Origin of the sequence: Bartonella sp. AA83SXKL (genome assembly GCF_042196965.1) — a bacterium.
Taxonomy (GTDB): Bacteria; Pseudomonadota; Alphaproteobacteria; order Rhizobiales; family Rhizobiaceae; genus Bartonella.
The window spans coordinates 1-56,370 of the sequence record NZ_JBHIRG010000010.1; the positions used below are offsets into that span (position 1 = coordinate 1).

At 40.0% G+C, this 56,370-nt stretch carries 64 protein-coding genes, 2 tRNA genes and 4 pseudogenes; 25 read left to right on the forward strand and 45 right to left on the reverse strand.

Annotation, left to right across the window (positions count from 1 at the left end):
* Positions 1-489 precede the first annotated feature (489 nt).
* The 4 genes and pseudogenes from ACFINO_RS06065 to ACFINO_RS06080 form a co-directional block, all read right to left on the reverse strand.
* Positions 490-841 (reverse strand): annotated as a pseudogene (locus ACFINO_RS06065) (UDP-N-acetylglucosamine 1-carboxyvinyltransferase); the annotation flags it as partial.
* 29 nt (positions 842-870) lie between these two features.
* Positions 871-1,053 carry a hypothetical protein gene (locus tag ACFINO_RS06070; protein WP_375655247.1) on the reverse strand — a complete coding sequence of 61 codons (183 nt, stop codon included), beginning with the start codon at positions 1,051-1,053 and terminating at the stop codon, positions 871-873.
* A gap of 115 nt (positions 1,054-1,168) precedes the next feature.
* Complete coding sequence (murA, locus tag ACFINO_RS06075; protein ID WP_375613603.1) at positions 1,169-2,464, reverse strand: UDP-N-acetylglucosamine 1-carboxyvinyltransferase; 1,296 nt, start codon at positions 2,462-2,464, stop codon at positions 1,169-1,171.
* A 176-nt stretch (positions 2,465-2,640) separates the two neighbouring features.
* The gene (locus tag ACFINO_RS06080; RefSeq protein WP_375607050.1) at positions 2,641-2,793 is read right to left on the reverse strand and encodes a hypothetical protein; all 153 of its coding nucleotides are present in this window, start codon (positions 2,791-2,793) and stop codon (positions 2,641-2,643) included.
* 176 nt (positions 2,794-2,969) lie between these two features.
* On the opposite strand from ACFINO_RS06080, the gene ACFINO_RS06085 reads away from it, so the two are divergent.
* A tRNA-Thr gene (locus ACFINO_RS06085) sits at positions 2,970-3,044 on the forward strand.
* Positions 3,045-3,046: 2 nt separating this feature from the next.
* On the opposite strand, the gene ACFINO_RS06090 is transcribed toward ACFINO_RS06085, so the two are convergent.
* From ACFINO_RS06090 to ACFINO_RS06100, 3 genes are all read right to left on the reverse strand, one after another.
* Complete coding sequence (locus ACFINO_RS06090; protein WP_375655248.1) at positions 3,047-3,382, reverse strand: hypothetical protein; 336 nt, start codon at positions 3,380-3,382, stop codon at positions 3,047-3,049.
* Between the two features lie 319 nt (positions 3,383-3,701).
* Entirely contained in the window at positions 3,702-3,875 is a 174-nt protein-coding gene (locus ACFINO_RS06095; RefSeq protein WP_375633333.1) for a hypothetical protein, read from the reverse strand.
* A gap of 256 nt (positions 3,876-4,131) precedes the next feature.
* Complete coding sequence (locus ACFINO_RS06100; protein ID WP_375655249.1) at positions 4,132-4,275, reverse strand: hypothetical protein; 144 nt, start codon at positions 4,273-4,275, stop codon at positions 4,132-4,134.
* A gap of 518 nt (positions 4,276-4,793) precedes the next feature.
* Here ACFINO_RS06100 and ACFINO_RS06105 point away from each other — a divergent pair.
* The 3 genes and pseudogenes from ACFINO_RS06105 to ACFINO_RS06115 all read left to right on the forward strand — a co-directional run.
* Positions 4,794-5,531, forward strand: coding sequence for a hypothetical protein (locus ACFINO_RS06105; protein WP_375655250.1), 738 nt, complete (start codon positions 4,794-4,796; stop codon positions 5,529-5,531).
* Between the two features lie 94 nt (positions 5,532-5,625).
* Positions 5,626-6,159, forward strand: coding sequence for a hypothetical protein (locus ACFINO_RS06110; protein WP_375655251.1), 534 nt, complete (start codon positions 5,626-5,628; stop codon positions 6,157-6,159).
* A 240-nt stretch (positions 6,160-6,399) separates the two neighbouring features.
* Positions 6,400-6,633 (forward strand): annotated as a pseudogene (locus ACFINO_RS06115) (DnaJ domain-containing protein); the annotation flags it as partial.
* Between the two features lie 507 nt (positions 6,634-7,140).
* Here the strand turns inward: ACFINO_RS06115 and ACFINO_RS06120 are convergent.
* The 5 genes from ACFINO_RS06120 to ACFINO_RS06140 all read right to left on the reverse strand — a co-directional run bounded on the left by ACFINO_RS06120 (position 7,141) and on the right by ACFINO_RS06140 (position 10,901).
* On the reverse strand, positions 7,141-7,278 hold the full coding sequence (locus ACFINO_RS06120; RefSeq protein WP_375633335.1) for a hypothetical protein: 138 nt from the start codon (positions 7,276-7,278) through the stop codon (positions 7,141-7,143).
* 452 nt (positions 7,279-7,730) lie between these two features.
* Positions 7,731-8,495, reverse strand: coding sequence for a YqaJ viral recombinase family protein (locus ACFINO_RS06125; RefSeq protein ID WP_375642844.1), 765 nt, complete (start codon positions 8,493-8,495; stop codon positions 7,731-7,733).
* A gap of 1,195 nt (positions 8,496-9,690) precedes the next feature.
* Complete coding sequence (locus ACFINO_RS06130) at positions 9,691-9,879, reverse strand: hypothetical protein (protein WP_375634524.1); 189 nt, start codon at positions 9,877-9,879, stop codon at positions 9,691-9,693.
* 2 nt (positions 9,880-9,881) lie between these two features.
* A complete protein-coding gene (locus ACFINO_RS06135) occupies positions 9,882-10,271 on the reverse strand; it encodes a hypothetical protein (RefSeq protein WP_375634523.1) in 390 nt (129 codons plus the stop codon).
* Between the two features lie 312 nt (positions 10,272-10,583).
* The gene (locus ACFINO_RS06140) at positions 10,584-10,901 is read right to left on the reverse strand and encodes an XRE family transcriptional regulator (RefSeq protein ID WP_273790852.1); all 318 of its coding nucleotides are present in this window, start codon (positions 10,899-10,901) and stop codon (positions 10,584-10,586) included.
* A 415-nt stretch (positions 10,902-11,316) separates the two neighbouring features.
* Between ACFINO_RS06140 and ACFINO_RS06145 the strand changes: the two genes are divergently transcribed.
* From ACFINO_RS06145 to ACFINO_RS06155, 3 genes and pseudogenes are all read left to right on the forward strand, one after another.
* Positions 11,317-12,387 carry a DUF1376 domain-containing protein gene (locus ACFINO_RS06145; RefSeq protein ID WP_375655252.1) on the forward strand — a complete coding sequence of 357 codons (1,071 nt, stop codon included), beginning with the start codon at positions 11,317-11,319 and terminating at the stop codon, positions 12,385-12,387.
* On the forward strand, positions 12,384-12,875 hold the full coding sequence (locus tag ACFINO_RS06150; RefSeq protein WP_375655267.1) for a hypothetical protein: 492 nt from the start codon (positions 12,384-12,386) through the stop codon (positions 12,873-12,875). The genes ACFINO_RS06145 and ACFINO_RS06150 overlap by 4 nt, the downstream gene beginning before the upstream one ends.
* Positions 12,876-12,976: 101 nt before the next feature.
* Positions 12,977-15,013 (forward strand): annotated as a pseudogene (locus ACFINO_RS06155) (toprim domain-containing protein); the annotation flags it as partial.
* Here the strand turns inward: ACFINO_RS06155 and ACFINO_RS06160 are convergent.
* The 8 genes from ACFINO_RS06160 to ACFINO_RS06195 all read right to left on the reverse strand — a co-directional run bounded on the left by ACFINO_RS06160 (position 15,007) and on the right by ACFINO_RS06195 (position 18,718).
* The gene (locus tag ACFINO_RS06160) at positions 15,007-15,447 is read right to left on the reverse strand and encodes a hypothetical protein (protein ID WP_375655253.1); all 441 of its coding nucleotides are present in this window, start codon (positions 15,445-15,447) and stop codon (positions 15,007-15,009) included. The pseudogene ACFINO_RS06155 and the gene ACFINO_RS06160 overlap by 7 nt on opposite strands.
* A 181-nt stretch (positions 15,448-15,628) precedes the next feature.
* A complete protein-coding gene (locus ACFINO_RS06165) occupies positions 15,629-16,312 on the reverse strand; it encodes a hypothetical protein (protein ID WP_375655254.1) in 684 nt (227 codons plus the stop codon).
* 92 nt (positions 16,313-16,404) lie between these two features.
* Positions 16,405-16,563 carry a hypothetical protein gene (locus ACFINO_RS06170; RefSeq protein WP_375655255.1) on the reverse strand — a complete coding sequence of 53 codons (159 nt, stop codon included), beginning with the start codon at positions 16,561-16,563 and terminating at the stop codon, positions 16,405-16,407.
* A gap of 80 nt (positions 16,564-16,643) precedes the next feature.
* On the reverse strand, positions 16,644-16,967 hold the full coding sequence (locus ACFINO_RS06175; protein ID WP_375642848.1) for a hypothetical protein: 324 nt from the start codon (positions 16,965-16,967) through the stop codon (positions 16,644-16,646).
* 24 nt (positions 16,968-16,991) lie between these two features.
* Positions 16,992-17,660 carry a hypothetical protein gene (locus tag ACFINO_RS06180; protein ID WP_375642849.1) on the reverse strand — a complete coding sequence of 223 codons (669 nt, stop codon included), beginning with the start codon at positions 17,658-17,660 and terminating at the stop codon, positions 16,992-16,994.
* A gap of 15 nt (positions 17,661-17,675) precedes the next feature.
* Positions 17,676-18,092 carry a hypothetical protein gene (locus ACFINO_RS06185; RefSeq protein ID WP_375642920.1) on the reverse strand — a complete coding sequence of 139 codons (417 nt, stop codon included), beginning with the start codon at positions 18,090-18,092 and terminating at the stop codon, positions 17,676-17,678.
* A gap of 72 nt (positions 18,093-18,164) precedes the next feature.
* Positions 18,165-18,365 (reverse strand): hypothetical protein, encoded by a 201-nt coding sequence (locus ACFINO_RS06190; protein WP_375642850.1) that lies wholly within the window; start codon positions 18,363-18,365, stop codon positions 18,165-18,167.
* Positions 18,366-18,382: 17 nt separating this feature from the next.
* Entirely contained in the window at positions 18,383-18,718 is a 336-nt protein-coding gene (locus tag ACFINO_RS06195) for a hypothetical protein (protein WP_375642851.1), read from the reverse strand.
* 105 nt (positions 18,719-18,823) lie between these two features.
* On the opposite strand from ACFINO_RS06195, the gene ACFINO_RS06200 reads away from it, so the two are divergent.
* On the forward strand, positions 18,824-19,393 hold the full coding sequence (locus tag ACFINO_RS06200) for a hypothetical protein (protein ID WP_375633347.1): 570 nt from the start codon (positions 18,824-18,826) through the stop codon (positions 19,391-19,393).
* Between the two features lie 16 nt (positions 19,394-19,409).
* On the opposite strand, the gene ACFINO_RS06205 is transcribed toward ACFINO_RS06200, so the two are convergent.
* On the reverse strand, positions 19,410-19,544 hold the full coding sequence (locus tag ACFINO_RS06205; RefSeq protein WP_375633348.1) for a hypothetical protein: 135 nt from the start codon (positions 19,542-19,544) through the stop codon (positions 19,410-19,412).
* Positions 19,545-20,066: 522 nt separating this feature from the next.
* Between ACFINO_RS06205 and ACFINO_RS06210 the strand changes: the two genes are divergently transcribed.
* Positions 20,067-20,321, forward strand: a complete 255-nt coding sequence (locus tag ACFINO_RS06210) for a hypothetical protein (RefSeq protein ID WP_375634515.1) — start codon at positions 20,067-20,069, stop codon at positions 20,319-20,321.
* Between the two features lie 2,144 nt (positions 20,322-22,465).
* Positions 22,466-22,789: a hypothetical protein gene (locus ACFINO_RS06215; RefSeq protein ID WP_375630071.1), complete on the forward strand. Its 324-nt coding sequence runs from the start codon at positions 22,466-22,468 to the stop codon at positions 22,787-22,789.
* Positions 22,790-23,708: 919 nt separating this feature from the next.
* Here the strand turns inward: ACFINO_RS06215 and ACFINO_RS06220 are convergent.
* The 6 genes from ACFINO_RS06220 to ACFINO_RS06245 form a co-directional block, all read right to left on the reverse strand.
* Positions 23,709-24,875: a DUF6990 domain-containing protein gene (locus ACFINO_RS06220; RefSeq protein WP_375642852.1), complete on the reverse strand. Its 1,167-nt coding sequence runs from the start codon at positions 24,873-24,875 to the stop codon at positions 23,709-23,711.
* Positions 24,876-24,885: 10 nt separating this feature from the next.
* Positions 24,886-25,263 carry a hypothetical protein gene (locus tag ACFINO_RS06225; protein WP_375633350.1) on the reverse strand — a complete coding sequence of 126 codons (378 nt, stop codon included), beginning with the start codon at positions 25,261-25,263 and terminating at the stop codon, positions 24,886-24,888.
* Positions 25,264-25,616: 353 nt separating this feature from the next.
* Complete coding sequence (locus ACFINO_RS06230; protein WP_375642854.1) at positions 25,617-25,934, reverse strand: hypothetical protein; 318 nt, start codon at positions 25,932-25,934, stop codon at positions 25,617-25,619.
* 24 nt (positions 25,935-25,958) lie between these two features.
* Positions 25,959-26,537 (reverse strand): hypothetical protein, encoded by a 579-nt coding sequence (locus tag ACFINO_RS06235; RefSeq protein ID WP_375633352.1) that lies wholly within the window; start codon positions 26,535-26,537, stop codon positions 25,959-25,961.
* 299 nt (positions 26,538-26,836) lie between these two features.
* Positions 26,837-27,370, reverse strand: a complete 534-nt coding sequence (locus ACFINO_RS06240) for a hypothetical protein (RefSeq protein ID WP_375633353.1) — start codon at positions 27,368-27,370, stop codon at positions 26,837-26,839.
* 122 nt (positions 27,371-27,492) lie between these two features.
* A complete protein-coding gene (locus ACFINO_RS06245; protein WP_375633354.1) occupies positions 27,493-27,771 on the reverse strand; it encodes a hypothetical protein in 279 nt (92 codons plus the stop codon).
* Between the two features lie 587 nt (positions 27,772-28,358).
* Between ACFINO_RS06245 and ACFINO_RS06250 the strand changes: the two genes are divergently transcribed.
* Both ACFINO_RS06250 and ACFINO_RS06255 read left to right on the forward strand, forming a co-directional pair.
* Positions 28,359-28,922 (forward strand): NADPH-dependent FMN reductase, encoded by a 564-nt coding sequence (locus ACFINO_RS06250; RefSeq protein ID WP_375633355.1) that lies wholly within the window; start codon positions 28,359-28,361, stop codon positions 28,920-28,922.
* 18 nt (positions 28,923-28,940) lie between these two features.
* Positions 28,941-29,456 (forward strand): short-chain dehydrogenase, encoded by a 516-nt coding sequence (locus ACFINO_RS06255; RefSeq protein ID WP_375642855.1) that lies wholly within the window; start codon positions 28,941-28,943, stop codon positions 29,454-29,456.
* 347 nt (positions 29,457-29,803) lie between these two features.
* Here ACFINO_RS06255 and ACFINO_RS06260 read toward each other — a convergent pair whose 3' ends face one another.
* The 15 genes from ACFINO_RS06260 to ACFINO_RS06330 form a co-directional block, all read right to left on the reverse strand.
* Positions 29,804-29,953 (reverse strand): hypothetical protein, encoded by a 150-nt coding sequence (locus ACFINO_RS06260; protein ID WP_375642856.1) that lies wholly within the window; start codon positions 29,951-29,953, stop codon positions 29,804-29,806.
* Positions 29,954-30,175: 222 nt separating this feature from the next.
* Positions 30,176-30,352, reverse strand: coding sequence for a hypothetical protein (locus ACFINO_RS06265; RefSeq protein ID WP_375655256.1), 177 nt, complete (start codon positions 30,350-30,352; stop codon positions 30,176-30,178).
* Positions 30,353-30,367: 15 nt separating this feature from the next.
* Positions 30,368-30,943: a hypothetical protein gene (locus ACFINO_RS06270; protein WP_375655257.1), complete on the reverse strand. Its 576-nt coding sequence runs from the start codon at positions 30,941-30,943 to the stop codon at positions 30,368-30,370.
* Between the two features lie 10 nt (positions 30,944-30,953).
* Entirely contained in the window at positions 30,954-31,328 is a 375-nt protein-coding gene (locus tag ACFINO_RS06275) for a hypothetical protein (RefSeq protein WP_375655258.1), read from the reverse strand.
* A gap of 88 nt (positions 31,329-31,416) precedes the next feature.
* The gene (locus tag ACFINO_RS06280; protein ID WP_375642921.1) at positions 31,417-32,553 is read right to left on the reverse strand and encodes a DUF6990 domain-containing protein; all 1,137 of its coding nucleotides are present in this window, start codon (positions 32,551-32,553) and stop codon (positions 31,417-31,419) included.
* A 28-nt stretch (positions 32,554-32,581) separates the two neighbouring features.
* Entirely contained in the window at positions 32,582-32,947 is a 366-nt protein-coding gene (locus ACFINO_RS06285) for a hypothetical protein (RefSeq protein ID WP_375655259.1), read from the reverse strand.
* A 228-nt stretch (positions 32,948-33,175) separates the two neighbouring features.
* Positions 33,176-33,532, reverse strand: coding sequence for a hypothetical protein (locus ACFINO_RS06290; protein ID WP_375642861.1), 357 nt, complete (start codon positions 33,530-33,532; stop codon positions 33,176-33,178).
* Between the two features lie 59 nt (positions 33,533-33,591).
* Positions 33,592-33,747, reverse strand: coding sequence for a hypothetical protein (locus ACFINO_RS06295; RefSeq protein WP_375642862.1), 156 nt, complete (start codon positions 33,745-33,747; stop codon positions 33,592-33,594).
* 14 nt (positions 33,748-33,761) lie between these two features.
* Complete coding sequence (locus ACFINO_RS06300; protein WP_375633364.1) at positions 33,762-34,124, reverse strand: hypothetical protein; 363 nt, start codon at positions 34,122-34,124, stop codon at positions 33,762-33,764.
* A 263-nt stretch (positions 34,125-34,387) separates the two neighbouring features.
* Positions 34,388-34,693 (reverse strand): hypothetical protein, encoded by a 306-nt coding sequence (locus ACFINO_RS06305; RefSeq protein ID WP_375633365.1) that lies wholly within the window; start codon positions 34,691-34,693, stop codon positions 34,388-34,390.
* 824 nt (positions 34,694-35,517) lie between these two features.
* Positions 35,518-35,850, reverse strand: coding sequence for a hypothetical protein (locus ACFINO_RS06310; protein ID WP_375655260.1), 333 nt, complete (start codon positions 35,848-35,850; stop codon positions 35,518-35,520).
* A gap of 10 nt (positions 35,851-35,860) precedes the next feature.
* The gene (locus ACFINO_RS06315; RefSeq protein ID WP_375634502.1) at positions 35,861-36,058 is read right to left on the reverse strand and encodes a hypothetical protein; all 198 of its coding nucleotides are present in this window, start codon (positions 36,056-36,058) and stop codon (positions 35,861-35,863) included.
* Positions 36,048-36,605 carry a hypothetical protein gene (locus tag ACFINO_RS06320; RefSeq protein WP_375655261.1) on the reverse strand — a complete coding sequence of 186 codons (558 nt, stop codon included), beginning with the start codon at positions 36,603-36,605 and terminating at the stop codon, positions 36,048-36,050. The genes ACFINO_RS06315 and ACFINO_RS06320 overlap by 11 nt, the downstream gene beginning before the upstream one ends.
* A gap of 57 nt (positions 36,606-36,662) precedes the next feature.
* Entirely contained in the window at positions 36,663-37,214 is a 552-nt protein-coding gene (locus ACFINO_RS06325) for a hypothetical protein (RefSeq protein ID WP_375655262.1), read from the reverse strand.
* Positions 37,215-37,222: 8 nt separating this feature from the next.
* Complete coding sequence (locus ACFINO_RS06330) at positions 37,223-37,729, reverse strand: hypothetical protein (protein WP_375633369.1); 507 nt, start codon at positions 37,727-37,729, stop codon at positions 37,223-37,225.
* A 1,955-nt stretch (positions 37,730-39,684) separates the two neighbouring features.
* On the opposite strand from ACFINO_RS06330, the gene ACFINO_RS06335 reads away from it, so the two are divergent.
* The 9 genes from ACFINO_RS06335 to ACFINO_RS06375 all read left to right on the forward strand — a co-directional run bounded on the left by ACFINO_RS06335 (position 39,685) and on the right by ACFINO_RS06375 (position 47,730).
* Entirely contained in the window at positions 39,685-40,251 is a 567-nt protein-coding gene (locus ACFINO_RS06335) for a hypothetical protein (protein WP_375636890.1), read from the forward strand.
* A gap of 1,477 nt (positions 40,252-41,728) precedes the next feature.
* Positions 41,729-42,673, forward strand: coding sequence for a YopJ/AvrA family T3SS effector serine/threonine acetyltransferase (locus tag ACFINO_RS06340; protein ID WP_375636889.1), 945 nt, complete (start codon positions 41,729-41,731; stop codon positions 42,671-42,673).
* A 326-nt stretch (positions 42,674-42,999) separates the two neighbouring features.
* The gene (locus ACFINO_RS06345; RefSeq protein WP_375634498.1) at positions 43,000-43,944 is read left to right on the forward strand and encodes a YopJ/AvrA family T3SS effector serine/threonine acetyltransferase; all 945 of its coding nucleotides are present in this window, start codon (positions 43,000-43,002) and stop codon (positions 43,942-43,944) included.
* A 304-nt stretch (positions 43,945-44,248) separates the two neighbouring features.
* A complete protein-coding gene (locus ACFINO_RS06350) occupies positions 44,249-45,175 on the forward strand; it encodes a YopJ/AvrA family T3SS effector serine/threonine acetyltransferase (protein ID WP_375634497.1) in 927 nt (308 codons plus the stop codon).
* A gap of 673 nt (positions 45,176-45,848) precedes the next feature.
* On the forward strand, positions 45,849-46,511 hold the full coding sequence (locus ACFINO_RS06355; protein ID WP_375617920.1) for a lysozyme: 663 nt from the start codon (positions 45,849-45,851) through the stop codon (positions 46,509-46,511).
* Positions 46,508-46,744, forward strand: coding sequence for a hypothetical protein (locus ACFINO_RS06360; protein WP_375606489.1), 237 nt, complete (start codon positions 46,508-46,510; stop codon positions 46,742-46,744). Before ACFINO_RS06355 ends, ACFINO_RS06360 begins: the two co-directional genes overlap by 4 nt.
* A complete protein-coding gene (locus tag ACFINO_RS06365) occupies positions 46,668-46,880 on the forward strand; it encodes a hypothetical protein (protein ID WP_273790903.1) in 213 nt (70 codons plus the stop codon). The genes ACFINO_RS06360 and ACFINO_RS06365 overlap by 77 nt, the downstream gene beginning before the upstream one ends.
* Complete coding sequence (locus ACFINO_RS06370) at positions 46,873-47,085, forward strand: hypothetical protein (RefSeq protein ID WP_375617918.1); 213 nt, start codon at positions 46,873-46,875, stop codon at positions 47,083-47,085. Before ACFINO_RS06365 ends, ACFINO_RS06370 begins: the two co-directional genes overlap by 8 nt.
* Positions 47,086-47,577: 492 nt before the next feature.
* A complete protein-coding gene (locus tag ACFINO_RS06375) occupies positions 47,578-47,730 on the forward strand; it encodes a hypothetical protein (protein WP_375606492.1) in 153 nt (50 codons plus the stop codon).
* A gap of 790 nt (positions 47,731-48,520) precedes the next feature.
* On the opposite strand, the gene groL is transcribed toward ACFINO_RS06375, so the two are convergent.
* Positions 48,521-50,164 (reverse strand): chaperonin GroEL, encoded by a 1,644-nt coding sequence (gene groL / locus ACFINO_RS06380; protein ID WP_375606493.1) that lies wholly within the window; start codon positions 50,162-50,164, stop codon positions 48,521-48,523.
* Positions 50,165-50,222: 58 nt separating this feature from the next.
* Entirely contained in the window at positions 50,223-50,519 is a 297-nt protein-coding gene (gene groES / locus ACFINO_RS06385; RefSeq protein WP_005774667.1) for a co-chaperone GroES, read from the reverse strand.
* Between the two features lie 227 nt (positions 50,520-50,746).
* Here groES and fumC (ACFINO_RS06390) point away from each other — a divergent pair, with 227 nt between their 5' ends.
* The 4 genes and pseudogenes from fumC (ACFINO_RS06390) (at position 50,747) to ACFINO_RS06405 (ending at position 54,791) form a co-directional block, all read left to right on the forward strand.
* Complete coding sequence (fumC, locus tag ACFINO_RS06390) at positions 50,747-52,135, forward strand: class II fumarate hydratase (protein WP_375655263.1); 1,389 nt, start codon at positions 50,747-50,749, stop codon at positions 52,133-52,135.
* Between the two features lie 133 nt (positions 52,136-52,268).
* Positions 52,269-52,490, forward strand: a complete 222-nt coding sequence (locus ACFINO_RS06395; RefSeq protein ID WP_375655264.1) for a hypothetical protein — start codon at positions 52,269-52,271, stop codon at positions 52,488-52,490.
* 608 nt (positions 52,491-53,098) lie between these two features.
* A pseudogene (gene fumC / locus ACFINO_RS06400) lies at positions 53,099-53,278 on the forward strand (class II fumarate hydratase); the annotation flags it as partial.
* A gap of 625 nt (positions 53,279-53,903) precedes the next feature.
* Positions 53,904-54,791 carry an outer membrane protein gene (locus ACFINO_RS06405; RefSeq protein WP_375634495.1) on the forward strand — a complete coding sequence of 296 codons (888 nt, stop codon included), beginning with the start codon at positions 53,904-53,906 and terminating at the stop codon, positions 54,789-54,791.
* 1,337 nt (positions 54,792-56,128) lie between these two features.
* Here the strand turns inward: ACFINO_RS06405 and ACFINO_RS06410 are convergent.
* A tRNA-Leu gene (locus ACFINO_RS06410) sits at positions 56,129-56,213 on the reverse strand.
* Between the last annotated feature and the right edge of the window lie 157 nt (positions 56,214-56,370).

Consider the following 56,370-nt stretch of genomic DNA (forward strand, 5'->3'; position numbering starts at 1 on the left):
TTAAAGTGTGGATTTTTAGCTTTCACTTCAAGCTCCCCTGCCGGTTGCGAGCGCCCTCGCATTGGTATTCCGGGAGTTGAAAGAGCTGAAACTTGACTCAGCCTTTTGCTTTTAGTGCTAGAGCGCACCTGGACATAACAAAAGCTCCCGGAAATCCGGGATATCCATAAAGCTGGATAAATACGTGTCTCAAGTTTAGGGTCTTTCATTCCCTGTTGATCGCTGCGTAGACGACCAAAACATTCTCTTACCAATAAAGTAATTTCATGAAATTAGCAATAAAATTTAAAAACAGTCTTTATTTTATGAGCTCCACCCCCGCCTCTCAAACTTTTATGCCCGCTCGTAAAAACTCCAAAACCATGAAATAAAACCCACGTTTATTGAGAGGACTAATAACCCTTTATTTTTGAGATCACACCTCCCAAAAGCACACCTAACAACATATCACCCCCTCCCAAAGCCATTTTTGAGAGACATCTTACAGATTTACACTGTGATGCGTTGGATTTTTGCACCACAACGAGCCAATTTTTCTTCTAATCTCTCAAATCCACGATCAAGATGATAAACACGATTGACGATTGTTTCCCCCTTTGCTGCCAATGTAACAAGAGTAAGAGGGCTACAATCACAAGAGAAACAAGAAGCACGCAAATCCGTCGCCATGATGAGTCCCCCCTTGCAAATTCTCTGTTCCATGAGATAGTTGCCCTCTCGCCCATCAAGCTTTATTTGCGCCCTCAAGCGATTGAGTTCTTGAACATGCATAAAACGATTTTCGAAAACCGTCTCTGTAATATGCGCGCTTCCCTCAACCCCGCGTCATGAGCGCCATGAACGAAACTTAGACAATAATCACGAGCCTCTTCAAGAGTGAGAGAAGCAAAACTTTACACGAAAGAAAAACCATTCCGAAAAGAAAACAGCAGCCACAAAAGCCATACCCTTGAAAGATGGAGTTTTGAAAGAACTATTGAGAAAATCATCAAGAATATACGGCTCCAAAATTCCACAAGCAAGAGAGTAAACCATTAAAAATGCACCAGCCAAGCCCAGCCCCTCCCAACAAGCAAACATTGTGTTAAAACGCCCCCAAGCAATCGCCCCCCTCAACCACAGCGCAAAGCATTCAGCATATCTTTAACAGGTTTACACTTTAACAGGTTTACACTGTGATACGTTGGATTTTTGCGCCACAACGAGCCAATTTTTCTTCTAATCTCTCAAATCCACGATCAAGATGATAAACACGATTGACGATTGTTTCCCCCTTTGCTGCCAATGCTGCAATCACAAGAGAAACAGAAGCACGCAAATCCGTCGCCATGACAGGAGCCCCTTGCAAATTCTCTGTTCCATAGACAGTTGCCGTCTGCCCATCAAGCTTTATCTGTGCTCCTAAGCGATTGAGTTCTTGAACATGCATAAAACGATTTTCGAAAACCGTCTCTGTAATATGCGCGATTCCTTCAGCCCGTGTCATGAGCGCCATGAATTGCGCTTGGAGATCAGTTGGAAAAGCAGGATAAGGTCCTGTTTTAATATCAACGGGCATAATTTTGGTGTTCTTTGGATTTCGCTTAATATGAATTCCTTGAGGTTCTATTTGAATCTCGAGTCCTGTTTTTTGGAGCACCTTAAGCACCTTTGTGAGATGATTAGGATTTGCATTTTTAAGAAAGACATCTCCTCCCGTCATAGCAACAGCCATTGCATATGTTCCCGCTTCGATTCGATCAGCAATAACGCGTACTCTAGCACCGTTGAGTTTTTTAACCCCTTCAATTGTAAGCGTTGTTGTTCCTTCACCGGTTATTTGAGCCCCCATAGCATTCAGAGTTCGAATAAGGTTTGTCACTTCTGGCTCACAAGCTGCATTCTCAAGAGTGGTTGTTCCCTTTGCCATTGTCGCCGCCATCAGCAGCACATGGGTTCCACCAACAGTGACTTTAGGGAAACGATAGTGAGCACCTTTTAACCCCTTTAGCGCTTTTGCATGAACATATCCATTTTCGATAGTAATCTGTGCGCCTAAAGTTTTAAGTCCCTCAAGGATAAAATCGACAGGTCTTGTTCCAATAGCGCATCCTCCAGGAAGCGAAACATAAGCCTCTGCGCATCGTGCAAGCAGAGGTCCGATAACCCAAAAGCTTGCACGCATTTTTTTCACCAGTTCGTATGGTGCCCGTGTTGTGGCTATTTTTTGCGCCGTAAAATGAATTGTTCTTGAATTCACACATTCATCGTTAAACTCTTGTCCATCAACGGCATATCCAACACCATGATTATTGAGAATACGAATAAGCAATTCAACATCGGCCAGATGCGGAATATTTTCTAAAGTGAGCGTTTCTTCTGTAAGCAGCGCCGCAATCATAAGAGGTAATGCAGCATTTTTTGCCCCAGAAATAGGAATTGTTCCTTGAAGTTTTTCTCCCCCAACAATTTGAATAGAATCCATCGTGTTTTCCCTCTTTTCCTTTGTGCCTGCCCTTCCAAAGGATTGTCCCCCTTCGGGAAGTTATGCTTTATTAATCGTTTTAGAACGCATTCTAACTATGAGAACAAATTATTGAGAAGTTTGGTTGCAAAAATTTACTAAAAAACATTTTTTTGCATTTTAGAGCTTTTTGCATTTTAGAGCTCTGGTTGTGCTCTTTTTCGGCTTTGCTCTTTTCGACGTTTCAGGTTTTGACGCAATTGTTGTGCCAATCTTTCTTGACGTCGTTTTGCTTTTTCATCTTGATGATTAATTTCATTTTGTTTTTGTTTTTGATGCATTTGTGTCATTGCGCAACCTTTTAAACAGTGTTGAGCTTCTATCCAAGCAACTCATAACCTTAAATATTTAAGCATATAAGAAACATATGTCATGACATAAGATACGTTTTCTTGCAAGAATATACAAATGTTCTCTTGCCTATTTTCTGACAATATGGCACAAGACAGCGCAAAGATTGAAAAGGGCTGCGGTAGCTCAGTGGTAGAGCACTCCCTTGGTAAGGGAGAGGTCGAGAGTTCAATCCTCTCTCGCAGCACCATTTTATTCTTCTTTTGCCTCTCTCTTCTTGCCCTTATAAGTCTTCCCTATAAGCCTAAATCTTTTTCCCCAACCTCCATCAGCTTCATCAAATCCTCCATCCTTTAAACCATGCGTTTCAATAGCCTCAAAATCAGTAGCTTCAAAATCAATGGACTCAATGACACACTTAATCTCTAAAATGCTTTGCGAATGGCTTTTGAAATTGACCGCCCCCCAAAGAATATCCCCCCACCCCTTGCCTCCCCCCTCTTTCATTTCTGTAAGATTTGCCCTATCCTTCTCTTTGCCAAGCCTCACTGTTGCAACAGCTCTTGGCACTTGAGACGGTATAGGCATTTTTATTTTTTCAATATTTTATTTCTTGAATATTTTTCCCCACAAGCTCACCCTGTTTGTAATATGCAAACAAACGATTTTACTTGATTCAATATAAGAGCGTTTGAATAAGAGAACTAAAAACATCTCACACTATTTCGGGCTCTCATTGAAATTCAAATTGAATCTCAATAATGAGTTATTATAAACTCATTGTTTGAACATATCCCATTGATACCTTTATCCGCCCCAAAACGAATAATCTTATCTTTCTAGCCTCTCTATCCACCTCAAGCAACACAAGCATTCCCTCTAAAAATTAGAATAAGCTTCATCGATCCTATTCGTCATTTACAACAGATCTAACAGAGCCATTTCCAGAACCTCCTCTCAACTCAATTCCTTCCCCATTCTCCCCACCCCTTACCAAAAGCAAAAACCAAACAGTGATAAAGTCCCCCTCAATAAAGCTTTCACTAAGCCACCCCACTCTCCCATATGGCAAACATCTCATATAACAGACATCCCCATATACTAGGCACCCCATATACCAGAAAATTGATAGCCCGCCGTTTCAAAGAAGATCCCTCATTGCCAATTTTATACACTATGATTTTCCACGTGCTCTAAGCCATCCCTCTTTCAACACTCATCTTTTTTATACGAATACTTTAATTTATACAGATAGCGTTATTCCTCTTGCATAAGAATCCGAAGAGCAAAAAATTCTCTCCCCCTCTATTCTATTGAAATCAATCACTCCTCTTCGCTTACAGTTCACAAACAGAAAGATCCGTATGGCGAGAAACTTTCCAAGAAAAGCATATCTCTTCGTAAGAAGCCTCCCAGTAAACGAGATTATAAATCGTCTCAAGAGCTACAGCCCATGCCGCAATTTTGGCAACGGGCCCCAAATAGTACCAACTTACTTTTTCATAAAGTAAGATAGGGTGCGCAATGTTTATAATCTCTGGGGGTATAATCTACGGACTTTATAATCTACGGGGCTTGACCGTTATACCCCTCACGATATTATTCACAGGCGCCAGTATGAAATTTACGAACGCCGGCATGAAATGGGTGTGAAATGAGCTTAGAGCGAGATATCTTTATTAAAACAAGTGCGTGAATGTACAACAACAAGTATATTTCATTTGGAGTATTTTGGATATTGCCTACTCTCCCCACCCTAGGACAACCATTTTGGCTACAGATCCCCTTATATTTTCTGCTGTCATACCTCCTCCAATAAGCTAAAACCCCACATATGCGGGGTTTTAGCCAGTACCACACCTTTATTTAGACACATTATGATCATTATAACCATTTTTATTAAATACGTTTTTACATATATTTTCAACACAAAAATAACACATATTGATTTATTTAACAGAAATCAATTAAATATTCATGATAATCATTAAAAGTTAAAATGATGAAATTATTATTCAGAACGTACGTCATAATATTTATAACGTTTTTTTCTGTATTCATATTATTGGGTTGTACTCAAGTAAGCGACCTTGCTGAATACGATAAGCTTTACCAAAAATATGTCCATGAAAATTACACTCATTTAGAATATTCTCAGAAATTAGAAAAAGCAAAAAAAGAGGTAGAATATTTAAAAGCGTATATGGAAAAAACTGTAAGTATACCCCATGACAAAAGTCAATTTTGGAAGTATTTAATCACATTGCCCCGTAATCCTCCAGAATTCAATATTTTAAGACATTATCACATATTGCTTGTTTTTTGTGGACGCTTTTTTGATTTATGGCAAAGTGATAAAACGATGCCCACACTTACATTTAACGACTTACCAACAAGACTGAAGGCTTTTAAAGCTAACGGGATGAAATACAGGAAAGATTGGGATTATATAGAAAATATTTTCCTCAAAGCAAAGTTTGAAACAAACTTTGATGATCCAATGTTTGCGTACGCAGAAAAATTTTTGGATTCTCCCAATGGCATTAGTCAAAAAGAACAAACTCTTCAGACAGAGCAGCTCATAATAGGCAATGAACTCACTCGTTTTAGAAACACAGCAACAATGTGCGTTATGGCTAGAGAGGTATACCTTGCAATGATGCCCATAGAAGATGTAAAACCACCCGTAAGATATAGCGCTTTTGAAAGATGGAATCAGTATCTAAAAAATCTTTAAACGGACAATAAAACGCCTTTCAAATACTTCTAAAGAACCATTAAGCCGCCCCTCACAATGACTATAATCAAGCACTAAGAGGGTATAAAAAACAATGTTAATTAAACAGTCTTTATTGAGAAGCGTCTTAATTATCGCTCTTTTAACAACGCATCTTTTTTATTCTTCAAAGGGATATACTCATTCGAATGAAGTATTCTCTTCAAAAGAGATTACAGAAAGAGAGAGATTTTTCCGCATTTTCCTTGTTAATGGAAGTCGCTGGTGGGAAGAAAAATTCTACCAAATTCTCTGGATAGAAAAAACATTTTTTTTGGAAAACAAGCAGCAGTTATCGCAACTGCTCTATGAAAAACATGTCAATATAATAAAAAAATGGCAGAATATAATCAAAAAACGACATCATGTATTTAATACTCTGTGCACCCTTATAGAATTAGAAATAGATGCAATGCGACATGTGAATGAAGCAAAACACTCTCATGAACATACAGATCTCTCAAACCTTATGAAACACATAGAGACATATCAAGAGCGTATAGCTAAAAACAAGAAAGAACTTGAGAAACTTGATCATGAAATTGAGATCTTATACAAAGTTATCATAGAATATACAAAATTACCATAAACTTTGATCTATTCATTCCATAACTTTATGAAAATTGCTTCTCAAAGGGTATGCTGCATTTTTAAGCGTTTTGAACTGTATCTCCTCTCATTTAGAGACAATAGCCCCAAGTACAGCCATGCCATTCAATACGATTTTAACTATATTTCTAACATAAAAATAACACATGTTGATACATTCAAAAGAGATCAATTAAATGATCTTGTAAAATAAGAGCAATACACAAAGTAGCTGTATTTAATGATAGTCAATGAAGACGATTATTATGGAATTCTTGGTGTAAGCTACGAATGCAACGATAAACAGATAAAATCTGCTTTTCGTAAATTAGCTCTGCAATACCACCCTGATCATAATTCTAGTACCGAAGCAGAACAAAAATTCAGAAAAATTTGTGAAGCCTATGAAGTTCTTAAAGATCCTCAAAAGAGAGCTGCTTACAATCAGTTCTATCATAAAACTTTTAAAGATAATCACAAGGCTTCTGAAATTATTAGAAACCAAGAGAACAGACGACAAGATAATACCAAGCGTGTAATTGATAGTATCGCGTATGTAATTTTCATTATTTGTGGAATAATATCTGTAATGTATTTTATAATTTTATTTTACATGGAAGATATTCTGAATAAATAAGTATAGGGTTATTAATTCTCATAAGCATAAAAGGATATTTGGTAAAGATTGGTGCATTTATCTTCGGGCTCATACTAATATCATTTATCAAATTTATATGGAGAAGTATCTATTGATCAGTGCTTTTGAAGAGTATTAAGAGCGACCCACAGTGAATTCACAAAATGTGGTCATTTTTGATTTTCTATAACAAGGTAGTGTAGAAAAACATAAAGATTATAATGTCTCTATCCGTTCTTTTCTTATTCTCCCCTTTCCTCCCCTCCTCTATTTTCTTCCACAACCTGCCCCCCAACCTTTCCCCAACAAGCCTACTTGACTCCACACAGGCTTTTTCTCATGTCCCTACATCCTTTTCCCCATATTGGCTAAAAAACGCCCCTCAAACGACTCTTTCCCAAAAAACAAAAGCACCACAAGAACCATTTCCTCTCCAATGAAAAAGCACTTGTCCGGCAACTTAGCCATCATGGGACCTTTCATCGCGCCCCCAAACACGGCACAACACAAAAGCGGCCAGAACCGCACCCCACATCCCCTATCTCACTTCCCTAACATCTTCCCCCAAAGTACTTCCTTATCTCTCTTATTTTTCACTTGACTGCCCCTCTGAAACACCTTCTTCCATTTTCCCAAGCAATAGCTGTCACGCGAAGTCTCTCTCCCTTCAACACCCACCTGCTTTTCCGCTTACTTCTTGCCTTATGACTAAGCTTGCCTCTCCTCAACGCTACACAAGATCCCTTCCCACCCCCGTCTCATTCTCGTTTTCCCCTCCAGCATACGTCTTGTCTTCATTCCAAGCACCCTTTCCCCCATTTCCGACCATGCTTTCACATTCCTGTCCCCTAAGTTCGCTATGCTCCCTGCTTCCCCTGTTTGGCACCCTCCTCCAACATAAAAACCAACTCTTTTCCCCCTCTGCTCTTTCCTTTTTATAGAACTTTGCCTCTCCTCAACGCTACACAAGATCCCTTCCCACCCCGTCTCATTCTCGTTTTCCCCTCCAGCATACGCCTTGTCTTCATTCCAAGCACCCTTTCTTTCCCCTCCTTCAAAGCAATTTCTGTTCTTATATGAAAACCTGTCCCAACAGATTTAATTTGCTGTACCAACTTCTCCAACGCCTCATTAAAACGGTTAATTTCATTTTCAAGTTTGCAAATATACGCTTCATCACGATAAGCCCGTTTAATCAAAGGGGGCATATCCGGCCAATAGAGCATTAAATCCACCCATTCGCGTTGAGAAATCCATAATCCCCCTTGACATTGTGCTTTATGTTCTGCTGGAAAACTCTTTTGCATGAAATGAGGGATCAAAATTTCAGGTTTTTTTGTTTTAATTTCTAATAAGCCATTTTTTCCCACAAAAGCATCGGGGGAAAATCCTTGTCCGCGATCATCTGCCAAAACAAAGCCAATACATTCAGGTTCTGTATGTGTAAGTTTTCCATAAAGCTGTCGTGCGATTGGTTCTAATTCAGTCCCGCGTCGCTGAGAAAGCGTTGTTCCTTCATCAACAGTTTTTCCGGTAATTCTTTCTCCCGCCAATTTCATCATCACACTCTGATAGCGTGACGTTTTTTGCCCCTGTTTTTTTTGCGCCATAACCATCTCAAACAAAGAAGCCGTAATCAAACCATTACGCACTTTCTGCCATTCTTCTGTTCCTTGAATACAATCGATAATGATTGGCATAGTATTTTTCCCCTTCATCTTTAAGGTGTTTTGTAATATATCCTCTTTAAAGCATTCACCTTTTTTAAGCTGTTTCCCTCACACGGACTAAAGACAACAACATCCTTCAATGCATCCTTCAATATTGTGCCCTAAAAAAACACAAAAACCGGCTCTTTCCCCCTTGAACTTGCCTTTTTATAGGTTGGAACCTGTCTGTACTGCTGCTTTTCTTCCCCCTAAGCCTTCATTTTTGTTCTCCAACATGCTTTCGTATCACTCCAAGTCACTGAATGACGACCTGTCCCACCATTGCCTTATCCCCCTAATGAACCAGCCGGCAACTTCCCCCACACAAGCGCCCACAATTCCTCATATATAGGCTCTTTTCTTCATGCCCCCCTTTCCACACCTCATATCTTCCCTCCAGCATATGCCTTGCATACGCTTCAAGCTCTCCTCCCCCCACTCGTCCTCTCTCTTAACCAGCCAACCACCAACATTTTCCCCAACAAGCTTCCCCCCAACATCCCTCCTCTCTACAAGTTTCTCATCCCCTCCTTTTCCATATCAGCTAAGCCCCTCCCAAGCGGCGCACCCCTAGACGAAAGCATAACGCACACCATTGTCACCACAATGAAAAAGCACTTGAGCCCATCATTGCGGTGCCCCCCCAGCACTCAACACAAAAGCACCCAGAAGCCCCCACGTGTCCCAATACGTCTAAACAAGCTTTAACGACCTCCCCCGTCAAACACCTCCTTCCATTTTCCAGCATGCTTTACGTATCATTCCAAGCTCCCTACTTGCGTGCCGCAAAACACAAAAACCGGCTCTTTCCCCTTGAACTTGCCTTTTTATAGGTTGGAACCTGTCTGTACTGCTGCTTTTCTTCCCCCTAAGCCTTCATTTTTGTTCTCCAACATGCTTTCGTATCACTCCAAGTCACTGAATGACGACCTGTCCCACCATTGCCTTATCCCCCTAATGAACCAGCCGGCAACTTCCCCCACACAAGCGCCCACAATTCCTCATATATAGGCTCTTTTCTTCATACCCCCCCTTTCCATATCGGCTAAGAAAATCCCCGCGCAAAGCTCTCCCCCCAAAGCGGCTCCCCTAAGCTTCCCTCCAAGAACGAAAGCATAACGTGCACCATTGTCACCGCAATGAAAAAGCACTTTGGCCCATCATTGCGGCTTCTTTTTCAACCCTGCTACTGCACGACGGAAAAATCATGGCGGCAATATTCTTCCTCCAATTTTTTTGCCATAGACAGAGCCACTTCTTGCGATATAAAAAGTATAGCGTTGTGTTTTTGTGGTTCGAGTCTGATTAAATTTCGCATATTTCCAGCATAATAAAGTGGAATCCCTTGATACGAAGTCTTGAGATAACTTGGCATGTTTACCACCAATAATCTGTCAAGACATCACATGGGCGTAAACGATGCTGTTTTTCATAAGAGCCATAGAGATTATCTTCATAATCGCAAGCCGCTCTTTCATTCAAACAAGCATGATAAGCTTCACTATTCAAAATGAAGGGCTGCAATTGTGTATTTTCTTCATTCATTTCATGATTTTCGACATAAAAATCAGCGATTTGTTCCGTAATATCTTCAGCATGAGAAGTTGTCAGATCGAGTCGTAAAACTCTATAAACAGTTTCACATTCTTCAATCAGTTCGAGCACTTCTTCGATTTCGTCGATTGGTCCTTCATAAGTACAAGGATTTTCCTCTTCGCATAAAACGACAATGATTTCATCCTCTTTAACGAATGAAATATTTTTCATGATTTCCCCCTTTAGATAGTTGATAAAGCATAGCCTTGTCTTGACAAGACTAAATATAGCGTTAGTCTTATATCCTCTATAGGAGAGATGTCAACCATTTTATCCTTCATAAAAGATATATTTTAAATATCTACGGGGTTCAAATGACATATGTAAAGAAAAATCTATTATTCTTTGTTCCTCTCATGCCCCTTTGTTGTTCTCTATTTGTTCTTAAAAAATTGCAATTATAAACACACAGGAGAGATAAAATGAGTGACATAATATTAATAAAACACTGGAGTCGCCTTGATTCAAAAGCACAGAAGGAAGTTATTTTGAAGCTTCGTCAATTGGTCGCCGCAAAAGAGTCAAAATCGCCTGTCTCTCTTGCGGAGAGAGTTTCGAAATAAGCTCTATAAATTCTTTATCTTCAGGGCTAGCCCCTTTCCCGTAAAGAATATAATTCATACTGATATTAATTTCGTGACAAATTCGCGAGAGAGATTCGATTGTTGGTTCTTTTCCTTCAGAAAGAATAGAATGAAGGTACCCCGCACCTTTCCCGGCAGCGAGGGAGATAGATCTTTTTGACCGCCCACTTTTTTCCAAAGCGATTCTTAATCTTTGACGCCAACCATCGATATTCATAATTTCACCATATAGCGCGTCTTTTTAAAAAAACACGTCCTTTTTATAAAACGGGCTTGCATTATCCTCTAAAAAGGATAAAATTAAGGAAACAAATTTTACTTTTTAGGGGGAATTTTTTTTATTTTTAGATCATAAAAACACTTTAACCACCCTACCGGATATAAAAGACCACCTCCAAAGCTTCTGCCCAAAAGCAAGTACGTTGAGAATGTGTGGTATTCTTTATTCTTTCCATCACCGCAATCTTAAATCGTAAGTTTGCATGCGCTTCAAGCACAGCCAATCATTTATAAGCATCGTAAAGAAGCCTCTAGTCATCATCGAACAGAGCCAAAAGCAACACAAGTTAAATCCTTATTTGAGCTTTTATCATCAATAAAAATGTATAAAAAAGAAGAAAGTAGATTGCAGTATGAAACACGCTAATCAACAAGAAACTCCTCATTATGAATCGTCTAGGCTTCCATATGTTTGTTGGTATCAAAATGACTTTCTAGGAGGTGTACGTGGGATGCGCGCACACGAAATTGGAATCTATACGATTCTTCTCAATGAAATGTATGCCCGTGGCCGACCTTTAGAAATATCGAAAGAACGTTTAGCGCGTCTTTGTGGTTGTGACAAGCGAACTTTTGTTAATGTTTTAGAGATGCTCATCCAAGAGGGTAAGATTTTAAATTTAGCCAATGGATTATGGAACAAGCGTTGCGAAAATGTTTTTCAAGAGCGTGAAAAATTGCTTGAACAAAAATCCTTTGCGGGTCGTTCTTCGGCAAAAAAACGCAAGAAAATCAATGCAGAGATGCAACAACTGCTTAACGAAAGTACAAAAGATGCTGCACAAAACTCAAAAGCTCAAAAGGCAGAAGAAAAGGAAACACCTTACGGTGTTTTAGAAAAGAAAATTTTGTTTGATGAGACAGAACCTTGTTTTTTCTGCGAAGAGAGTTTTGAACAAAGCGATCACCCATCACCCTTATCGGCTCTTGATTCACCTCTCCCTTCTCCTCCACAAGAAGAAACGGAGCAAAAAAACGCCTCCCCTTTAAATGCTCCCCAAGCCGAGTTCACTCCCGCCCCTATCGCGCAAATTGTCACGGGGGAAAAAACAAAATCTGCCACCACTCTTCCCCCCAGCAATCTTCCTGCCTCCGTCCCTCCTTCTTCCAACAAAAAAACCACAACCTCAGTTGCCAAAGGGCATCGTCTTCCTGAGCATTGGCAAGCAGACATCAAGGCGGCAGTTTCAGAAGGCTTGAGTGAGAGCCAAGCCCATTGGCAAGAAAAGAAGTTTCGCGACTATTGGCAAGCCAAGGGCGGCAAAGAAGCACTCAAAGTAGACTGGCAAGCCACATGGCGCAACTGGTTTCGCCGTGAGATCGAACGGCAAGAACAGCAAAAACAGGGAGGCTCCTCATCTTTTACCTCTGAGAACAACGACACGCTTTACCGCAGTTTGATCAACTATAGCGACAATTTTTGACATCACACAAACAACGTATTTTTCAAGCACGCGCGGGAATAAAAATGTTTCAAAACCACAACAGCATCGGACAAAATAACACAGAACAAAACAAAGGGCGGCAAAACAACAATGAAATAAGCTCTTCACACAGCAAAACGAGACAACATCGACCATTTTGCTCTCATCACAAAAGCGTTTTCCCCACGCAAGGACCCCCACAGGCACCCCCCGCATACCCCCCAATACACACCCCAACAGGACTCCAGCATGCACCACCCCCTCACAGGCATATCCACCCCACCCTTCTTGCACCCCCTTCCTCTTTTCCACCTTCCTCCTTTTCCCAAGGCGCCACTTCCCCATGCTCTTGGCAAACAAACATCAACACAGCCATTTCAGAAGGTTTGAGTGAGAGCCAAGCCCATTGGCAAGCCAAGAAGTTTCGCGACCATTGGCAAGAAAAGAGCGGCAAAGAAGCTCTCAAAGTAGACTGGCAAGCCCCATAGCACTACGGGACTTTACGATCAGATCAAACGGTGAGAACAGCAAAAACAGAGTCCTCACTTCTCACATCTTGAGAAAAACGACAATAATATCACGAATGACCATGAGCACAATTTTTGAAATCAAACAAAAACTTATCTCACAAGCAGATAGAATAGCAGAAATGCTTCTTCCCCAAGGGCACAAACGAGGCAACAATTGGATTGTAGGCAACACACGTGGTGAAGCTGGTCAAAGTTTATCGATTTGCTTGAGTGGTAGTAAAGCAGGACTTTGGTATGATTTTGCAGAAGGCACTGGAGGAGATCTTTTAGACCTTTGGTGTGAAGTCAAAGGCATTAGCCTTTCTCAAGCCTTAGAAGAAGCACGCGCGACTCTCAATCTGACACGCCCCAAACCCTTTATGGCGCCCCATCGTTCCTATCGCCGTCCACCGGTTCCTACAGGGCAGAGCCCGCAGAATCTTGTAAAAAACTATCTCCACGAAGAACGCCACATTCCTTTAGAGATTATAAAGCGTTACCGCATAGGAGAAGATGGTGAAAAAATCATTTTTCCCTTTTATAAACCCGACGGCACCCTTGCTTTAGTCAAAGAACGGCTCGCACAAGCAGGAGCCAAAACCAAACCAACAGCCTCCCAATGTGAACCGATTTTATTTGGTTGGCAAGCCCTTTACCCCACAAACCACCCCGCCACGCACACGCCCCAACAAGCAACCCAGCACGCACCTCAGCAAGCATTCCAACACACACCCCAGCAGGTACCCTCAACCAACCCCGCCTCTACACAGGCATCCCAAAACACCCCCTCAACCAACCCCGCCTCCACACAGGCGCCCCAAAACACCGCCACAACCAACCCCACCTCCACACACACACACCAACAGGCACCCACGCATGCGCCCCAACAGGCGCCATTCCCCATTTTTTCTTCAACAAACCGTACCATTGTTATCACTGAAGGAGAAATTGATGCACTTTCCTTAGCCGCCTATGGATATCCGGCGGTCTCTGTTCCCTTTGGAGGAGGCAGTGGAGGCAAACACAACTGGATTGAAAATGAATTTGATCATTTAGAATCTTTTGAAACGATTTTTTTAGCCACCGATATGGACAAGCCCGGAGAAGAAGCAGCCCGTGAGATTGCCAGCAGGCTTGGACGCCACCGTTGCTACCGTGTCCGTTTACCCCTTAAAGATGCCAATGACTGTTTAACCGCAGGGATTGATAAAGCCACCATAAAAGCCGCCTTTTCCTCAGCACAAAGCTTTGCACCAGAAGGTTTACGGCGCGCCTCAGACTATAAAGATCAAGTGATTGGGCTTTTTTGGCCAGAGCCTGAAAAACATCTTGGTTATACGGTTCCCTATCCTAAACTGAAGGACAAATTGCATTTCCGCCCAGCAGAATTAACGCTCTGGAGTGGTGCGAGTGGTGCAGGTAAAAGCCAATTATTATCAGACTGTATTCCCCATTGGATTGCACAAAAGAGTCGGCTTTGCTTAGCGTCTCTAGAGATGAAAGGAGAACAATCACTCCGCCGTTTAACCAAACAAACGGGCGGCTTAGAACAGCCTACAAAAGAGACAATTGAACGGATTCTTCATTTTTTAGACGAAGGGCTTATTCTTTATGAGCATGTTGGCAAATCGAGCGTAGATACCTTGCTTGAAGTCTTTGACTATTGCCGTGCGCGCTATGGCTGCGATCAATTTATCATCGACAGTTTGATGCGGCTTGGCATTGCCTCTGATGATTATGCAAGACAAGAACAAGCCGTTTATAAAATGGTTGATTGGGCTGTTTTAAACAATGTACATATTCACCTTGTAGCCCATGCCAGAAAAGGCGGTCTGGATAAAGATATCCCCAGCACAGAAGACATTAAAGGCGCCTCAGAAATTGGTGCCAATGCCTTTAACATCATCACCATTTGGCGCAATCGGTCGTTGGAAGATAAAATCTTTGCCGCTTCTCTCGCACAAGAAAAAGCAGATTTAGCCAAACGCCCAGGTGTCATTATGAATATTGCCAAACAACGTTCTGGTGATTTTGAAGGCAAAATAGGGCTTTGGTTTGATCCCCAAACCTACCGCTATCGCTGTTCTTTTGAACAATCATTCCCTCGACGTTATCTGTAATACCCCATAAACCCCACTCTCTTTAAAAACGCCTCCGCCTTCAAACGCGCACGCCTTGCTCCCACAGAAACAACAGGAAGGATAAATCCACAAATGATGAAAAACACCCAATCCTTCGCAAACCAAAGCCAGCTCAACCCTAGATTCTCTGCTCCCAGACGGAAACAAAAAAAGGTCGCTCCAACAACGGCGCAAAACACCACCCCCTTCAATAACCACAAACAACGCGTCACCACCCCCCATCTCGCCGCCCCCTCATATGCAAAATCAAGAACCACTCCAACAGTGCAGCAAACACGATCCCCATCAAGGACAGGAGTCCCCATGGTATGTCCATACTCTCCATCCCCAAAAGAGCTAAAAAAAGGACGACTCCTAAAACGCCGTAAAACAGCACTTCCTTCAAAAAGAGGGAAACACCAAAAATACAATAAAACGCCGCCCGCCACCACGGAATATCGAAGCGCTTGGAAACCTTATAAGTACCAATAACGACAACAATAAAAAGGTAGGAAAACACCAACAACAGCAAAAAAAACAAATCGTTCGACATCACATACCCCTCACAGCAAGCCCATTAAAGATCACACCCATGAAAAAGAAAAACACACCCTACTTTAAGAACCAAGCCCATAGAACACGCGCACGCCTTATACCCTGATAAATCAAAGGAGAAAAAAATCCAACAATAAAGGGCAACACCCTCTCATTCGAGAACCAAAGCCAGCTCAACCCTAGATTCTCTGCTCCCAGACGGGTAAAACAAAGAATTGGTGCCAAAATGCAGAAAAACAGCACAAAATTCAAAGCACGCAACGACCTCTGTAGCACCGTATCACTTTGCTCGCGTATAAAGAACCCCAAGAGCACTTTCAACAATACAGACAAGAGCAAAACCTTTAAGAATACCGCCCTTATGCTATCCATATCTCTGACACCCACAGCAGCAAACCACAGGATAAAGCCCATCATGCAACAAAACATAACTGCTTTTAAGAACACTTGCCAAGCAACAGGCATACTCTTGACGCCCAGATGCACCAAACCAAGGACAGTTGCAAAAATGCAAGAAAACACCGCCCCCTTCAAGAGCAGCTCCCCGTCAACAGCGCGCCTGCCCACGCCCACATAAATAAAACCAAGGTAGGTGGCAAGGGCGCCATAAAGCACCACCCATCTCCAAAACATCCACCCTGTAACAGAGCGACGCTTGGCAATCTTATCAAGAAAAACCAAAGCTAGAGCAAAAAAGCAGAAAAACCCCAACAACAGCCAAAACATCACATCGTTCGACATCAAATACCCCTCACAGAAAGAACATCAAAGACCATGCCCGTGGAAAAGAAAAATGCTCATTTTTTTAAGCACCATCCCAACAGTACACGCACTCACCGTACCCCCTCCAAAACAAAAAAGGAACAAATCCAACACTGCTCACAAACACCCCATTGTTCGAGATCACAAACCAGTGCCCCCATATGCTTGGCTCCGTTATACGCCAATCCAACAACAGCTCCAACAACGCCACCCAACACCAGAAACTTCAATAAAAATACCCCACGCGATATCCATTTACCCCGCACCCTCATAAGCAAAACCAAGGAACAATCAAAAATGCAGCAAAAGATCAATCCTTTACAAAGAATGAAATCCTAAACCCAAGACGCTTTGCCCCTAGACAAATAAGCCCAAGGATAAGACCAAAGACAATGCCAAAAAGAATGTAAAAAACCCACTTGTTTGAAAACCACACCTGAGCCAAACCAAAATGCTCAGCTTTCGCATAAACAAACTTAGAGGTCACGCCAACAAAGAATGCAAGCACCCCACCCTTAAAAAAGTCCTTCCTTGTAAACCCGAAAAACCTTATTCCCACATAAATAGAAACAAAGGCGAGAGCCAAAGGGCAGAAAAACCCCAACCACTGCCAAAACATCACATCGTTCGACATCAAATACCCCTCACAGAAAGAACATCAAAGACCACGCCCATGGGAAAGAAAAATGCTCATCCTTTTTAAGCACCATCCCAACAGTACACGCACACACCTTATACCTTCATAAGCAAACAAAGGAACAAATCCAATAGTGCCCAGAAACACCTCATTGTTCGAGATCACAAACCAGCGCCCCCCCATATGCTTTACTCCCACATGTGCCAACCCAACAACAGCTCCAACAACGCCACCCAACACCAGAAACTTCAATAAAAATACCCCACGCGATATCCATTTACCCCGCACCCTCATAAGCAAAACCAAGGACAGCTCCAGCAATGCAACACACACCGCTCCTATCACTAAAAATTCCCATGATATATCAAAACGCTTCGCTCCCTTATAAGCAAAGCCAAGAACCACTACAGCAATGGCGCAAAACACCACAGCCTTGAAAAACACGCCCCACGATACAGTTCTACGGTCTGCTCCCACAACAATAAAACAAAAGGTCGCTCCAGCAATGCAAGAAATCACCACCCCCTGCCAAAACACCTCCCACGTAATAGCCGGTCGCCCCGCATCTTCATAAGCAAAACCAAGGACCATGCCAACAACGCAGCAAAACGCCAGCCCCTTCAAAAACATGTCCCGCGCAACCACCATACGCCCCGCTCCTTCATAAGCAAAAATCAGAGACCATGCCAAAAATGCAGCAAAAGATCAATCCTTTTCAAAGAATGAAAGTCTAAACCCAAAACGCCTTGCCCCACGATAAATAAGACCAAGGACAAGACCAAAGACAACGCCAAAAAGAATGTTAAACACCCACCTGTTTGAGAACCACATCTGAGTCAAACCAAAATGCTCAGCTTGCTTATAAATAAAATCAATGACAGCAGCCAAAATGAAGCTCAACAACACCATCTTGAGGAACAAACCCTTCGTTACACCACGCCGCTGCATTACTTCATAACCCAACATAAGGAAAATACCGGGAATGCCATAAAACGCCACAGCCCGTAAAAATACGCCCCACGTCATCCCCAACGCCTTCATTTCCACATAAACAGCCACAGAGACATAGGCCACAATACAGCTAAACACCAATCCCTTCAGAGACAAAAGCCCGCGCGCCATCACTCACCTCCCCCATCAAGTCACCCAAGAAAAATATCCACAATGCGACACCCCCCCTATCTTTTCAAGGCTCTAAAGCCAAATCATAACAAGATGCTTTACACCTCTATAAACCAGCCCAATGACAAGACCCAAAAGGACATCAAAACTCCACGGGATTGAGAACCAAAGCCAGCGCCACCCCATGCGTTCAGCAACCGTATAAACAACATGAGATCCCCGCCAATAAAGTCCCCAAACCCCCATCCTCTTAAAAAAAATTATGCCTTTCATGATCCCTCAAATACCTCTTATCCCACATAAATAGAAATAAAGCCCCCAAGAGGCAGAAAAACATCAACCATGGCAAAAAAACAAAACCCTGCGACATCAATTCCCCCCACAGCAATAAAATCAGAAAGAATGCCCATCATGCAACAAAACGCCCATTCTTTAAAGAAGCAGAACCACAAAGACAACAACCACAATGCAGAAAAATACCGCGCAACATCATGCCACTCCCCCATCAAGTCATTCAAGGAAAATCCACCATGCGACAAAACACCTCTCTTTTCAAGAGCCAAATCCATGGGGCTCCCACACACAAGCGCAACAGTCCAAGTCACCCCCAAAGAGCGCATACCCACACGGCACACTCCAACACATGTCTTCCTCTCATCCCTCTCTTTTGCCTAGAGCAAGCAACATTTTTTAAAAACGAGAAGCAAAATTAAAATTTTTAAGGAGATGCTATGACCCATAAGCAGAAAAAAAATACGCAAACCTGCCCGCTTGAACATCAAGATCAAGGAAAGCACATTGGTCATTTAAAGACGCAAGAAATCCCTGTTGAAACAAGTAATCCTTATTTTAAACCCAATCATCGAGAAAGTTCCAGCAATCCGCGCACCATCAATGCCATTGCCAATGCACAAAGCCATCCCATTGCCCTTTTATATGCGAAAGGACATCTCAGCAAAGCCCAATATAAAGCAGCAGAACGTTTTTATTTTTACTGGCGTCAAAGCCAAGCCGATCTCCACATGAGCCTTGACTACACCCGTGAAAAGGTTTCCTGTAGCCAAGGGTACACACACCCTATTGAACGTCAAATAGAAGCATCCAATCATTTAAGAACAATCAAAGTTCAACTGGGTATTCTTGGCTATTCACTGCTTGAACGCGTTATCGGCTATGGACAAGCGATAAAAGAATTAAGTTCTTCAAAACGCAAACAAAACTCTCTTGCCGATCATTTACGAGATTGTTTAGACTTGCTCGCATTTCATTGGGGATATGCAAACCATAAACATTTTGAATAATCCCCTCCTCGCCATTTTAAGCGGCCTCCCATGTTGCCCCCGCCCCCTCTAAAGCACTTCCCTCACACACGGGCTCAAGCATTGAGCAGCTCTCGCCCCCATTTCCATTACCTTGCCCCCACCCAAAAGGACAATACTTCACCCCCCTCACATACTTAAGATACACCCTACACTCTTAAAAACAAAAAGCCTTCCCCCATATCAATCCTATAATCATGAGGGGCTCTTAATTCGTTTTTGATTGAAGAATATTATCAAGATGCATGCATGCATCATAATATTTTTAAATATAGTTTAATTAATATCGAGTCTTAAAATAAATATTCAATTGAAAAAAGTATTAAGTTTTAATGCAAAATGACAAATTTTTTTGTAAAAAGTATTTTTTATATTGCTATTTTTTCAATTCTCTGCTAATTATAATGTGGTAGGTTATTTAAGTACGATTTTTTTGTATTTAGTACGGCCTTTTAAATTTATTCTTTTTTGACACGTCCTGCGAGTCAATGTTAAAATTCTCCTGCTTTTTGGTCCTCTGATTGCGACGGAGGACTTTTTTTTATGACTGTACTTTTTTATAACTGTATTGTCTTAAATCACTTCCTTATGAGCTTTGTGATAATTCCTCCATAAGGTTTACCCGCAAAATAGATCATTCTTTTGTCAAATTGACTTGCGTTCCATTCTTAAAGAACAAAGATTCTTAACTCAATCTGATTTACAAACAGCTTGGATACACTTCCCTCTTGGTTTGCCATTCCCTCTTGGCTTCTATTCAGGGTTTTCCGCTAAACTCAAGGCGCAACAGAAGCTTGCTCTGTCTCAAAAATTCACCACGCCCTTAAAAAAACACTTAAAACATATCCAAGGAAGCTTGCTTCATATCACCAAACCTCAAATGACCGTGTTTTACGGCATAACAGAATGACTTAACTATTGGATAACTTTCTTTATCGCCCCCCAACAGGTTGATTTATAATCATCATATCCCGTTATCCATATTAAAACCCGTTATCCATATAAAATTAAGAGACGCAGATATCATAGGGATTCTCTCATTTTAAATTTATTTCATGTTGCATCAATCAACACCTTGTCTTTTCCACATTACAAACATGAGAGACATATGAAATAACGCACTTCAAAGATTTCAAAGATAAAGAATCAAAATGCCTCTTATGAACACGCTCAAGAGCCAAAGGCTGTCATCATATGAGGCGCGAATAGTATAATAGTGTACTGGCTTTTCCTTATGTGAATTTAAAGAAGGACTTATCCACTTCGCAAGAAATTTCTCCATTATCAGATTTACCAATATCCCCAATCACCAATATAATTGTGATGATAAGATAACATAATGTTTTTAAACAAGTAGGTAAGTGTGCAACACAAATATATTCTATTTAGAACATTCTGTTTTACGTGAGTCGCGTAACCTCCCATTAAAAAACAAAATCCCCCATTAAAAACAAAATCCCTATGAGAAAAAATCTAAAGCGTGAGAATAAAAACATGAGACAAGTGTGATTCCATTCAGATATTGCTCTTTAACCGTCAAACCGAATAAAAATAGATCCGGAAAATATGTTAATCTTCCTACCTTAAGAGATAAACTAAGAATATAGACAACATCTCTCCTAACATTCCCCTTTTTCTAGCATCGCGTAAGAATCAAAAGTTATACAGCTTATTTTGTCATATTATAAAGCACTGTTTTTTTAAGGCGGTGTTGAAGCAGTTAAAACGATTGAAGTGTTTAGCCAACGCCATCGCCATTAGCAAAGCTAAAAAAACAAACTGTTGAAAAGCCGTGCATATCTTGTGTAAACACAAAAAAAACAAGAAAAAGGCACAAAAATATCTCAATTTTTATAAAAATACTCAGCGTCTTTTACGATTGTATTGACGAACAACCCTTATCACATAATCATCTTAAATATTGAGAATAAAGAATGAATAGCCCTCGCAAATACAGCAACCTATCAATAAAAATATAAAAACAAATCTTTTGGTTATCTCTGTTTTTATGGAATATGCCTTTCCCTATGGATGCACTTTAGCCTCCAAAGAGTGCATTCAATCCATGGAAAGGATGCACTCTAGCCCTCAAAAGAGTGCATCCTTCCCCTCAACGGATACCGCCAAACCCTCATAAAGGCAGTATCCAATCTATAAGAGGATGCACTCCAGCCCTCAAAAGAGTGCATCCTTCCCCTCAACGGAGACCGCCTCAACCCTCATGAGGCAGTATCCAATCTATAAGAGGATGCACTCAACCCCTCAAAAGAGTGCATCCTTCCCCTCAACGGAGACCGCCTCAACCCTCATGAGGCAGTATCCAATCTATAAGAGGATGCACTCCAGCCCTCAAAAGAGTGCATCCTTCCCCTCAACGGAGACCGCCTCAACCCTCATGAGGCAGTATCCAATCTATAAGAGGATGCACTCCAGCCCTCAAAAGAGTGCATCCTTCCCCTCAACGGAGACCGCCTCAACCCTCATGAGGCAGTATCCAATCTATAAGAGGATGCACTCCAGCCCTCAAAAGAGTGCATCCTTCCCCTCAACGGAGACCGCCTCAACCCTCATGAGGCAGTATCCAATCTATAAGAGGATGCACTCAACCCCTCAAAAGAGTGCATCCTTCCCCTCAACGGATACCGCCAAACCCTCATGAAGCAGTATCCAATCCATGGAAAAGATGCACTCCGCCTTCAATAGAGTGAATCCTTCCCTTCAAGGGTTTTACTCAAATTTCATCGCATCTCATTTTTATGAACCCTCATTTTTATGAATCCTTGGTCAAAGGCACAAAAAGAAGTTTGCTAGCAACTATTGTATCACCCACCTTATGGGATTCCACTTCTCTACAGAGCTTTCAAACTTTTTTACGCCTTCATAAAATCAAATCTGAAAGAATTCATTAAGGCAATTAAGGGTAAATTTTGTCAATTTGTAGGCAAAGTTTATTCTTTTTTGTGATTGTGGTATTTTTACTATAGTTATTTAAATCGAATTTATATATGATACGTATCGATATTTATTTATCGAAATAAATATAGGAGAAAAACTATGAATATCAGATATTTTTTCATAGCTGGGGCTATTACAAGTGGTTTAGCTCTCGCGATTCAAAAATCTGATCGTATAGTCAATAAACAACCCTCTCCTATTGTTGCTCCTTATACTATTGAGAAAACAAATTTACATTTTGTTAAACAAGTAAGGGACACATCGGATACATTGAATATACTGAGAGTCAGTAATAGAAGCGCATCAGAACAAGCATCAATCGACGATATATACGATAAAGCAGAAAATTTATTGAATGCACTAGCTGGTTTTTTAGGATCACTTATTATATATTTCGTACAACTTGTTGCTACTAGAATATAAGATACAAAAAGTTCTTAAAGTAAGGTTATATACATTTTGTATATATTGTAAAATTTAAATAAAAAGGCCCTTTATAAAATGGGGCCTTTTTTAGTTTAATTTTTCCTTTGTTTTAGTTTAGTTTTTATTGTGTTTTTATTTTTATTGGCCAAATATCATCGCCTTCAAAAGTGCCATTTTTACTTGTCTCACATCTCAAATGACAAAGGCTCTAACTCCCTAGCTTCGCTCCCATAGCGCTTTCGTTAATAAGGGTCCGCAATCTTCTTGTTCTTCCCAAAAATTCTTCTGTTTTCAAGAAAATGACCATGCATCTCCTCTGTCATCGGATTGGCTTACAGATCTCCATGAAGCAGACTGAAAAACACAAAAACACCATAACTTTTTATATCAATATCACCATACTGAAACACTGTTGAAGCTTAACAAGCGCTGTTTCATTGGCAAGGACTTCTTAAAAAGACAAAAAATACCTCAAAGGCAAAAGAGCTTAACACTGCTCAAAAATGCCATTTTTTGCCTTCCTCTCACCTCAAATGACAAAGGCTCTACCCCCGGCTCTACCCCCTAGCTTCCCTCCCATAGCATTTTAGTCAATAGAGCTTCCCCATAGCGCCTTTAGTCAATGGACCTTCCCCTCATACCGCTTAAATAAGGCGCTTGAATAAGCAATGATTTATGAGAATTTTCTAACAAAACAACAAAACCATCTTAAAGAAGAGAGTAGAATTTATAATTGATTTTTCTCCTCTATTCTTGAGGATCAAGCCATTTCCAGTCTATTTTTTAAAATCTTGGCTATTATTCTTGATTTTTCGAGCCCTTTATTTTGCTCTGGTAAGAAAGGTGTGAAAGCGTCTCAATCATGGCGCTTTCACATCTTTTAAATAAAAGTGCTTTTCTTCAACAGGAGAATAAACTAATCAATTTTTATATCCATAAATGCGATTTTACCATCTTTAATATAAGTAATATCAGGAGAATGTTTTACCCCTTCTGCTGCAAAGACGCATGGTTCATCACTCACAATATATCCTTGTTCCCTTAATTCTTGTTTTTTCTCCTCGACTATTTTTTTATGAAAATCTCGTTTTTGATTACACGTATCAGGGGGTCTCACTCTGAAAAACTGATAGTCCATGGCTATAGACCACTTCTCAGCAACCCGTTCCAGTAGATCGTAACTGAACTTTCCTTCCTTTTTCACTTCTTGAGCGATCACCATCGCGCGTTCCAAATGGACTTTTTCAATGGTTTCATCAAAGCCAAGCTTCTCCCCTGCCGTAAAACTTTCGTCATAAGAAGCTAAAGTCTCAACATCGCCCAGCAAGGCAAGAGCAGCAAGATGCAGCAAAGCATAAGGTGCAAACTCTACGTCAGCATCCGGTGCCCAAGATAAAGAGTCTTTTTCCCAAGGGGGAATACTATATTGAGAGCGAAACATTTCAAGCAAAGAATCATCTTCCATTGTCCATTTTAAAGTTTTATCGAGAGCTTTCTTTAAAAGCTGGACGCTCACTTTTTCTTCAAAAATTTCCAATCCATTGGACACAAAATTTATAAATACTGTTGGCAAAACCCCAGAATTATGCGGATTAATCGTCTGACAAGCCGCCGCAAAAATACCGCTCATAATTAAAAGTCCGCGATCAAAAGGCGAAAACTCTTCCACTCGTTTCTCGTTATAAAGAAACTGCACTTCGCGATCTGGTAAAAAGAGGGTTGCCAAATAATCTCCCTTTCCCTCGATTTCCACCGACCATCCCAAGCTTTTTAAAAGCCCTGTTGCACTTTCTATCGTGAGAATTTCATCATCATCATAACCGACAAAGGGTTCTTTTTCCTTTTCCTTTAGTTGCAAACGCCTCTCCTGCAGCACGGCTTCATCTTTCCAAAACTGCTGCGTTGCAAGATCATTTTCTTGAAGCACTCTTTCCAGCTCGCCTTTCACTTGGAAATTCATTTTCATCCGTTTAAAGACAGAGGTATAAAGAGCTAAAACAAGCATGATAATGATCATGCAAATAACAATCATCACCCAGAATCCGGAATCTAATAGAAATACGGCTATAGGATCACTGTTCATTTTTCCCCTCTCAGTCTTTACAAAGCCCGTGCGACAGAGAGCTTATGTGCTCTCCTACAGAGATTGCTTCTTCTAGTTTCTGAATATTTTTGTACAACTCACCCGTCACTTTGGTGCGAAGCCGTAACATAACCGGAATAAAAATAATGACACAGACCGTTATGGCGACCGTCGTTTTAAAGAGAACGGCATGCACAACATATTGCCACCCTGTCAGCTGCCAATTTAATACACCTGGTATTTCTAGAACCATTCTCCAGATGATAATGAGAACCGCAATAGCAAAGATAATTTTATAATCCTTTGCTGAGAGCAACACTTTCTGGAGCGAAAAAGAATGCGCTCCTTTATGCGTTTCTTGCTCTGATGTCCAATTTTGCTCCTTCATGTATTCCCCTCTCACTCTTTGAAAAGACCCGTGTGACAGAGAGCTTATTTGCTATCACACAGAGATTCCCTCTTCTCGTTTCTGGATCTTTTTTTCCAATTTACGCATTATGATGATGCAAAACCCAAATATCACCGAAATCAAGAAAAGTACACAGACCATTATGGATTGCGTCATAATAAAAATAATAATATTCCTGCTACCTTGCTACCCTCTTACCTTCCTCACATTGCAAACAATAAAGATTTTCAAACCACGCCAATCTATAAACAATAGTCACAATTCAGCTTTTTCTTCCTAAAAATTCTCCTATTTTCAAGAAAATGACCCTGCATCCCCACCTTCAATAGGATTCATTTCAAAGCTTGAATGAACAAGGCTCCTAAAAATACGAAAACAACCCATATACCGCGCGCCCCTACGAGCAAAACCGTTCCTTCCTCACGCCTCAAACGATAAAGTAAGTCCCAAGCGTTCACTCTAGGCTCTAAACCCCACGGGCTCTTATTCCCTTTAATCAACACTGATCCATAATCGGCTTTTCTTCCACTCAATGCCACCCAACACTGCTCCTTTAAAGCAATGTTTACGGACACCCCATAAAGAGCACCAAAACATCTCAGAGGAAAAATGGTATAGAGAGCAATCCCTATAAAGGCTGAATCTCTCATAATTTCTTCATTATTTTTTCCCTCTCATGACTTCTCAAGCGCTGTATCCTGTTCTTGCAAGACGTTTTTCAGTTCTTTTCTTAAACAGCGATACGTTCTCACCTGCTTAAAGACACCATAATAAAGTTCCAAAATCATCATGGGAATAAAAGCACCCCACAGTGTCACGAACATAAGCACGAGAACAAATATCATGACAAGAATATCACCCCTTTTTTCTCTATCGCCTTTTTTATACCAATCCTTTTGATCGGTTATTTTACCCCGTTGCTTGTTTATTTCTTTCAATTTTTGAGTATTTTTTCTCAACAAAAGCCACAATGTTATGCAGAGTATCAACATAACTGGGAACAAGACCCAAACACACACTATAATAACTTTCCAAAAAGCATACAGAGAGAGAAAAAGAGGTGTATCCCACCACTCTGTCCGTTCCCCATTGCTACCCAAGGATGGGAGAAAGAAAATCCTGTTCCACAACTCAATAATGAGGGAGAGGAAACAAATGACAACACGCTCTTTCTCAGAAAAAATACTTTTTTCGAAAAAATGGCGCAGTTCATTACAAAATGCTGAATAAAATTCTGACTTTTTCCCCTTCATTGCTCTTCCTTTTTTTATGAAAAATGCATTTCTTTATCTCATGCCCGCTTTTTTAAGAACCACGAAAAGTGCGATGCATGGCGCTTCCCTTGTTTTCAACAAAAACCCCCAACTTTCTAAAAGCGCGGTTACTCTTCCCAATGATTAAGAGCATCCTCCTCATTACAAAAGAAAATAGGCTCTCTTCTTTGTCTGATGATTTTCCAACCATTCATCCTCCCCTCTTCTTGTGTCACGAGAGCTTCTAAACATTGCCTCTTACCCCTCACGATAGCTACAAAAGCGCCTTGTCACTCTCTTTATCTTACGCGTTTTAATGCCCGTCTCACTTTACGATACGTTCTCACGCGCTTGAAAATAAAATAATAAAATTCTAAAATGAGCATGACAACACCCGCAGGAAAAAAGACGTTTAGCAGAAATATCAACCAAAAGTATACGATAAAAAAACTGCTTATTCTTTCTCTATTGTTTTTTACCGGATTATTTTGTTGATCGGTTGTGTGCCCCCGTTGCTGGATAGCCTCATCCAACTGCTGAATCTTTTTTTTCAACAAATACGTTAAGATGAGATAAAGCACCAATAAAACAGGCATCAAGGCAACAACACACACCATGATGACTTCACGCAGCACAAAAAGCGCCAAAAGAGTGCTATCCTGTGATACACTCAACGTCCACTTGGATTCTAATGGGATCAAAAGAGCTTTATAACCTATCCCAATAAGGATAGAAATAAGACAAATAATAATATGATCTTTATAAGAACGAAATGATTTTCCAAAAACAAGAGAGCACCGTTTGTTATAAAATGTGGAATTTTCCCCCTTCATTTGCTCTTCCCTTTTATGCAACTGTTTGTCCCTGACTTTATAAAGACACGAATAACCTCTCAAGAACAATTGCATCCATTATCGTCAAACAGAACACCCCAGAGAACACTCGTATCGCATATTTATGTTGCCAATACTTTTGCCAATTCACGTGCTTGTTTTAAAGAAACATCTCTCAACACTTGCAAACCAACACGCATCACCCCCATTTCATGAACAGCCCCCATGAAGGGGATAACAATAGTGCCCCCATGAATATATCCCCTTACTATAAACTCTATCACCACCATTATTTCAATAAAAAATGTAATCCGGCACCATTCATATACGCCCCCTGTGGCCTCTACAATAGCCTTACCCTCCCCTTGCGACAAGCCACGCCATAACTCGTTCCTCAACACGGACAACCCCCATTAGCCTAAGGCTCCTACAACAAACCCACCCCTGCCCCAAAAACAGGCATATCTAGCTTCTACGATAGTCTTTATCCCTTGAAAAGACAGAAGCATTTTTATTCTTTTCTCAATTGTTTTCCGCCCACTTAAGACATAAAAAAAGGAACTTCCATTGATTTGCAAATGATCGCGCAATAAGAACATTTGAAATGAGAAAATCTTACAACTTTCTTATTTCAATTAAAAAGGCTCAATGATCATTATAAATCAAAATATGACGATACATTCCATTTTTCATTAGAGTTCTTGCAAGCCAATAGCTCAGAATATATTCATAAAAGCGCTTCTAAGACACGAGACAGCCGCGATTCTTGAGATCAAGCATTTTAATATTAATGAAAGCACTAACATTCTCTTACAAGTTTGAGGTGTTGTTTTGTCAACAATCTTGTTAGCATGGACTGATTCTATGATGATGCGATATCATCACAATTGCTCTTTATGGACAGCATAATGATACGCGCCATTTTACTCACAATTCTTTATAAGCCTTGCGTTATAGGCTTGTGGGGAAAAGATAAAGGAGAATCCTGTTGAATATAGCAATTATTTTGGGGTCTGTGCGTCAACCTTCCTTAACAAGAACTTTAGCCAATTATTTAGCCGATTGCCTCATAAAGCGGGGTGCATCACTTCATTGGGTTGATTTGCGTGAACAGCCCTTGCCGATGACAGATCCAGATTATCATCAGCAGGTTGAGGCTAATCCAAGTGCTGCGGTTCGTAAGTTTGTCAAAACCATTGCAGCGGCTGATGGCGTTATTCTAGCAAGCCCCGTTTATCAAGGGTCTTATTCGGGTGTTTTAAAAAATGCTCTTGATAATTTGAGCTATAATGCCTTTTTAAATAAACCTGTTGGGCTTATCTCTCATGGAAGTACCGCCAAAAAATGCGCACAACCGTGTGAACATTTATTGCCGTTGGTGCGCACGCTTTATGGCTATGCACTCCAATGTCAAATCGCCTCTTCCAACGAAGATTTTTCCTCAGATGATGAAGGTCGTACTTGGAAAGTTATAAGTGACGAGGTACAAACACGTTGTGAAAGACTTGCTGATGAAATGTACACATTTTTAAAGCAAAGAGGTGGGATTTAAAGCAATAAGGGAGGGGGCATGAAAAAAAAGGATGCGCACTATCGTTATTTAGTGGTAGGGGGCACAGGGATGCTTGCCCCTTTGTATCAATCACTAGAGCCGCAAGAAGTGATTATTGCTGCACGCTTTCTTTCCCATAAAGTCCAGCTTGAGGCATTGCAAAAACAGCATATGTGTGTGCCATTGGATTATGATTGTGCAGCATCAAAGGCACAATTTTTAGAAGCTGTGAAGCAATGGCATGATCTAAAATATTGCATATTATGGATTCATTCACCTGCCCATGCATTTTCTTGCGCATTAATTGAGCAGTTAGCTCTTTTGCCTAAACCACCATGTATTCTTCATATTCTTGGTTCCAACACGCATGATCAAATGATCCTCGAGTGCGCACGCAAAAACAAAGTTGATTTTATCCCCATTCAATTAGGACAAAAAACAACGTCAAAAGGTTTACGATGGCTAACACATCAGGAGATAAGCCAACAGGTACTGGATGCCATAAAAAAACATATGAATAAACAAAACTTATGATCAATACCTCTTGCCATGCAAAGAAGCCGAGCCCCCTCAATCTCTATCCATACCCGAACATCCTCTTGAATAGCCCATACTCTCTACATCATAAGCTTTGTGAACGAACAGTTCCCCTCCTTTACGCCTCTAAACAGCATCCTTATATCAACAGCTTCAGAACCAAACTTTTTTCCTCCTCACACGGGCTTATCCCCTCCCCACAACCATCACAGCCCTTAAGCAACCACATACCCTATTACAGTTTCACGTTTTTACGATTTTGCAAATTCACAGAAAACAAGCAAACTTCCGATCAACCGCTCCATTAAAGCCTATCACCAGCCTATTACAAACCTATCACCAGCCTATTCATTGCCATCAACCCTTTTCCCCCAACGCCCTCCATTCCCCCATTCCAATTTTGACGCATTGCACAATCCAACCTTTACGCCTCCATTGGCACCTTTTCTCCCCAACCGCCCCACAACCATCACAGCCCTTGACCAACCACACACACCATTTTACAGTTACACGTTTTTACGATTTTGCAAATTCACAGAAAATAACAAAACTGCCGATAAACAGCCCCTTTAAAGCCTATCATCAGCCTATTCATTGCCATCAACCCTTTTCCCCCAGAGATCAGCGTAAAATGAGAAAAACAATCGATGCCCTCCTCCCACGTCATGAAGCAATGGCATGATCTAAAACTCACACCTCCCCCCATGACATGAGCGCTACATACGCTTTTTCAGCGCTGCATTTAATTGCCGCGTAACCTTGTAATACGATATCAAACGCTTGATAAAAGAAATATACAGTGCCACAATGGGTATTGTTAAGAAAAAATCAAAAACACCCCCCAGCAGAATGATCAAAATCACCGTCCAAAATGCCGCTATTTCGTAATGCATTTTATCCCCTTCCCTTTATAAATTGATTGATTGGGTTGCTTCAGTCACTTCTTCCAACTGCTGAATCTTCTTTTTCAATCGATGGGTTAAAATTTCACGAAGGATCACAACAACAGGGATCGTTGCAAAAATACATACCGATAAAAAAAACCAGAAAAACAAGAGAATGATAATATATTCAAATCTGCTCTCATCTACCTTAGCAGCTATCCCTTTAAAGCAAATCACATAGACATAAGCTTTGAAAAACATAATGATGAAAGAAAGGCATGCGTGGAGGATATAATCTTTGCGTGAAAAAGCGAGCCATTTTTTTAACGAATAGGAACTTATCTGTGTTTCTAGTGCTAAGTTTTGCGGCACTCTCTCTTTTTCTTTTCCGCTTTTTTCAAAGAAACAAAAACGTTGTGGGTGTTCTTTCATCAAACGTCTTTGTTTTTTCACTCTGTAATAGAGCCTCAAACGCTTGATTAAAGAATAATAAGGCGCCACAATAATCATATTCACAAAAATGGCAAAAACTGTAACTGCATTTAGAAGAAAATATCCAACCGGCAAAAACAAAATAAAAAGCGCGATCTCACCCCTCATGCGTATAACCTCATTGATTAATCTCTTGCTGCTTTATTTTTTCTTTTAGTTTTTTCTTTATTTTTTCCAATTTACGCTCTTTAAAACGACAAATCCCCCACAAAATAGGAAGAGGAGTGAGAAGACAAAACCATATCAACACTGGTAAGAGAAAAATAAGAGAACCAATTCCTTCCCATCTTGTCCATTGCAACGGCTGTACCAGAGATTTTGCACCCGCAGGAACTTCTAAAGCCATCATGATAAGGCATGTACAAAACATAGTGAAAAAGCGGTGCCCTATTATTTTACACCGTCCCACCCCTTTGCGCCTTTCCACTGAAGACACCATAAATTTTTTGAATGAAAAGAAAGACTCTTCAAATGTTGCTTTTTTCTCCTGCATTGTTCCCCTCTGCTTTTACGCTTCGCGCTTTTTACGCATTATTTTTAGGTTTAAGCTCTTTTTAACTTATCTAAACTCTTTATTTTTCTCAATAAATTTTTTCATCAATCCTAATTTCTACATCCATATATTCTAACTCCCCATCCTTTATGTAAAGAATATCGGGACGATAGTTTTTTCCATCAACCTCACAAATCGCGTCCTTTTCGTAAACAAAATATCCCTGTTGCCTTAATTCTTCTCTTTTTTCCTCGATCAATTTTTCATAAGAATCTCTTCTTCTATTGCACAAATTGGGATCTGAGGCTCTAAAACATTCATAGCTTTCTACCTCCATGGAAAAATCCTTTGCCGCCTGTTGAAGCAAATCGTAACTGGGTTGCTTTGTCTTTTCTACCGCCTGAGCAATCACCATTGCGCGTTCCAGATGCTCCTCTTCGATACTTGTTTCAAAGCCCAGCTTCTCACCTTCCATAAAGCTTTTGTGATAAGAGTGTAAAGTTTCAACATCGCCCATCAAAGCCAGAGCCGCAAGATAACGCAGGGAATAAGAAGCCAACCGAGGGACCACCGTTTTGTTTTCCCAAGGCAGGATTCTATATTGAGAGTGAAGCATCTTGCCAAGATCAACCTCAGTCATTGCCTTTTCTAAAGTTTTCTCGAGTGCACGACGTAAACATCCAACGCTTACCTTTTCTTCAAAAATTTCCAACCCCTTCACATCAAAACTCAATTCAAGAGCAATCAAACCTCCAGAATTATAAGGGTCTATTGTTTGGCAAGCCGCCGCATGGATACCAGAAACCACCGCAATTGCACAATCAAATCGCGGATACCCCTTCTCAGCATTATAAAGAAACTGCACTTCACGATCTGGTAAATAATAGGTGGCCAAATGATCTCCTTTTCCCTCAATTTCCACCTTCCACCCCAAACTCTTTAAAAGCGCCGTTGCACTTTCCATCGTTAAGATTTCCTCATCAGAAAGAGAAAACTCTTTTTCCTCAGATAACAGCTTAATCATCGGCGTTGCTCCACTAGACGGCTCAAAAGCGACAGGTTGTTCAAGCACGCGGCTTAATTCTTTTGTCACTTGGCAATACAGTCTCACCCGCTTGAAAGTAGAGTAATACAATGCCCAAATAAACATCACGACCACGGCAGAAAGCAGCGTGAAAAGCGTCAAGCCCACACCCCACGAGAGTACAACAATAATATCCATCATTTTAATATCTATCATTTTCTCCGCCCCTTCATGCGCTGTTTTGTTGAGAAGCGGTTTTTCTCCGCTTCCAGATTGCTTGCTCCAACATATCGACCTTTTCTTTCAACAGAACCGTGAAAATGATACGAACCACAAAGGCAACAGGGATGAACAAAAAAATAAACCATGATATAAGCCACATGATTAACGAGAGAGCTGCCACGACATCCCCTTCCCACTCCGCCAACTTCCACCCAAGCAACATGGGTACGAAGCGAAGAGCCGTTCTTAAAGCTGCCACAATGAAAGCAATACAAAAGATGACTTTATAATTTTTGCTTGTCAGAAACGCTTCTTCCAGCGAAAAAGACCGTGGTTCTTTATCCAATGGTGCATTTTTTCCATTGCCCCTCATTTTTTACCCCTCATTTGTCTCAAATTTTTAAGCCATTTTCATGAACCGAAGCTTTCGTCCTCACAATAGATGAGGGTTCATCAATATCAAACGCTTGTATCCCTCATCTTTTATAAAGACAATATCAGGGGTGCATTTTTTCCATCACCTTCAAACATCGCACGAATAGAAACTCTCCTACAATGCATGAGAATATATAAAGACCAGTATTCATTTTCTGTCCGCCCTTCACACGCTGTTTTGTTGGTAAGCCGTTTTTCTTCGCTTCCAGAGTGCTTGATCCAACTGCTCGATCTTTTTTTTCAACAAACGTGTAAAAATGATACGAACCACAAAGGCAACAGGAATGAGTACAAAAAGAAGCGCTGATATAAAAACCAATATTAATGTTAAAATGAATAGGATATAATTCCACCACCCTGTCAAATCCCACTTAAAAAACATAAAGAATGCCATTATAAAAGCTGACACAATGAAAGCAATGCAAAAGATAACTTTATAATTTTTGCTTGTCAGAAACGCTTCTTCAAGCGCAAAAGACCGTGGTTCTTTATCCAATGGTGAATTTTTTCCATTGCCCCTCATTTTTTACCCCTCATTTGTTTCAATTTCTAAGCCATTTTCATGAACCGAAGCTTTCGTCCTCACAATGAATGAGGGTTCATCAATATCAAACGCTTGTATCCCTCATCTTTTATAAAGACAATATCAAGGGTGCATTTTTTTCCATCACCTTCAAACATCGCACGAAGAGAAGTGCTCCTACAACACATGAGAATATATAAAAGACCAGTATTCATTTTCTGCCCTCCCTTCACGCGCTGTTTTGTTGAGAAGCGGTTTTTCTTCGCTGCCAGATTTCTTGATCCAACTTATCGATCTTTTTTTTCAACAAACGCGTAAAGATGATACGGACCACAAAGGCAACAGGAATGAGTACAAAAATTAAATCTAATATAACCTGCACGATGCAAAAGAGAATTGTTATGACATCCCCTTCCCACCCCGCCAACTTCCACTCAAGCAACATTGGTATGAAGAGAGCCGTTCTTAAAGCTGCCACAATGAAAGCAATGAAAAAAATGACTTTATAATTTTTGCTTGTCAAAAACGCTTCTTCAAGCGCAAAAGACCGTGGTTCTTCACCCAATGATGCATTTTTTCCATTGCCCCTCATTTTTTATCCCTCATTTGTTTCAATTTCTAAGCCATTTTCATGAACCGAAGCTTTCGTCCTCACAATGAATGAGGGTTCATCAATATCAAGCGCTTGTATCCCTCATCTTTTATAAAGACAATATCAGCGGTGCATTTTTTTCCATCACCTTCAAACATCATGTTTTCATCGCTCACAGTGTACCCCCTATTGTCTTAAGGCTTCTCTTTTCTCCTCGATCAAATTTTTATAAAAATATCTTCTTCTATTGCACAAATTTGGGTCTATGGTTCTAAAATTCTAAGTGCTCTTTTTATTTTCAGGAAGATAAGCTGCTTTCCAAAGAAGAAGCAAACGAGTGCAAGAAAATCGTAACGAAGTTGCTTTGTCTTTATGACGATTTGAATCATCAACAAAACCGGACCAAATAGATTTTTTCGATATTTTTTTTCAAAGCCCAAACTTTCATCTTCCATAAAGTTTTTATGAGAAAGCTGCCAAATGTTAACATCAGCCCTCAATACCAAAGCCCCAAGGTAGTGTAGCAAAGAAGAGTCCACTTGAGAGATAGAACAATTTCCTTTTCCCAAGGAAGGGTGTTCTATTGAAAGCCAAGCACGCGGACAAGATCAACCTCATTCATTGCCCTTATCTAAAGCTTCCTCAAGCACACGACGTAAACGCCCTACGCTTATCTTTTCCTCAAAAAATTTCCAATCCCTTTGCCTTAAAATCCACCCCTTTGCCTCAAAGCCTCGTTGTCAATCTGGCAAAGCCCTAAAATGATAAGGATTAATTATTTGGCAAGCCGCCGCATGGATACCAGCGCCTCTCACAATTCCATAACCAAATTGCACAAAACCTTTTTCATCCAGAGATGAGAAACTGTCCTTCACGGTCTCGTAAATAAATAACAGTCTCGTAAATAAATAGATGTCCCTCTTTTCTTTCAATTTTCCCCCTCCACCCCAAGCTCTTTAAAAGCACTGTTACACTTTCCATGGAACAAAACGTGTGCTTTTTGCTCATCCTCTCTGTGCGTTTTGCCTCTCCACCTGCAAAAAAATGGGCTTTTCTTCCCCAAACACCAGAATATCTTTTGCTTTAAGTATAGATTTTTCGCTCTCAATATCGCTCGGTAAGACACATTTTTATGCTTGATAAAAAGAAAATAAATTACAAGATTTTCTCTCTTTAAGAGAACAGAAACAGCAAGTAAAGTCCAAGAGCAGCCTCTCTTCACTTTCCCCTCAGCACTCAAGCAAGAATCCCACTCAAGCAAGAGCACTAACTCAAGCAAGAGCCTCAATTTTTCTCAAAAACACGACACAAATATAAAAAGGCATAAAACGAGAAGTATACCCATGCCACCTTAATGAACAAGTCAAAAGCAAGGCTCAATAAAAGCCTCTCTTCACTTTTTCCCCTCGCTCGCTTTTCCCTCGCTCACATCGTATAATATGACGGGAGCTCCTTTCTGCTCAACCCCTTCTTCTAATTGCCGTATCATTTTGTTCAACTGACGGGTCACGATAAAACGCATAATAAAAACAATCGGTAAGAATAAAAAAGTACAGGCAAGCAGCCATGCCAGTGGCTCGAATACGACAAGAGAAACAAAGTCCTGCCCTCTCCATATCTTAACGACAACAGTTATAACTATTGGAGCAGTCGCCATGACCGTAGAAAGATAGAATATTTTTTTATAGTCTTGCCAAACAAGAGAAAGCTGCTTTTTATCAAACATTCTGCTGCTTTTATTTTGGGGAGTTCTGTTTTAAGGCGATATCGCGTTCATTCAGCACGCATTTCAGTTCCTTTTTCACGCGACAATAAAGCCGCGCACGCTTGATAAACAGGTAATAAATGACAACGATTGGCGCCCATATTAAAACATTTAAGAGCGTAAAACACAGGAAAGAAATGGCTATTAATGTTATAAGACTACTCGTCATTTTGTCCCCCTTCCACATTCTGCATACGCATTGCCTGATCGCGTTGTTGTATCGCTTCTTCCAATTGTGGAAGTATTTTGTTCAATTTTCTCGTTAATTTTATGCACATGATCCCAATGATCGGAAAAAAGAGAAGAACCCCTAACCATATAAGGCTCAACAGCTGCATGATAAAGGCAACACTATCATTTTTCCACCATACCAAATTTGCAATAGAGAAAGCAGATTGCAAAACAGAAAAGAGAATAAGGATAAAAAAGATTATTTTACATTCTTTTGAATAAAAAGGCAGATATTCTTTGAAGTTAAGAAAGCGCATTTTCGCATCAAGGGTCTTATGGGCGAGATTGTGTCTTTTCATTTCTCCCAGATCATTGCGCAATTGTTGTATGGCTTGCTTTTGTTGCGTCGTACTCTTTTTCAAGCCTTGAGAGAGTTTAAAAGATAACCTGATATATTTGATCAACAGGTAAGGAAACCTGACCATAACCATAACCATTAAAATGGCAATGATAATGAACCCTAAAAAAACCAAATGCTGCATCATAATGCTCCCTTTTTTTCCCTATCGCATTGATGTGAAATCATCATTTTTATTTTCTTCTCAAGCAAATGTTTCTAATTCCTTTACTGTTTCTTGCACGCCATACTGAAGGAGACTATGGAGAATTAAAATGACAGGTAAAGAAACAACAATACATGTCCAGACCCAAAACAGCAGTCGCATGACAAAATCAATAATGTGAAGCACCATCATAGGCACGTAATTGTGCAAAAAAACCGCAGATTTTGGAAGAAAAGCTGAAAAAACGACAACACCTGTGCTAAGTGCAACCATAACGAAGGCGATAGAAAAGATCATAAAATAATCTTTTTTTGAGAGAAGCAAAGATTCTTGAAAAGAAAAGGCACGCAACTGTGTTGCAAGAACTGTATTCTGTCCCCTACCCTCTGCCTGATTATGCCTCAAATTCTGCGCTGCACCCTTTTTTAATTTTCGCTGCGTCGCCAATAACAAGATTGTCCGTTTTATCAACGAATAATAAAGTGCAACGATTGTCACCACGGTAGAAAGGAATACCATAAAAATTGCAGAACAAATAAAAATTGCCGTCCCTACGGCAATCAACATTCCAATGATTAAAGAAGCGCTCACTTTTCCCCCTATTGTCTTCTGTTAAGAGATTGGTTGTCTAGCTGTTTCTGCTCTGGTAAGTTTTCCCATTGTAGCATCATTTCCTTCACATCCCGTTTAAATACGGCGTTAAAGACAAAAAAGAGCGGAAACAACCCAAAAAGAACGCCAAAAATTATTTGCGGCAAGAGACATAAAAAAGCCCAAACACTATTCCACCCCGCATCAAGAACGTGCTGAATTATAGGATTTTGGAATGGGTGTTTAAGACTTTCCTGAAGACTTTCTTGTTTCATTTTTCCCAGTGCTTGGAGCTGTTCCTTGGATATAACGTGAAAAAATTCCAAAGGGCTCATATAGGCAGACGCGGAAAAAAGCACCAACAAGAGGATAGCCAAACAACAAATGATGATATAATCGCCTGTTGAGAGAGCCGTCCATTTTTTGAAAGCTTCTGATTGATCCAACACTGGCTGCGATACAAAAGCCTTATCTCCCTTATGGGCAGATTGGTGTTGTGATTTATCTTCGATCATACGGATACTCCCCCACTTCTAAAATTCCCACTCTTCAATATTTGATAGCACGCCACCAGCGCGGTAAATTCGCTTAGCACCCTTCTCAGAGTAATGCAAGCACTATAATCTCCCTTCTAAATATTTTATTCATTGCCCTATACGCGCTTATACATGCGCGCTTACAAGCCAAAACACCCCTTTTCCCAAGGAAGGGTGTTCTATTGAAAGCCAAGCACGCGGCCAAGATCAACCTCAGTCCCAAATCAACCTTAGTCATTGCCTCTTCTCAAGCTTTCTCGAGTGCACAACGTAATCACTGGACGGCTTACCTTTTCCTCAAAAATTTCCAATCCCTTTGCCTTAAAGCCTCGTTGTCAATCTGGCAAAGCCCTAAAATGATAAGGATTAATTATTTGGCACGCCGCCGCATGAATACCAGCGCCTCTCACAATTCCATAATTAAATTGCACAAAATCTTTTTCATCCAGAGAGAGAAACTGTCCTTCACGGTCTCGTAAATAAATAGATGTCCCTCTTCTCTTTCAATTTTCCCCCTCCACCCCAAGGTCTTTAAAAGCATTGTTGCCCTTTCTCTATAGAGTAAAACGTCTTGATCAAGAGGACTGGCAAAATGTGTGATGCTACGGACTTTCTTCTTCACAAGCGTAAAAATGGAAGTGTGCAATAGATTTTATATTATTCAAACTTTATATGGATTTCATTGGGGACTTTATCGTTATACCCTTCATGAGCACCCTTGAAAAATGGGCAAAAGAGAGCCCTAAGACATGGCTCTTTAAAAAGCAACACAAAACAAAGTCAAACAAGCAATCGATTATCCAGTATGAAAAACGTGCGACAAACAACCTTAATCCTCATTTGAAAGCTTCTTAATCAAAAAGGCTTCATTTTAAAAATTCTTCATTAAAGATGAAATATCTCACAGCCCCCACATTTATACAGCCCCCACATTTATACAGCCCCTACATTCATCAAGGCATCTCCTATAAAAGCATCTTTTTATAAAGGCATTTTCCACTTATAAAAACAGCTTCTCTCGATAATGCATTCCGTCCTTTAAACGACATCCCCTCGTCTTATGATGAGATCCATTAAAACGGAGATTTTTATACTCTATAAAGGATACTCATAAAGGATACACCAAACAAAATAGCGAGATCATTCACAGTTTATTTTAAGCCGATAAACGATATTTTATTTGAAAATATAGGGTATCTTATGCTACTATAATAGAATGCGGAGGTTTGCTTTTTGCCGCTCTCTGCCACTCAACAGAAGACAATATATCTCCTATAAAGGATAAAAGTATGCTTAACAGCGTGATGTATATCAAATATCTTGGGAAAGCGCCCAACAACAAAAAAATAAGAGAACCCAAATAAAAAGCTTCCAACTTAAGAAAACAATGACCTTTCAAAAGTGGAATTGAAAAATTTCCACAAAGCGCTCGTGAAAAAAGAGATAAATAATCCCATTAGAAAAAACTTCCTATTAGAAAGACGATGACATGCCCTTGAAATCCATTGTTATTTTTTCATTCACATTTGACAAAAATTTTCCTTCAATCTCTCAAGAACAGTTAAGAAATATTTAAAAAGCAAATAATCCGCTAGCAATAAAAAAATAAGCATGATAGGGGCGGAAGATAAGACTGATAGGGATAAGATAAAAAAGGTAAGAAACCACCTTAAAGATGATTTTTTCGCCCCACACCGTTGCTTTTCTTTGCATTTAAAACGCCTTTAGTATCGTTTGTTTTTTGATCTGCAACGGCTAATATTTCCCAGTATTTGCTCACTCCCCCAGTATTTTCCTCCTTTTAAGTATTTTCCCCCTCTTAAGTATTTGCTCCCTTTTAAGTATTTGCTCCCCCCAATATTTGCGCCAAGTGCTTTTTACATCACTGTCCCCCATCAACAGACAGTTTCTTTTTCATTCAAATGGTTAAGTTCATGAAAATACGTAAAAAACGCAGTAGATCGAAAATAACAGGAAAGCGAGAGCCCAATAGCTGTATTTCACGTGCCCAAAATTCCAGCGAATCTGCGCTTCAATCTGCGATTGAAATGCGTGCAAAACACTTTGGTTTAAGCTTCGAAGAAGCAAAAAATCCGCTTGTCGGAACCTATATTGGGCGTCTTTGTTTGCTTGGCTATAAAGAGGCTTCATCAGGCATCAGTAAAGAGCAATATGACACGGCGCAACAATACTTGCAAATTAGAAACGACTATTTATGTGCAAAAGGTTTACCAAACGGTTATTATGATGGTTTTACGCACAGCGCATCAGATGAGAAAGCAAAAAAGCAATGGGTCCAAAGAGCAACCGAACACTATGAAGCTATGCAAGAAGCGATTAAAGAAGCACAATATCTACATCGTCAACACAACTTTCATGCGGCATTACACTATCTTGTTATAGAAGATCAACCGCTGCCTAATCTTGTTGGTTCGTTGCGTATTATTCTTGATGCCCTTTATAAACATTTTGACAGTTCTACCCAAAAGAGCCTTGGCTAAAACACCCATCATTTCCTCCCCCTCACAGGATAAAGATTCTCCCCCTCCTTTATAACATGCCTCTTTATAACCAGCGCCTTTGTAAAGCCCCCTTTTGGCAAATGACACTTGAGATCCACTGAGCTTGCCCTTTCATAAAATTTCATGGGTTAACAAGCTTAAAGCGCACAACAAACAAGCTTAAAAATATCCACCACGCCCTTAAAAAAAATACTTCAACTGTCAAAGAGACTTAACCTTATATCTACCCATACCTCACTTATCCATGCCTCAAAGGACAATATTTCACAGCATATTCACGGCATGGGCAGGATAAATATTGCCCCCTCTTTAAAACAGCAACATTCTCCCCTCTACCCCCCATTGTAACAAACCACCCTCATCATACGCTTCCCCCAATATCGCGACATCCTTAGCTCTTCAGATAATTCATTATCGTCATTTTACATCTTTTCTTGTACAATTCTATATGGCTCTTCTGATCTTATGACGGACAAGAGCTATGGCTTTTATTTCAGCATAATCTGGGTTTCTCATTCAAGATAAATAACGATAAAATATCCACTATAAATAAATAGCTTATCATTAAAACAACCCGTTGATTTTTGACACAATTAAAAGCATCATCCCTTAAACGAAAGAAAAAGCCCCTACCAACAATCTCCTCCCTCATCAACAACTGCACCGATAACCCTCCCCCCCCCCCCATCACATCACCACTAATACGACAGCCAGCATAGCCCCAATTCACCCGCACAAATCGCCAACACCTAAAGCTTTGCCCCGCAAACACCATCCAGCCACCGCCTTCCCAATTTCATCAATAAAATACCACGGATTTCAAAACCACAATTCTCCCTTCATCTTGTCCCCTCCTTTCTCAAAGGAGAAAATGTTTTTTGCCACATCAAAAACTTTTCCATTAAAACAAGATATTTTGCTGCATAGCCAATGAATGAGCTTTTTTCTGTAGATTTTTCCCGCGATAAAGGAGGAAAAATTATCGTTTTGCGGTTGACAGAATATGAAAAATCGTATTTAATGGTAGATGCGGTAAGGGGTTTTCTGTGTCCAGATTTCATCATAAAATTTTCGCATTATTATAGGCTGTTATAAAACAGTGTGTCTTGCGACAATGTTTAAAACTTTACGGTTTGAAGGTATCTTTCGTCTTTTTCTGACTGTTTTCTTTTGCATCACCCAATTTGCATCACCAACAACTCTATAATTTTGAGATTTTCAAAACAAGCCGTATTCACGGACTCCCAATAGAACGCCCTAATAATCCCCCATAAAATACCAATATCATACATCACAGCAATGATGAGCAATACACGCATAAAAATATGAAAACGGCATCATTATGCTCTCATCGCCTCACCTTTCAAGATGCAAAGGCTTGTTTTTCAAAACATTGTTTAGCCAAAATTGAAGAAGATAATACCACCTATCGATCATCAACATAGAGGCTAAGATTATGAAGCCACAAGATTCTCCCCCACCTCATTCCTCACAAACACCAGAAGGAGCAAGCGCACCTGAAGGAGCGCATGCAAATGCATCATTAGACACTCTTACTGCACATTTAGAACGGCTTAACATTGAAAAAATAAAAAACACCCCTTTCAACCGTGCCGAGTTAAAAGATATTGTTGCTGGTTTAGAACAGCATAATGCCGATGGCAGTTGGATCAAAAATTATTATGATATTTTAGATCTTTACATGATGCCAGCCTTGGTCGATCAAGCAAATCGTAAATATCCAGAGATGAATCTCAAACTTACAAGCCCCCCTGACGGCTTTGCCCTTGCACTCAAAGAAACGCTCGAAAAGGGCATAAAATCTTCTAGGCTGATCGTTAACGCACAAGATAGGGGAATTCATTTTGCGGTTGTCGATCATCAAACCATTGATAATAAAACATCTTTGATCTTTTTTGAACCGACCTTACTGCGTGACACGCTTCCCGCATTACTTGCATTAAGGACGCGACAATCCATTGAACATCACCAATTTCCGAATATTCATTTTGCCATGGTAGAAATGGATATTCAACGAAGCTCCTCTGAATGTGGGATGTTCAGCTTAAGCCTTGCCAAAAAGCTTTATCTCGAAGCTCAAAAATTAGAAAGACTACACAAAGATAATATTAAGGGTGTGTTATGTGAACCAGACACGCCTTTACCTGCTGAAAAATTAGATCCATATCTTCCAGCTCGTTTATACAAACACGTGCAAGGCAGAAGACGTCTTGGGGAATATCTAAAAGCCAATCCAGACGCGGCACATGAAAAAGTAAACAAAAAAGGCGAAACCCTAAACGAGAGGTTTGAGAGAAGCCTGGTAGCAACAGAGACAAAAACTGTTTCTGTTTCACAACACAGAAAAAGAGCCACAGAATACAAATCTCTAATGATGTAATAAGCGTTTTGGCCATAGCCATATTCCACATCCACAAAGAATGAAGCTCTGTAGCTTTACGGTAAGGCATAAATTGCTGTTAGCAAATCTTCTTTTCCCTTTGAAAGAGGTAAAGATGCAAACAGTAAGCGACGTGATCTCTTAAAAGATAAAAAGATACCTTACCTTTGACTCTGAAAAGCGTGGGGTTTTATCTTTCGTAATTTAAATAAAGATGATTTCATCTCTTTGTTTTTTCTAGCTAAAAATCTTTCCTGCAAACATTGTTTAGCCAGAATTGAAGAAGATAATATCACCTATCGATTATCAATATGGAGGCTAATAGTATGAAGCCACAAGATTCTTCCCTCCCTCATTCCTCACAAACACCAGAAGAGGCAAGTGCACCTGAAAGGGCGCATGCAAATGCATCGTTAGACACTCTTACTGCACATTTAGAACAATCCAGTAGTGAAAAAGGCAAAAATATCCCATTCAATCGTGAAGAATTAAAAGATATTGTTGCCCGTTTAGAGGATGATATCTCAACGGGTCGTTGGTTCACAGCTGATTATGCAAGTACAGACCTTAAGCTAATGCCAGCCTTGGTAGATCAGGCAAATCGTAAATATCCCGACATGCGTCTTCAATTGGCAGCGTCATCTCACGACTTTGCCCTTGCACTCAAAGAAGCCATCGAAAACGGCGTTCAATCTTCTAGATTTATCATTCACACAAAGGATAGGGGAATTCATTTTGCGCTCATTGATCATCAAACCATAGAGGACAAAACATCGGTGATATTTTTTGAACCTACAACATTTAACAATATGAAACCAGCAGTACTCGCATTAAGGACGCAATTGGCCCTTAAAGCGCATGAATTGCCCAACTGTTCTTTTGCCATGGCAGAAATGGACATTCAACGCAGTTCCTCTGAATGTGGAATGTTTTGTTTAGCGCTCGCTAAAAAGCTTCATACCGAATCTGCTAAATTAGAAAGACTGCACAAAGATAATATTAAAGGTGTCTTATGTGAACCAGACACGCCTTTACCTGCTGAAAAATTGGATCCATATCTTCCGACCACTTTTTACAAACACGTGCAAGGAAGAAGACGTCTTGGGGAATATCTAAAAGCCAATCCAGACGCGGCACATGAAAAAGTAAACAAAAAAGGCGAAACCCTAAACGAGAGGTTTGAGAGAAGCCTGGTAGCAACAGAGACAAAAACTGTTTCTGTTTCACAACACAGAAAAAGAGCCACAGAATACAAATCTCTAATGATGTAATAAGCGTTTTGGCCATAGCCATATTCCACATCCACAAAGAATGAAGCTCTGTAGCTTTACGGTAAGGCATAAATTGCTGTTAGCAAATCTTCTTTTCCTTTTGAAAGAGGTAAAGAGGTATAGATGCAAACAGTAAGCAACGTGACCTCTTAAAAGACAAAAAGATACCTTACCTTTGACTCTGAAAAGCGTGGGATTTCATCTCTTTGTTTTTTTTTAGTTAAAAATCTTTCCTGCAAACATTGTTTAGCCAGAATTGAAGAAATAATATCATTTATCGATTATCAATATGGAGGCTAAGATTATGAAGCCACAAGATTCTTCCCTCCCTCATTCCTCACAAACACCAGAAGGAGCAAGTGCAAATGAATCTTTAGAAGACCTTATTGCACGTTTGATGCAAAGTTCCATCCAAACAGAAGAAGAACATGCTGCACCGAGTTCTGACGAATTAAAAGATATTATTACAGGCTTAGAAGATGATCTCGTCACCGGCCGTTGGATTAACGCTTATTATGAAAACACAGATATTAGATTGATGCCGGCTCTCGTAGAAAAAGCAAACAGCAAATATCCAGAAATGAATCTCAAATTGGCTCTTACAGCAGAAGAGTTTTCGCACGCCCTAAAAGAAGTCGTTGAGAGCGGCGCAAATTCTGCCCGATTTATAGTCAATTCGGGAAGCAAAATCCACTTTGCAGTCCTTGATTATCAAAAAGTTGATGACAAAATCTCTTTGATTATGCTTGAACCTACAACATTTCAGAATATCACGGCTTGCAAACTAGGGATAAAAATAAATCAAACCCTTCAATGTCTTCAACTGCCTCCTTATTCTTTTACCACGGCAGAAATGGATATTCAGCGAAGCTCTTCTGAATGCGGGATGTTCAGCTTAAGCCTTGCCAAAAAGCTTCATCTTGAATCTGATAAATTAGCAAGACTGCACAAAGATAATGTTAAGGGTGTATTATGTGAACCCAATTCATCTGTATATGCTGAAAAGTTAGATTCCTATCTTCCAACCACTTTTTATAAACACACACAAGGAAGAAGACGTCTAGAACACTATTTAAAAGCCAATCCCGATGCTGAACATGAAACAGTCAACAAAAAAGGTGAAACTCTGAGAGAGAGATTTGAAAAAAACTTAAGAGAAACAGAGGGAAAAACTGTTTCCGTTTCCTCCCACCAAAAAAGGCTCACTGAATACAAATCTTTAACGATGTAATTGAGGCTTTTTCCATATTCCTATTCATCAAAGAACGAAGAGAGGCTGCTTTACGGCTAAGATTTCTCTAAGCAAACCAGCTTTTGCGTTCATAAAACAAAAATAGCAAACAACTTTCCTCTTAAAGAAAAAACACCTTTGTCCTATAAAAACCAGCCCCTCTTAAAATTGTATCAAAATTCTACAGCTCTTGTTAGCCTAAAGCTCTGTGTAACAATGAGACTCTTTGGATAAGCAAAACGTTTGATACATAAAATATTTAATGCTTTCGTCTTCAGTAAAAGCATATGTCTTGTTTTTCTGAGAGTATCCACTTCGTATCTCAAACACCCCCACATCAATGCCATACGACCAAACAACCGCAATAGACCACACTTATCGTGCATCAACCAAACAACCGCTCGTACCCCAAGAAGGCTCCATCAAAAACACCAGGACAAGCTCTTAAAATCTACAACCTCTCTTAACGGAAAACACCAGCCCAACCATTATTCCACTTGACCAACCATTACCCCACTTGGCCAACCATTCCCCATTCCCTAAGATGTCACAACCAACCTTTTGATTTCATAAAAGTTTCACATCTCTTCTGTTTTTGAAGCGTGAAAAAATTCATTTTTAATCTGTCAACCAGCCTCACGTTACCGTGAGGCTTTATTTTATGGAGAAGCAAATGAGAAAAATATCAGCAGCAGGGCTTGCACTCATTAAACAATGGGAAGGATTGCGTTTACATGCCCATAAAGATGCCATCGGGGTGTGGACAATTGGCTATGGTCATACCAGCACGGCTGGCAAACCGTTCGTTCACAAGGGCATGATCATTACTGAAAAACAAGCAGAAGAAGTTCTTTCTCAAGATTTAAGACAATTTGAAAATACCGTTGAAAAACATGTGACGGTTTCTTTAACGGATGAACAATTCGCCGCGCTCGTATCGTTTTGCTATAATATAGGAACATCGGCTTTTTGTAATTCGACCCTGCTCAAAAAACTCAATAATGGCGAATATGAAGCCGTCCCTGCTGAGTTACAAAAGTGGACTAAAGCAGGAGGAAAACGTCTTCACGGTTTAGTGCACCGTCGTGCAGCAGAATCGGGATTATGGGCAAAAGGAGCTTATGTTTCTCCCAACTACCAAACTGTAGAAACGCAAGCTCCAATGGGATTTTTCAAAGCAGAAGCGCTTACACCGATTATTGGTTCTTTTTCTGGACTTGGGGGCTTATTGGCAGGCAATGGTCCCATCCAATGGGCATTAGCAACCATTATGGTTTTAGCCGCCTGCGTTGGCATTTTCTTTGTGGCAAAACGGTTTCGGGAGCAGAGCTTATGATGTGGTGGTTGAAAAAAAATCTGATGATAACAGGAGCGGCTCTGACCGCTTTTTTTATCGCTTTAGCAAAAGCTTTCACTCTTGGAAAGAAAGTTGAACAACAAAAGCAAATAGAAAAAACGCTAAAGTCATCAACAACACGGCTAGAGGTGGAAAATGAAATTAATCAAAAAAGTGATGCTGATGTACGCGCTTCTCTTACTCACTGGTTGCGCGATAAAAACAATCAATGAGCCTTTTTCTTGCGTTGGTTGGATGCCCATTTATTTAGACAAAAAAGATCTCAATATCATCAGTTCAAATCTCGCAAGAGATATTTTAAAGCATAACAAACAAGGGGAAGGCTTGTGTGGGTGGAAACATGGCTAGAAAAAAAACAGAAAAACAAACAGAGCTTACAGAAAAGGAAAAAGAAATCCTACAAGAAATCATCACAACGTATAAAAGTGTAAAAATGATGTCACGCTATACGAAGTGGATTATATTCATCATTTTCTTATTAGCACTTGATTTTTCACGGATCATAGATGTGCTGGGAAGTATTTTTACACAAAAATCGAATATTCAGCTCTAAAATAAATAAAAAACGTGAGACGTGTTAAATCTTTTAAAAAGATAAAAAGCCATTCGTTATTTTTTGAAAACATGGAGATTTTATTAATGATTTTTTCATGTCTCACGAGAATTTTTTACACGCCTCATAAACGTCGTGCTCTTCACAAACGCTTTCATGAAATGAATTTAGGGGTATGAAGAGAGATTTTTAACCAACGCGTAAATCAGCAACTTTGGTAACATAAGAAAAGGATCATACCAACATACATTTTTTTAATAATCTATTGATATCAAAATGATTTTATACTCTTCATAAATAGCATTGCCAAGAATTTGTATTAAAAGATATTTCTTTTAAAGAAGTGCATAAACAAGCAATGTAATGGTAGCCTTACATAAAGCCTCTCATCTTTACGTTGAATAAAAAAGCAAGCCGGCTCCTCCCACCCTCTCAATTCCCACCCCCAATTCCCTTATGTCCTATGCATAAAGGTCAAGTTGAAGAGAATATATGGAAAATCCTTGGCTCGAAAATATGAAAAGAAAGCATGAGGCTACAACAGAATTTCGCGTGCCTTTATCATCAGAAGCATTAAAAATTCTAACACAAGCGCGCCTATTGTCTCGTCATGATTTTTTCGGCTACCTGTCATGGTCCCCTTAGCTTAAAAATTGCTCCCCACTTAAGAATTTTCTGTCACAATATAGGCAACAAACAGAACTTGAGTATAACAACATGGGTTTGGCTCCAGTTTAGGTGATGAGCTTACCGAAAAAAAGATGAGAGCAAGGCGAAAAATTAGCTTTTATCTTTAAGCTTCTCAAATGGAGCAGTCTCCTCATTCCAAAAACTACCCAAACAGAAAAATGCTTGTCCCAGTATATAAAAGCCCTTTAACAGAGCAAACCCTTATTTTCTTCATACAAAAGCTTGAAATACCAGCATCTTATTCATAAAAAACAAACCAGCCCCATCATGCTCTTTTCAACTCTGTCTTTCCAACGCTCAATAGGTACTAACTCTTAACTACTGACTCTTCTTAACTACTGACTTTTAATGATTATGTTGGTTCATAAAAACCGTAGTGACCTCTCACCCTATGAAGCACAAACACAGGATTTTTTAACGGGGCATGCATAAACCTGAAATGAAAAAACAGAACTGTATTAGGAATAAATGATTATAAATCAAAGATTTATATTTTTATTAGCACAATATTTTCAAAGGAAACCACGATCCCCGCACAATAGAAACATTTCATAAAAACAAGAGAAAAAGCCAAGAACCGAGAATGAGATTCATTCACAATAACGGTAGATCAACCAGAGGAGAATAGAACAATCCTATAAGATAAAGAAACTGTCATAAAAGGAAAAACTGTATGAAACGTGAAAAAGCATAAAAAAAACGGGCACAGAAGACCCGTTTCTTTATTATTTCTATGGAAAAGAGCTTAGAAATCCATTCCACCCATTCCGCCCATTCCACCAGCAGGCATCGGAGGCATTGGTGTATCTTTCTTTGGAACTTCAGCAACCATTGCTTCTGTTGTGATCAGAAGGCTCGCAATTGAAGCCGCATTCTGAAGAGCAGAACGCACAACTTTCACAGGATCAACAATTCCCAAAGCAATCAAATCACCGAATTCACCAGTTGCGGTATTGTAACCATAAGTGTCAGCATTATTTTCCAGCACTTTGCCCACAATAATAGCAGCTTCTTCACCAGCATTGCTTGCAATCTGGCGCGCTGGTGCTTGTAGAGCACGACGAACGATACTAATACCAGCTTCTTGGTCAGGATTACTTCCCTTAACGGTCAACGCATTTGCTGCACGCAACAATGCGGTACCACCACCAGCAACAATACCTTCTTCAACAGCAGCACGTGTTGCATTCAAAGCATCATCAACACGGTCTTTCTTTTCTTTCACTTCAACTTCTGTTGCACCACCCACACGGATAACAGCAACACCACCAGCGAGTTTAGCAAGTCTTTCTTGCAATTTTTCACGGTCATAGTCAGAAGTTGTTTCTTCAATCTGAGCCTTGATTTGATTGACGCGAGCAGTAATTTCAGCCTTTTGTCCAGCACCATCAATAATGGTGGTGTTTTCTTTAGAAATATTCACTTTCTTTGCACGTCCAAGCATATCCAAAGTGACATTTTCAAGTTTAATGCCCACATCTTCAGAAATAACCTGTCCGGATGTCAAGATAGCGATATCCTCTAACATTGCTTTACGACGGTCACCAAATCCAGGAGCTTTTACAGCAGCAATTTTCAAACCACCACGCAATTTGTTGACAACGAGCGTTGCCAAAGCTTCACCTTCCACATCTTCAGCGATAATGAGAAGTGGTTTTCCAGACTGAACAACAGCTTCAAGCACAGGAAGAAGAGATTGCAAATTAGACAATTTCTTTTCGTGAATGAGAATGTAAGGATCATCAAGATCAGCGACCATTTTCTCAGCATTTGTGACAAAATAAGGGGAAAGATACCCACGGTCAAATTGCATTCCTTCAACGACTTCTAATTCCGTTTCAGCAGTTTTAGCTTCTTCAACGGTAATGACGCCTTCATTGCCCACTTTTTCCATAGCATCAGCGATCATTTTACCGATTTCAGCAGCGCCATTAGCGGAAATTGTTCCCACCTGTGCAATCTCTGCTGAAGTTTGAATTTTTTTTGCTTTTTTGAAGAGGTTTGCCACCACTTCTTCAACAGCAGCATCAATCCCACGTTTAAGATCCATTGGGTTCATGCCCGCAGCAACAGCTTTAACACCTTCTTGCACAATAGCTTGTCCTAAAACAGTTGCTGTTGTTGTTCCATCACCAGCAATATCATTGGTTTTAGAAGCAACTTCGCGCAACATTTGTGCACCCATATTTTCGAACTTATCTTCCAGTTCGATTTCCTTTGCAACGGATACACCATCTTTTGTGATGCGAGGCGCACCGAATGATTTATCAATCACCACATTGCGACCTTTAGGGCCGAGTGTCACCTTAACAGCATTAGCAAGGATGTCGACACCGCGCAACAAACGCTCACGCGCTTCACGGCCAAATTTGACTTCTTTAGCAGCCATTTAATTTCTCCTTGGAGTTTTCTCAAAATAGTACACAATGAAAAATTAAGCGCTTCAATTAGCCCATAATTCCCATAATGTCAGATTCTTTCATAATGAGGAGGTCTTCCCCATTAATCTTGACTTCAGTTCCAGACCATTTTCCAAACAAAATACGATCTCCTGTTTTGACTTCTAAAGGCACGCGCTTTCCGTTATCATCGAGAGCGCCATTGCCAACAGCAATCACTTCGCCTTCTTGGGGTTTTTCTTTTGCTGTATCAGGGATGATAATCCCACCAGCCGTTTTATTTTCAGATTCAACCCGACGGACAACGACACGGTCGTGAAGTGGGCGGAATTGTATATTAGCCATGTTTTAAATCCTTAAAACTGAACATAATTGCATTAATCTTAAAAGTTCTTGCTAGCACTCTCAAACTACGAGTGCTAGCATGTGTTAGATATAAAATCGGCATCTCTCAATGTCAAGAATAGCCATAAAAATAATTTCTCTAAATGAAGCTTCAAAGTCTTGCCTCTTATTGCACTTTCGCGTTATCTATCTTTTTTGAGAACCCGTGAACAAAAAAGGATCTTATCATGGTTGAAACACGTCAGGAAACGGATAGCTTTGGAACGATTTCGGTACGTCAAGATCGTTATTGGGGCGCACAAACTGAACGTTCTCTGCATAATTTTAATATTGGCAGTGAAAAGCAGCCTCTTGCCATCATCTATGCTTTAGTCCTTGTCAAAAAAGCAGCAGCGATTGTAAATATGGACAAAGGAAAACTACCAGAAAATATTGGAAAAGCAATTATTGCCGCCGCTGATGAAGTGCTTGCTGGCGATTTTGATACACATTTCCCACTATCCGTCTGGCAAACAGGTTCTGGCACACAAAGCAATATGAATGTCAATGAAGTCATTGCTAATCGTGCTAGTAAGATTTTGGGAGGAAAACTTGGAAGCAAAAAACCAGTTCATCCCAATGACCATGTCAATATGAGCCAATCATCGAACGATTCCTTTCCCACGGCGCTTCACATTGCCACCACGTTGCAAACACGCCAACACTTATTGCCAATCCTTGAAGCTCTTATTGCGACATTAAAACAAAAAGAGCAAGAATTTGCAGATATCATTAAAATCGGCCGCACCCATACCCAAGATGCAACCCCTTTAACCTTAGGGCAAGAATTTTCAGGCTATCGTGCCGCATTAGAAGCCAATCTTCAGCGTATTGAAAATGCTCTAACCGATGTCCAAATGCTTGCTCAGGGTGGTACGGCTGTTGGCACAGGGCTGAATGCGCCAAAAGGTTTTGACGTTGCTTTTGCGCAAACAGTGAGCACTCTCACAGAAATAACGTTCCAAACTGCCAGCAATAAATTTGAAGCACTTGCCCATCATGGTGCCCTTGCGCATTTCCACGGGAGCTTGAATGCTCTCGCTGCTGATCTGTTTAAAATTGCCAATGACATTCGGTTTTTAGGCTCTGGTCCACGTTCCGGTTTAGGGGAACTCAGTCTTCCTGAAAATGAACCAGGCTCTTCTATTATGCCCGGCAAAGTCAACCCCACGCAATGTGAAGCCTTAACCATGGTTGCATGCCAAGTTTTTGGTAATCACACCAGCGTAACCTTTGCCGCAAGCCAAGGACATTTTGAACTCAACGTTTATAAACCTGTTATTGGCTATAACGTTTTACAATCAATTACCCTTCTTGGTGATTGCATGCGTTCTTTTGATATGCATTGCATTCAAGGATTACGGGCCAATCGTGTTCATATTCACTCGCTCATGGAGCGCTCACTCATGTTAGTCACAGCTCTTGCACCAGAAATTGGCTATGAAAAAGCTGCTGAAATTGCCAAAGCAGCGCATAAAAATGATACAACTTTGCGCACCGAAGCATTAAAAGCAGGCGTTTTTGTAGAGGATTATGACCGATTAGTTGATCCCAAAAAGATGATTTCTCCCCAATAAACAACCCACTAAAAAAGATGCAAACATCTTAAAACAAATCTTTTTGTCAAAAGATCGGGGTGTTTACACCCCGATGATGACCGATAACAATTACCCACAGCGTTCATTTTAGGCTCTGATCCGCATTTATGCTATGGGTGGTTTTGTTGCTTATATTGTACTTAAAAGGCACAACGGTTTTGGAAAGGAATGGATAGTCATAGCTCAACACCCAATGGCTATACTGGCAGAAAGTGATTTAAATGGATATGACCTTAAGGTGTTTTTCATTCTAGCTTCGCGTCTTGATTTTGAAAATCTATTAGCTATCAGCCAAACAGAATTAGCTCAAAAAAATCGGTGTTATCGGTATTAATAGACATAATTTCAATCGAAGTATAAAAAGATTAATGAATTCATCGTAGTTACGCTTTACAATGTTATCAATATTGATAACATTGGGTAGATAACTCTTATCTCAATGAGATAATGTGTTTATTTATAATGATAATCTAGCGTTATCCATATTGAACGAGAATCCTAAATACCGTAAGATTTTCTCATTTTAAATCGGTCCCATGTTGCATCAATCAAAATCACTGACTTGCACATCACAAACGCAATGAATGTGTGAATAGAAATTGTATCCGATAAGGACAAAAACACCTCTAATGAACCACCTCAAGTGCCAAGGACTGTCACAACGGACAAAGGGGCCTGTCACAACGGACAAAGGGGCCTGTCACAACATTGTGGAGAGGACTGTCACAACACCCCACGAACTGGCAAATATAGTAATGGTACCGGCTTGCTCCTTTATGAAGCGTAAAAGAGATGCTCAATAGATTTATTATTATACCATTCACAATCGCTGTCGTGAAATGGGTTTAGGAACATTGAGAAATGTCTCTTTTATGAAGCGTGAAGATGGGGGTGCTCAATAGAGGAACAGCTGTTGGAAAAAACTCAATGCACTGAAAGGTTTTGACCTTTGCTGAAACAATCAGCTCTCTGACGGGGATATACTTGACAGCTCGCAAGAAATTGGAGGCATTTGCCCATTATGGCACCCTCACCCATTTCCACAAAAACCTGAATGCACGCGCTAATCTGTTTAAAATCGCCAAAGACATTCAGTTTTTAGACTCTCATCCACGTTCCGGCTTTAAGCAAACGGAACGGAGAGTTTATCCGTTTTACATGGCGCATAAGAAACCTCATGAGACTTGAGATTCTCGCACTTTACTCCTTCTTATTCTTCGTATTCCATTCAATCAATCAAAACTATTCGCTTGGATTATCACAAGAAAAAGTGGCATATAGATAAAAAAGAAATAAAGTCCCTCATCCCCTCAAGTGCTCAAAAGGCTACCGCAATACAAAGCTACGCAATATCAGAAACGAGCAACGAATATGATGGCCAATATGCATTTTTTACGATCAATTGAATATGTAAGCACATTGATGTCAATCATAATGGATAATACATTTAATAACAAAAAGTGTTTTAATATGTATAAAATAATGTTTTTTAAATAAATAAAAAGCTTATTTACTATACTATATTTTTTTCTAAAACACAGAGAACACCGAAGGTGTATATAAAAAATCCTGAAAAATCAATATAAACGCGGGATAATAGCATGAAAACAAGTTTTAAGAACGTTTCAATATGGTTAATTATAGATTTTATACGTATTTTAGTTTTCATAATGATATTAAGTATAGATTTTTTTAACCAATTTGTATATAATACGATTTGTATCTGAAATAAATTGGGGACGTTTTTATGAAAACAAAATGTTTAGTTGCACTATCTATTTTCACCTTCATTACCGCTTCAACAGCGCAAGCAGCAGATACGGTAATCTTTAAGCAATCAGAACCGAAGGTTTCATTGCAAGATGTTTCATCGTCACGTATTTCACCGGTTACTGTTTCTGCGCCTTTTTCTTGGTCTGGTTTTTATTTTGGAGGACAAATTGGATATTTTTCCAATAAAAATACTCTAAATTACGCACAAGAAGCTAGGGAAGGAAAATGGGCTTGGGTTGATAGAGATTTATCACCGAAACTATCAGGATTGAGAGCAGGTTTGTATGCAGGTTCTAATATTGATCTGGGAGATCTTGTTTTCGGTTTTGATACCGATATGGTCTGGTCTGGAAGGAAAAGCACCCAAACAGACAATGGAAAGAAAATTCTAGATGAATCAAACTCCATTAACATTGCCTTTAAAAAAGCTGGGATTCCTATCATAAAACCTGCAGCTCAGGGTGAAACGATATCCAACTATGGTGACATTGTTGTTAGCAGTGTAACATTGAAAGAAACGTGGTCTGGTGCCACGCGTGCGCGTATTGGTTTTGCTTCTCATCGTCTTATGCCTTATATTGCAGGGGGTATAGCCTATACACAGATGCAATATATCATGTCACTTTTATCAAAATCGCAAGAAGATTCGACAATTTTTGCTTCTGGCAATGTGTTAGATGAGACAAAAACAATGTTTGGTTACACTGTTGGTGGTGGTTTTGATCTTGCAATGACAGATAATATCATCATGCGTACAGAATATCGTTATTCAGATTTTTTTAAAAAGAAATTTGCAAACGATAACCTTAAAATCTCTTCTCAAACGCATGATGTTCGCTTTGGTATCGCTTATAAATTCTAAGTTTTGTAGAAAAATTGAACGATTAAAAAACCCTGTTAAAAACGGGGTTTTTTAATGCCCCTTTCCCCCTAAAAAGACGTAGATTCTAAAAACCTGTACTAAACTTTAAACAAATAGTCACGAAACAATAAAGCCTCTCCCTCTCTTAAAGCAAGCTCCTATCCTCTCTCCCCCTTTCATGTAATACATTTGGAATATAAAAGCTTTACCATCATACCATTGGGCGCCATCGTAAATAAATGAGAGCCGTTATTTAAGAGATATTTCTTTAAAATAAATATGGATATTGTGCATCAATTGCAGTTTTATAAGATAATGTTGACTTGGCCTCCCCGCTCTTAAAGGATAAAGATTCTGAAAACCCATTTTAAACACCCATTTTTAAACACCATGTCCGTTTATAAAAACACAAAAACCCTTGGGGACTCTTGGGGGATTTTAGCGGGTTTCTTTGGGCTCCTCCGCATGGAATGCCTTTAAACCTAAAGCAAGACAAACACATTTAAGAATATCCAACACACACCGAAAAAATACTGTAACGTTTCAAGGAAGTATGCCCTATATTACCACACTTCAAACAACAGTATTTTACCGCTATTGTATGCCAGAGTGGAAAGAGGATATTGCGGTTCTCTGTTTATGTAATTTCTGTAACGGGAAGACAGCTTCATTTAGGGAGCACATGAAGTTTTCAAGGTAAAAACCAATTTCCAATCTTACCATTTCCCTCTGCTTTACAACTTTCAAAAGCCTCTAAAGCACTGTCTTTTAAAGAGAGGAGATTACGCATTACCTCATGCTGGTGTTTCTCACGGATCTTTTTTGGATCACACCCTTCATATCATACGGCAGCGCTTCAAACCAAACACACTCAAATTCAAGATACTTGGGTTGCCAATTCACATGCGTGTTTTAAAAAAACATCTCTCAAAACCCTCAAGCCCATTTTGCGACAGCACCCACAGGAATATAAAATCTATAGAGCAGCATCTCTACACTTCAATAAAAGTGCAAGCTGGCACCATCCATCATACACTTTACCTCCAATGATGCCCTTGAAACGGCATAAGAGGCATTTTTATTCATTTTTTGTAAAATTTCACTCCACGCGAGCTCATCTAGCTTGTAACGTACAAGCGACATGATTTTAGTTGATTTACTATAAACAGACTTGAAATGAAAGAATCCTACGGTGTTCAATGTTTTTCATTCAACATGCAAAACATTGAACACGGTCTATAAATCCCACGTTTTATAAACCCCCATGTTTTATAAATCCCACGTTCTACAAAACAACGTGATGCGCCATAACAGGATAAAGGAAAATATTTATGAAGTGGTGCGGGTGGTCGGACTCGAACCGACACTCCTCTCGGAACCAGATTTTGAGTCTGGCGCGTCTACCAGTTCCACCACACCCGCACACTGCTATAAAAGACAGGACTATAAAAGACAGACTTGTCGATTATTCCTTTGCACTATATGAAGAAGAACAGATTCGTCAACAGAAGACTTCTCATTTTTTAAGAATTCATATCATTTTCTTATCTATTTTATGAAATACTTTCTTTATTGGATT

Bases quoted from the DNA above. Each gene is read 5' to 3' on its own strand.
- murA (WP_375613603.1), bottom strand. From the start codon at position 2,464: ATGGATTCTATTCAAATTGTTGGGGGAGAAAAACTTCAAGGAACAATT.
- ACFINO_RS06080 (WP_375607050.1), bottom strand. From the start codon at position 2,793: ATGACACAAATGCATCAAAAACAAAAACAAAATGAAATTAATCATCAA.
- ACFINO_RS06090 (WP_375655248.1), bottom strand. From the start codon at position 3,382: ATGCCTATACCGTCTCAAGTGCCAAGAGCTGTTGCAACAGTGAGGCTT.
- ACFINO_RS06095 (WP_375633333.1), bottom strand. From the start codon at position 3,875: ATGAGATGTTTGCCATATGGGAGAGTGGGGTGGCTTAGTGAAAGCTTT.
- ACFINO_RS06105 (WP_375655250.1), top strand. From the start codon at position 4,794: ATGATGAAATTATTATTCAGAACGTACGTCATAATATTTATAACGTTT.
- ACFINO_RS06110 (WP_375655251.1), top strand. From the start codon at position 5,626: ATGTTAATTAAACAGTCTTTATTGAGAAGCGTCTTAATTATCGCTCTT.
- ACFINO_RS06120 (WP_375633335.1), bottom strand. From the start codon at position 7,278: ATGAAAGGTCCCATGATGGCTAAGTTGCCGGACAAGTGCTTTTTCATT.
- ACFINO_RS06125 (WP_375642844.1), bottom strand. From the start codon at position 8,495: ATGCCAATCATTATCGATTGTATTCAAGGAACAGAAGAATGGCAGAAA.
- ACFINO_RS06130 (WP_375634524.1), bottom strand. From the start codon at position 9,879: ATGCCAAGTTATCTCAAGACTTCGTATCAAGGGATTCCACTTTATTAT.
- ACFINO_RS06135 (WP_375634523.1), bottom strand. From the start codon at position 10,271: ATGAAAAATATTTCATTCGTTAAAGAGGATGAAATCATTGTCGTTTTA.
- ACFINO_RS06140 (WP_273790852.1), bottom strand. From the start codon at position 10,901: ATGAATATCGATGGTTGGCGTCAAAGATTAAGAATCGCTTTGGAAAAA.
- ACFINO_RS06145 (WP_375655252.1), top strand. From the start codon at position 11,317: ATGAAACACGCTAATCAACAAGAAACTCCTCATTATGAATCGTCTAGG.
- ACFINO_RS06165 (WP_375655254.1), bottom strand. From the start codon at position 16,312: ATGTCGAACGATGTGATGTTTTGGCTGTTGTTGGGGTTTTTCTGCTTT.
- ACFINO_RS06175 (WP_375642848.1), bottom strand. From the start codon at position 16,967: ATGTCGAACGATGTGATGTTTTGGCAGTGGTTGGGGTTTTTCTGCCCT.
- ACFINO_RS06185 (WP_375642920.1), bottom strand. From the start codon at position 18,092: ATGGCGCGCGGGCTTTTGTCTCTGAAGGGATTGGTGTTTAGCTGTATT.
- ACFINO_RS06190 (WP_375642850.1), bottom strand. From the start codon at position 18,365: ATGAAAGGCATAATTTTTTTTAAGAGGATGGGGGTTTGGGGACTTTAT.
- ACFINO_RS06200 (WP_375633347.1), top strand. From the start codon at position 18,824: ATGACCCATAAGCAGAAAAAAAATACGCAAACCTGCCCGCTTGAACAT.
- ACFINO_RS06215 (WP_375630071.1), top strand. From the start codon at position 22,466: ATGAATATCAGATATTTTTTCATAGCTGGGGCTATTACAAGTGGTTTA.
- ACFINO_RS06220 (WP_375642852.1), bottom strand. From the start codon at position 24,875: ATGAACAGTGATCCTATAGCCGTATTTCTATTAGATTCCGGATTCTGG.
- ACFINO_RS06225 (WP_375633350.1), bottom strand. From the start codon at position 25,263: ATGAAGGAGCAAAATTGGACATCAGAGCAAGAAACGCATAAAGGAGCG.
- ACFINO_RS06230 (WP_375642854.1), bottom strand. From the start codon at position 25,934: ATGAGAGATTCAGCCTTTATAGGGATTGCTCTCTATACCATTTTTCCT.
- ACFINO_RS06235 (WP_375633352.1), bottom strand. From the start codon at position 26,537: ATGAAGGGGAAAAAGTCAGAATTTTATTCAGCATTTTGTAATGAACTG.
- ACFINO_RS06240 (WP_375633353.1), bottom strand. From the start codon at position 27,370: ATGAAGGGGGAAAATTCCACATTTTATAACAAACGGTGCTCTCTTGTT.
- ACFINO_RS06255 (WP_375642855.1), top strand. From the start codon at position 28,941: ATGAAAAAAAAGGATGCGCACTATCGTTATTTAGTGGTAGGGGGCACA.
- ACFINO_RS06265 (WP_375655256.1), bottom strand. From the start codon at position 30,352: ATGCATTACGAAATAGCGGCATTTTGGACGGTGATTTTGATCATTCTG.
- ACFINO_RS06270 (WP_375655257.1), bottom strand. From the start codon at position 30,943: ATGAGGGGTGAGATCGCGCTTTTTATTTTGTTTTTGCCGGTTGGATAT.
- ACFINO_RS06275 (WP_375655258.1), bottom strand. From the start codon at position 31,328: ATGCAGGAGAAAAAAGCAACATTTGAAGAGTCTTTCTTTTCATTCAAA.
- ACFINO_RS06280 (WP_375642921.1), bottom strand. From the start codon at position 32,553: ATGATGGATATTATTGTTGTACTCTCGTGGGGTGTGGGCTTGACGCTT.
- ACFINO_RS06285 (WP_375655259.1), bottom strand. From the start codon at position 32,947: ATGAGGGGCAATGGAAAAAATGCACCATTGGATAAAGAACCACGGTCT.
- ACFINO_RS06290 (WP_375642861.1), bottom strand. From the start codon at position 33,532: ATGAGGGGCAATGGAAAAAATTCACCATTGGATAAAGAACCACGGTCT.
- ACFINO_RS06295 (WP_375642862.1), bottom strand. From the start codon at position 33,747: ATGAATACTGGTCTTTTATATATTCTCATGTGTTGTAGGAGCACTTCT.
- ACFINO_RS06300 (WP_375633364.1), bottom strand. From the start codon at position 34,124: ATGAGGGGCAATGGAAAAAATGCATCATTGGGTGAAGAACCACGGTCT.
- ACFINO_RS06310 (WP_375655260.1), bottom strand. From the start codon at position 35,850: ATGTTTGATAAAAAGCAGCTTTCTCTTGTTTGGCAAGACTATAAAAAA.
- ACFINO_RS06315 (WP_375634502.1), bottom strand. From the start codon at position 36,058: ATGACGAGTAGTCTTATAACATTAATAGCCATTTCTTTCCTGTGTTTT.
- ACFINO_RS06320 (WP_375655261.1), bottom strand. From the start codon at position 36,605: ATGATGCAGCATTTGGTTTTTTTAGGGTTCATTATCATTGCCATTTTA.
- ACFINO_RS06330 (WP_375633369.1), bottom strand. From the start codon at position 37,729: ATGATCGAAGATAAATCACAACACCAATCTGCCCATAAGGGAGATAAG.
- ACFINO_RS06335 (WP_375636890.1), top strand. From the start codon at position 39,685: ATGAAAATACGTAAAAAACGCAGTAGATCGAAAATAACAGGAAAGCGA.
- ACFINO_RS06340 (WP_375636889.1), top strand. From the start codon at position 41,729: ATGAAGCCACAAGATTCTCCCCCACCTCATTCCTCACAAACACCAGAA.
- ACFINO_RS06345 (WP_375634498.1), top strand. From the start codon at position 43,000: ATGAAGCCACAAGATTCTTCCCTCCCTCATTCCTCACAAACACCAGAA.
- ACFINO_RS06350 (WP_375634497.1), top strand. From the start codon at position 44,249: ATGAAGCCACAAGATTCTTCCCTCCCTCATTCCTCACAAACACCAGAA.
- ACFINO_RS06355 (WP_375617920.1), top strand. From the start codon at position 45,849: ATGAGAAAAATATCAGCAGCAGGGCTTGCACTCATTAAACAATGGGAA.
- ACFINO_RS06360 (WP_375606489.1), top strand. From the start codon at position 46,508: ATGATGTGGTGGTTGAAAAAAAATCTGATGATAACAGGAGCGGCTCTG.
- ACFINO_RS06365 (WP_273790903.1), top strand. From the start codon at position 46,668: ATGAAATTAATCAAAAAAGTGATGCTGATGTACGCGCTTCTCTTACTC.
- ACFINO_RS06370 (WP_375617918.1), top strand. From the start codon at position 46,873: ATGGCTAGAAAAAAAACAGAAAAACAAACAGAGCTTACAGAAAAGGAA.
- ACFINO_RS06375 (WP_375606492.1), top strand. From the start codon at position 47,578: ATGGAAAATCCTTGGCTCGAAAATATGAAAAGAAAGCATGAGGCTACA.
- groL (WP_375606493.1), bottom strand. From the start codon at position 50,164: ATGGCTGCTAAAGAAGTCAAATTTGGCCGTGAAGCGCGTGAGCGTTTG.
- groES (WP_005774667.1), bottom strand. From the start codon at position 50,519: ATGGCTAATATACAATTCCGCCCACTTCACGACCGTGTCGTTGTCCGT.
- fumC (WP_375655263.1), top strand. From the start codon at position 50,747: ATGGTTGAAACACGTCAGGAAACGGATAGCTTTGGAACGATTTCGGTA.
- ACFINO_RS06395 (WP_375655264.1), top strand. From the start codon at position 52,269: ATGGGTGGTTTTGTTGCTTATATTGTACTTAAAAGGCACAACGGTTTT.
- ACFINO_RS06405 (WP_375634495.1), top strand. From the start codon at position 53,904: ATGAAAACAAAATGTTTAGTTGCACTATCTATTTTCACCTTCATTACC.